Raw genomic sequence first — 52,147 nt, 5'->3', positions numbered from 1 at the left:
TTTACAAAGAACTTCATCCCCAGCGGGGATAGATCTGGAGGAGCCGGATGCGATGACCCGCATGTCCGGAACTGTGAGAGGCCCATGCAATAGCGCATGGGCCTACTCGATTGTATTTTGTTCCCATTAAGCATCTCGAAATGAGCAGAGAACTGCAAAAATACATCCTTTTTAAGGAGAATAGACTGTATATCGAGGAATTGCTGCGAAAATACATCCTTTTTTACCGATACGCCATAAAAAGGAGAAATGCGGTGGAAAAAGATGCAAAATCGCATCTTTACTGATAAACCGCGACTTCTCTAGTGGAAAAAGATGCATTTTCGCATCTTTTTTATAGATGCTAACTTTCCGCGTACGGAGCAGCCGTGTTTCTCTTTGGTGTTGTCACCACGGCGGTGGGGGAAGAGGGGACTGGTAAGTAAGCGATGCCTCAGCAGGTTGTTATACGAACCGCGGCCCCCGCATGGTCAGCAGTAATTCGCACGCCGAATGCATGTGTAGCAACGGTGCCATTCTCCACCACTGGTGTCGAGGAGGCGCTTCTAAGCACGATGCTCCATGCATGGTCGTTAACGTCACCAGATGCCTCAACTAGAAGGACATTTCCACTGCGCGTAACCGTAAGTATAGACTCAGCCTTCGTCGTCGGATGATACACGCGGGAAGTTGCTATTTGTCCGTCTTCCAACTCAAAGAGGTGGAACTCGCTGTGAGCTGTGTAATCGTAGTCGGGTTTCTCCTCCACGGTTCCAACTGCCAATAGCGTGTTAGGTCTTACCCATAAAGGGATGCTCAGATAATCATGATGCTCCTTGAACCAACGATTTCCTTCGACACGCTTGCCGGTTAAGAAATGAGTCCATGTGCCAGCCGGCAGATAGTAGCTGACGATACCTGATTCATCGAAGATCGGAGCAACGAGGAGTGAGTCGCCAATCATATATTGTCGATCAAGATAATCGCAGGTTGGATCATTGGCGAATTCTAGTACCATGGCACGCATCAATGGCAAGCCAAGCTTGGAGGCATCTACAGCCGTTTGGAAAATATAAGGCATCAGTGTACTCTTAAGCTTTGTAAAGAATCGCAATACATCTACAGCTTCGTCATCGTACATCCACGGAACTCGATACGAGCGGCTGCCATGCAGACGGCTGTGGCTGGATAGCAGTCCAAATGCGGCCCAACGCTTGTATAGGTCTGCGCTTGAAGTGCTTTCAAAGCCTCCGATATCATGGCTCCAGAATCCGAAGCCAGAGAGTCCAAGAGACAATCCGCCTCGCAAACTTTCGGCCATTGATTCGTAGGTGGCTGTACAGTCTCCTCCCCAATGTACGGGGAACTGCTGGCCGCCAGCCGTTGCGGATCGAGCGAACAAAGCGGCTTCTCCCTTGCCAAGCTTTTCTTCCAAAACATGGAAGACGACTTCGTTGTAAAGCTGCGTGTAGTAGTTATGCATTTTAACAGGATCGGATCCATCGTGATAAACGACATCGGTCGGAATACGTTCGCCAAAGTCAGTTTTGAAGGAGTCAACCCCCATATCTACCAGCCTCCGCAGCTTTTCGGCATACCATTCGCACGCAGCAGGATTCGTAAAATCCACGATACCCATCCCTGGTTGCCACATATCCCATTGCCACACATCTCCGTTAGGTCGCTTCAGGAGATAACCTGCTTCCATGCCCTCACTAAACATAGGAGAACGCTGTGCGATATACGGGTTAATCCATACGCAAATTTTCAAACCCTTGTTTTTGAGGCGCTGCAGCATCTTCTCAGGTTCGGGAAAAATACGTGTATCCCACTCAAAATCACACCAATGGAATTCGCGCATCCAGAAGCAATCAAAGTGGAAGACATGAAGTGGCAATTCCCGCTCAGCCATCCCATCAATGAAGCTAGTAACCGTTGACTCGTCGTAATTCGTCGTGAAGGAAGTAGTTAACCAGAGTCCGAATGTCCAGGCAGGCGGCAAGGCTGGCTTTCCCGTTAACGTCGTGTAATTGCCAAGGACTTCTTTCAAATTAGCCCCACCAATGAGGAAATAGTCCAAGGACTCGCCTTCCACACTGAATTGCACCTTCGAAACTTTCTCAGAAGCAACCTCAAAGGAAACGTTCTCAGGATGATTAACGAAAACACCATACCCTTTATTCGTTATATAAAATGGAATATTTTTATAGGACTGCTCAGAGTTGGTCCCGCCATCACGGTTCCAAATATCAACGCTCTGACCGTTTTTGACAAATGAGGTAAACCGCTCGCCAAGACCGTAAACGTACTCACCAACTCCAAGATCAAGTTGATCGCGGACATAGGTGGTTGCATTTTCAGAGATCACGTAGCCAATGTTCTTGAAGCCGCTGGAAGTGAGCTTGCGCCCATTATAATCGAATTGTAGATGCCAAGGCTGGTCTCTACGAATGCTTGCGCGCAAGCTGCCGCTGGTCAAGCTGGCTTCCTGCTTATTGGCTTCGATGTGGACGGCGAGCTCAGGGTCGGTGTTAATTGCGAAATACGGTCCTACTTGTTTTTTACCTTTATGATGAAAAATCTGAACACGAATGACATCCTTTATCGGAGAGGACAATTTAACTTCAATTAATGGGGTATCTAACTCGCCTGAACGATTGGTGATTGGCTTCGGTGGTCCAAATAGGGTAAGAGAATGATCGGTTGTGTAGGTATCATGTACTTCAACAGGACTAATAATCTGGTACTCTTTGCGAGTCATCCATTGACCATCACTAAATTTCACTAGTGCCATCTCCTTGTAATCGAAATATATAACGATATTGATACAATGAAATCTTCTTTAGCAAAATCATACTGGGAGTATGATATATTTGTCTTGCATAATGTTGATATCGTGATATAACAATTTTGATCAAAGGAGTCATGCGGCAATGAATCTAGAATCTTTGCATGAGGATCGAAATCATGGCGATCTCATGTTTCCGCTGAGTGTGTACCGTGTGGAAAAAGTAAATGATGTTTTCTTCAACTATCATTGGCATGAAGAAATTGAATTCATCTATATGACACAAGGAAGTGCATCCTTTCATATCGGCTCCATCAACCTAGAGCTGCTCCAGGGGGAAGGGGTGCTCATTCCAAGCGGGCAGCTGCATGCCTGTTATCCTTCGAATGAAGAACCTGCCTATTTTCATGCGATTGTCTGCGATCCTCAACTGCTCAGCAGCAGCGCTTATGATGTGATCCAAAGAAAATACATGCAGCCTTGGCTTGAACAACGATTGATCCTGCCAGGCATTTTCCGATCAAAGGTGAACTGGGAACAAGACGTCCTTACGCTGCTCACGGACATTATCGAGCAATATGAAGAGACGCCGTATGGGTATGAGCTCAAAATAAAAGCGGATTTGCTTGCTATATTTGCCGTATTGCTGCCACTTGGTGAACGGTCGTCGGATTTGCCGCGCAGCTCCATGCAAGCTAGCAAAATTGAGCGTATCAAGCCGGTGCTCCAGCATATGCATGAGCATTACCGAGAACGTCTTCTCATTCCAGAGCTTGCTTCTATCATTTCAATGAGTGAAGGTCATTTTTGCCGGTTTTTCAAAGCCATCGTCAAAAAGACACCTATCGAATATCTCAACTTGTATCGAGTCGAGAAGGCAATGAAGTGTCTAGAAAATCCGAAGATCCTCATTATTGATGTCGCAAGCGAGGTCGGTTTTGAAAGTCCAAGTTATTTTATCAAAACGTTCAAAGCCCTAAAAAAGATGACACCGACGGCGTACCGTCAATTGATTACAGCCCCAGATGCATCATTTTCCGACATTCCAGAGGAGTTTGCGAAGTAACTTGCTTGAATACACGTCCAAAGTGGGCAACACTATCGAACCCGGACTGTTCGGCAATGTGAATAACTTTTAACTTCGTTTCCCTTAGCAGCCGCTGCGCTTCTCGTATGCGAATATTGTTTAAGTATTCAACGAAGGAGAATCCAGTTGTTTCCTTGAATGACCGGCAGAAATAGCTGGGGCTAATATGGAATTTTTTTGAAATCGTCGCTAGACTAAGGCGCTCTTGAAAATGCTCGTTAATATGGGAGACAATCTCGAATATTTTAGGATTATGAGCCTGTGGATGCTCTTCCGTTGGACCCTGCTGATCAATGAGCCGCGCGCAGAAGACGAGCAATTGTGTGAGCAGTGCTTTACTATTCAGTTCCCAACCTTTCTGTGCTTGCTGCTGCTCGCGCATTAGGCTAAATAGCAGGTTCTCAACAAGTGTTCGATTGGCGCCTGACAGCGAAAAGATAATATGTTTTTGCCGAAAAGGAGCGAGTGCCGTCTCCTGATAATCAGGATCCTTGGCAGGCACCCAATTGTCATTAAAGCTCAGTAAGATACGTTCATGCGGAAGCGAGTTGGCGTCGATCGTTTTGTGTAATTTATTTTTATCGATAAATACGAGATCACCCTCTTGCATCAAATAAGAGCGATCCTGAATGAAATAGTAACGCTTACCGCTAAGTAAATAATAAATTTCATAATGATCATGAAAATGATTCAATGGCATCGAGTAGGATTGCTCTCTGCGCAGTCTTTCAATCTCGTAAAAAATCAACGTGGACACCTCTCTGAATCGGAATCTGCTTTCTATTTTACCACATCCCTTTGAATAGCAATATATGCAAGGAAATGATGTGATTAAGTAATATTTGATTAGAAACACAACAAATATTGTATTAATCTTGCAGTATGACATGTAAGGGTACTTAAATGAGAGGGGCATGATTACGAATGACTAAAACACGTTATGCGATTGTAGGTACTGGAGGAAGAGCTGAATTCTTCTATGGCTCCATGGTAAAGGATTTTCGAGATACATCAGAGCTTGTAGCTATTTGTGATATTAACCAAACACGGATGAATTTCACGAACGGTTTACTAGCTAATAAATATGAATATCATGCTGTTCCTACGTACAAGGCGGACCAATTCGAAGAAATGATTCGTCAAGAAAAACCAGATACGATCATCGTTACAACGGTAGACCGTACACATCATACGTACATTATTAGAGCGATGGAGCTTGGCTGTGATGTTATTTCAGAAAAGCCAATGACCGTTGATGAAGAGAAATGCCAAGAAATTCTGGATGCGATTAAACGGACAGGCAAACAACTTCGTGTAACTTTTAACTACCGGTACGCTCCGCACAATACGAAAATTCGTGAGCTCATTATGGACGGAACAATTGGTGATGTGCACTCTGTGCATTTTGAATGGTTGTTAAATACCCAACATGGTGCAGATTACTTCCGCAGATGGCATCGCGATAAGCGCAATGGCGGCGGCTTGCTTGTGCATAAGTCAACGCATCACTTTGATCTAGTGAACTTCTGGTTAGGGACACAGCCGGAGACGGTTTTCGCCATGGGCGATTTGATGTTCTACGGGAAAGCGAATGCTGAGAAGCGTGGAGAAACGAAGTTTTACCAACGTGCGACGGGGAACGCCTATGCGAAAGAAGATCCTTTTGCCCTGCATTTAGACAGCAATCCGAATCTGAAGGGCTTGTATTTGGATGCTGAGCATGAAGATGGTTATCAACGTGATCAAAGCGTGTTTGGCGACGGGATCTCCATTGAAGATACGATGGGTGTGATGGTGCGTTATAAAAATAAAGCAATCCTCACGTATTCCTTGAACGCGTATTTGCCTTGGGAAGGCTTCAGTGTGAATATCAATGGCAGCAAAGGCCGTATTGAAATGAAAGTTGTTGAGAAGTCTTACGTGAACGCTGGTGGAGAAAAAGCAGATGAGGGTGCATTGGAAGGTAAAACCATTACCGTATTCCCAATGTTCGCAGCACCTTATCAAGTAGAGATTGAAGAAGGAGTCGGCGGTCACGGCGGCGGAGATCCTGTATTGTTGAAAGATATCTTCGATAAGCCATCGGATGACCGTTTCAAACGTGCGGCTTCACATGTAGATGGGGCAATGTCCATTCTAACCGGGATTGCTGGCAATATTTCACTTCGAACCGGGCAACCAGTTGCTGTAGATAAGCTCGTTAAATTTTAAGATTTGACGGAGGAATGAACGATGTGGAATCCAGATGCTAGCATGGAGAATCTCTATCGTTCCTTCGCATTGAAGCGTGAGCAGCAGCGTGCTGAATGGGCGGAACTGACGAAGGACCAAATGAAAAAGCGTTTAACGAGGTCGTTATCAGTACCAATGGAAGGGCAGGACGAGCTTCGTCCTGTTCTTCTTGAACGTGTGGAGCTCGAGGATCACGTTCGTGAACGGGTCGAATTTGGTACGTTATGGGGTTTCCGAGTACCTTGTTATGTGTTGCTGCCGAAGGGAGCGGTGGGGAGATTGCCCGCCGTACTCGCCTTGCATGGGCATGGCTTTGGCAGCAGACAGATCGTTGGTTTGCGAGCTGATGGCACTGCGCATACAGGTGCAGCGGATGTTCATGGTAATTATGCGTTGGAAATGGTGAGACGTGGCTTCATCGTTGTCGTTCCGGAAATCATTGGGTTCGGTGACCGGCGATTGGAAGCGGATCAACGTGACGGGCAAGTCGGCAATTCGTCTTGTCAGACGCTTGCCTCCCATCTTATCCTTTATGGCTTTTCGTTGGCTGGACTGCGTGTGCAAGAAGCAATTCGGGCGCTTGATTATATGGTGTCACGTGAAGACGTAGATGCAAGTCGAATCGGCTGCTTCGGGTTCTCAGGGGGCGGGCTGCTCGCTGCCTATACGGCCGCTTTGGATGAACGCATTCGAGCTACAGTTCTATGTGCGTTCACCAATACATTCAAAGGTAGCATTATGGCGGTACGACATTGTATTGATAACTATCTACCTGGTGCGCTTGACTACGCGGAGCTTCCTGAATTGATAGGTTTGCTTGCTCCGCGTCCCTTGTTCATTGCTTCGGGTAGACAGGATCCTATATTTCCTATTGAAACAGTGGAAACGGCCGTCTCGTATTTGGAACAAGTGTATGCGGAAGTTAATGCTAGCGAACATTTCGGTGTTCATCTCTATGAGGGTGTTCATCAAGTTAATGGGAGTCAGGCGTATCCGTGGTTGGTTGAGGTATTAAAACGTTGAATGAACAGGCTGTCCCATCACAGTGGGGACAGCCTGTTGTGCGTTGGTAATATATACGAACGCTATTATTGGCCAATCCATACAGGCACTCGGTTGCGGCCCCAGTCACATACCTCCCATAAATCAGCCACTGGCTGCCGTGTGTAAGGCAGCGTGTGCATATAGCCTGGGGGACCGAATTCTGGTGTAAATGTAAATTGCTCGACTCCCGCTGCCTGCCTCGCTTCGTGGATTCGCTTCCACCAGCCTTCGTGCACACGTACTTCTTGGGCGAATTCGGGCGCACGGGGGTCTGACACCTGTGGACCGTGGATATAACCTACACGACCATGGATATGCAGTGCTCGCTCAATGGCGAGTGATAAATCAGCCTCACTTGCCTGCAGGAACGACTCCGTGACGCATACCCAATGGCTGAAATCCGCACATATTTTCAATTCCGGATACGACTTCAGTAGCTTTGCGGTCGTCCATGGTGTGTACATGCAGCGGCTGCGATGTGTCTCGTGGGCGACGGCTATACCGACATCCATTTCGTTCTTTAACGCGCTTTCAAATAAGCGTAACTGTTCATCGAGTTCCATGCGATCCCGTCCTGTATGACAGTTAACGAATAAGGGGTCGTATTCGGCTGCTTGTCGCAACCGATCGCCAAAAGAAGTGGCATGCTCTGCAGCTTGATCCCCGCCGGTAGTTGCCATTTGGGCAATATAGCTCAAACCGTATTCATCGAGCAGCAATCGGAATGCCCCTGGCGACATCGTATCCGGAACAGGTGCCTCGACGGCATCATATCCACCTTCGCCGATTCGGCGTATCTTTTCTTCTGTGGTGCCTTCCATACCCCAAAATGCTTTTGCTATGATCGTCTTCAAGCCTATGCCTCCTTATTGAACTACACGGGTACTTAATAGCGGTCGTATTTCAAATCCATTGTGGCAAACCCGCAAAATTCAGGAAAGCTTTTTAGGACTCCATTGATTTCTGACTGGGAGTATCCCATTTTTTGCAAATGCAGCTGTTTGGCCTTCTCGGCAACGGACTGCGCAGTAACGAAGTCATCGATATGTTCGAACAGCTTCGCTCCCCAACGCTTGCCGAACTGAACATGCATCCGCTCGTCAGCGATATCATACTCAGATTGCAGCGAAGACAAATTGTCACCGTGATCCTTAAAGGATTCCACCGACTTGCGTTTTTTGATAAACGAGCATGGCTCCATCACCATCGTTAAGCTTGAATAAAACTCAGGAAATGTTCGCTCCAAATTGTCTGGCGTCAGTGCGGTTGAAGGATGCCAAGAGAAATCTTCGGTACGATAGCCCAACTGCTTTAACCTGCGCACGCCCATTTGGCTGTGACGCGCTTCGTCCCACGTATGCCGAGCAATATCGTGATAGAAGTCCATCGGCATTTTTTGCACGCCATAATACAAGTACGTAAGACTTTCGGTCGCCGACATTTCGCTGGCATTGATAAATATCATATGTTTTACGCTATCATAGGTTGGCGAGTTTGGGTCAAACATGGCGCTTTTATATTTGGTCAGATCGACGTGCGGATATTTGGGGTCGACAGCCGGATTTGCCGGCACAGGACCCGCAGGGGGATGTTGCAGCCGTTCCGCCCAATCCGTCGCTGGACTTGCTCCCTTTGTGAACATTTCGTCCCACATTCGATCGACATACTGCCGCCAACTGTCAAAGCGCACACGGCTCACTGAATCGTCTACGTAAGCGAAGCGGACATGCGGATCTGCCCAATCGATGAGTCGCTTTCGATCCAACTCGATGACCCGCAACGCGTCTAGCGTCGGCTCCTCTAGAATAGGATCAAGCGCGTCAGCGAGCCAAGTATAACGGTTATAAAGCTTACTCACAAAGCTCCGGTAAGCTAATGCGAATTCGGCAAAAGCAGGTGCCAGCGACACGGCCAAAAACACTTCTGCGACTCTCTCCGGCGTCCAAGAACGGTCGCTCAGCGCAGCGCCTGGTAGCTCGTCAATCCGCTGTCGAAGCTTTTTCATGTGTTCAGTGTGTAGATAGCCCATGCGGACCAGTTCGCCTTTCCACTCCCAATTAGGGGCAGCTGTTACCCACCCCATCGCCAAACGGGATAACTCGAACTCAATCCAATAGCAATCCTTCAGCATAAGCGCGGTATCAACTGGACGAATAAACGCCCCTGTTCGATTTTCTGTGTTATCCAGAAAGCCCACGTCATTAACGTCGACCATAATTATTTTGTTCGCATCCATTGTCATCATGCACCTCTATTAATGTGATTACATCAACAGTAACAGACAAATCATGAACACGCTTGCACACCACTATCTGTTAGTTGGATTATCCTCTACAATTCTTAGAAGGGCACAGATTCTATGGTCAAGTCCGCATACTTCTTCGATAAAAGCTCGGCGACACGCCTGTCATTTCCTTAAAGCATCGGCTAAAATAGGCCATCTCGCCAAATCCAAGGGTCAATGAAATATGCGTGATGGGCTCTTCGCTCTCACTCAATAGAAGCTTTGCGCGATTGATCCGCTCCAACATTTGGTATTGATGCGGCGTCAGCCCTGTATGTTGCTTGAAAAGCTTGTGCAAATAAGACTTGGACAAATGAAAAGTCTCTGCTAGTTCATCCATCGATAACGGCTCGTTATGACGGGCTGTTATGTAATCCGCGACCTCCGTCATCAATTGACGATAAGAAGGTGGGAGTGTCAATCGTTTGGCGAGATCCAAGCTGGCTTGCCTGCCAAGTATCGCAAACAACTCCAACAATCTTGCCTTTACGATCAATTGAAAGTGAGGACGACGTAGATCAAGCTCCTTCTCGATCGTACGCAGGAGGTATTGGACCGCCTCCATTTCTTCCTTGGACTCCATGTGAAGCTGCACCGCGACAATCTGCTCCGTTGGAAACCAATTGTCCACTAATCCGGATACAACAGACTCTTGTACCGACAGTTCCCGGAGATAGGACTCATCGACAGATAGTACGATCCGTGAGTACTCCACTGTCTGGGTTGAGCGGATATAGTGATAAGCATCCGGACGGATGATGGTCAGTTTGCCAGGAACAAACTCAAGTTGTTGTCCATCAACTACGCATATTCCGACGGACGAACAAGGGAAGTGAAACTCGTAGCCGTCATGAGCATGGATAAATGCCATCATTGCCGCATCACGCTTGGTTTTGCAATAAACGGGATAATCACTAAGCGAACGGTTAAATTCTTGATCTATGACATGGGGCAATTGCTTGTCCATAGGCACACGCCTCTCCAGTGCCCAAACAAATGCACTTTCTTTTAATGTACAAAAAATAAGTGAGACTGTACACCATGTTATCACGCTTGCTGTTATAAATAGAAAAACTACTGAACAGTGTTCAGTAGTTTTTCTTGTCATTTTTTTACCTTTTGACGGACGATGCTCTCAATAATTAATTTGTGTCCAACGACGACACCGAGACGAATGACACCTGTTGTTCTTCCAGAAATGATGTGGCGATGTCCATCTGCAATGTTTGTTGAAATTTGGAAACGATGAAAATGGTTTGGCCCTACACCGATGTTGAGCCCTGTGCGTCCAGAATAGGAATGACGGTGCCCGTCAGCAGTTGTCGTAATCCCTTGGAAGGTATGGCGGTGTCTACCGTCTTCTGGAATTACGATATCACTCAAATTCCCGAAAGAATGCCGGTGATTTTCTACACGTGAAGTTAAGCCCTCCATGCGATGTCTAAATTGTACAGGACCACCGGATCCTTGTGTGATTTTTGCCATTATTCTATCATCCTTTCAACAAGAGATGATATTAAAATATGCAAATCATTGTGGACTTGCCCCGGTTAAATGGCTTATCCCTACATTATTTGTGTTCCGTACCATTAAGTCGTGGTGAGTCATATTTTCGAATTTCTTCACGCCAAGAGAGGAAGCCGCTTTCCATGGCTCTGATCAGCATTTCTGCTGTACCTAGATTAGTAGCGAGTGGGATTTGTTGAACATCACAAAGGCGAAGGAGTGCAGTAATATCGGGTTCGTGTCCTAACGCTGAGATGGGATCGCGAAAAAAGATAAGCAAATCAATATCATCCATCGCAATCATAGCCCCGATTTGCTGATCTCCACCGAATGGACCTGAGCGCAATCGAATGACATCGAGCTTGGCGCTCTCACTAATTCTTCTGCCTGTAGTGCCCGTTGCATAAAGCTTGTGTTTTTGAAAAATATGCTTATAAGCAATGACAAAGTCCACGAGTAAGTTTTTGTAAACATCATGAGCAACAAGTGCAATATTCATTTTATTCTCGCTCCTTATGTTAAATTATATGACATTTAATTAGGTGTTGAATACAGATTAACTTAATTTTCCGTGAAATTCAATCATTATTTTGAAAAATTCAGTCAATTATTCTTGATTTTAATGTGGGAAATAATAATTATGTCACATTAACTAACGTAAATGTTACTCGGAGGGCAGAATCTTTCTTAATAGTTCTTTCTATGCTAACCTTTTAGGATAATCAACAAGGGGTGAGTTCCTTGAAACGAGTACTTATTACAGGATATAAAGCAAATGAGCTGGGCATATTTTCGCTAAAGCATCCTGGCATTGCCATAATCAAAAAAGCAATTCAAAAACGACTCATTGCTTTGTTGGATGATGGGCTTGAGTGGGTCGTCGTCTCTGGCCAATGGGGCGTAGAGCTCTGGGCAGCAGAAGCTGTGCTTGAACTGAGAGAGAGTACGCATCCCGAGCTTAAGCTAGCTGTCATTACACCATTTCTAGAGCAGGAGGAGAAGTGGAGCGATGATAAAAAAGGCTGCTATGCGAATGTCATGCAGCGTGCAAATTACGTGAACAGTGTAACGAAGATCAAATATGAGGGACCTTGGCAATTCAAAGAACGAGACAAGTTTCTATTACGCAATTCAGACGGTATTTTGCTTGTCTATGATGAAGAGACAGAAGGTTCACCGAAATTTATGAAGCTGCAGGCAGCTCAAATCGCGGCCAACCATACGTATCCGATTATGACGATCAACGCTTTTGATTTGCAAAATGTAGCCGAGGATGAACAGGGGGATTATCCTGGCGACATGCAGGATGACCTGCCAGGTGACTCGGGCAGTACCGGAAGCGGGGGAGATAAGTGGCATTATGATGATGACATCTAGGCTGTCTGACTTCCGAAAAGAAGGACCTCTAAGCATACCTTCGTGCATAATAGTTACTTCACAAACATCGAACCAACGCCCCATACACCATAGGTACTCAACTAAGATCAAGCACTAGCTGAGACGGATATTTGGTGCTGGTACGCTACAGAGCCTGCAACTTTCGACGTCTCAGAATGAACTTGTTGCTGATGCGCTACTGAGCCTGCAATAATCGACGTCTCAGCGCGAACTTGTTGCTGATGCGCTACTGAGACTACAATAATCGACGTCTCAGGTTGCGCCTTTCGTATTTTAAACTAGTTTGCTTAGCTGAGCCTGCAACTTTAAACGTCTCAGAGCGAACTTGTTGCTGATGCGCTACTGAGCCTGCAATAATCGCCGTCTCAGCGCCGCGTTTCGTCGTTAAGACTAGTTTGTTTAGCTGAGACAGCTACTTTCGACGTCTCACAGCGAACTTGGTGCCGTTGCGCAACCGAGCCTGCAATTATCAAGATTTTGCCCAGAGTTACCTCCAGTTTTTCCAGTTATTTCTCTGCTAGAGCATCCAAGTGGAATTCCAAAGAAAACCCACACATTCACAGATTAGCACAGCAACGATTGTCCTTTCCGCCCTACATCATTGAAATTTCCTCCTCCTAATCAAGTTGATTCCTTCATTTTCATAACACAACAACAGAAATATCTGTGTTTCTATCCTTTGGAAACAAACGTAAAAATAATTATTCAAAAATAAACAAAGATATGTTATGATGAAACCATCAAAAACAAACACATACACATGGGATGTAAAACTTAGGAGGGTACTTAAATGGTTGCGAATTTATGGGAAGCTTCAAAGGCGAATGCAGTATCGAAAGGTGTAGAGGAAATTGTCTATCGTTCTAATTTATTAGGTACAGATCGTGCTGTTTGTAACTGGGGCGGCGGCAACACTTCTTACAAAACAATCGAGAAAGATTTTCGTGGTCGCGATGTTGAAGTCATGTGGGTAAAAGGTTCCGGTTCGGACCTTGGAACAATGAAAGCAAAGAATTTCACAGGTCTTCGTATGGAAGATATTCGTCCATTGATCGAGCGTGACGAAATGTCGGACGAAGAAATGGTTGCTTACCTTGCGAACTGTATGATCGACAGCAAGCACCCGCGTGCTTCCATTGAGACACTTTTGCATGCCTTCTTACCATTCAAAAACGTGGACCATACACATCCAGATGCGATTATCTCGCTATGTTGTGCACACAATGGACGTGAGCTTGCGAAAGAAATTTACGGCGACCGTTTCGTGTGGGTACCTTATGTGCGTCCTGGTTTTACACTTTCCAAAATGATCGCTGATGGCGTTCGCAACAATCCAAAGGCTGAGCTTGTCCTTATGGAGAAACATGGTCTAGTTACTTGGGGCGAAACGTCCGAAGAAAGCTACCTCAAAACAATTGACATTATTAATGAAGCAGCAAGCTTCATCGAAGCTCGCGTGAATGAAGCGAACCTATATGGCGGTTCCAAATACGAATCCCTTAGCGTGGAAGCTCGCAACGAATTACTGGCTCAAGTTCTTCCAGTCGTTCGCGGTGCGGTAAGCAACGAGAAGCGAATGATCCTCACCATTGATAGTGCAGACGATGTACTTCAATTCGTAAATAGCCGTGATGCAGCGACGCTATCCCAAGTAGGTGCAGCTTGCCCGGATCACTTGGTTCATACGAAAATGAAGCCACTCTATATCGATTGGAATCCGACAACTGGCGACGCAGAAAGCTTGACAGAAGCTTTGAAAGCCGGAATTGAAGCTTACAAAGAAGAGTACAAAGCCTATTTTGACCGTAACAAAAATGAAGGCGACGTTATCAATGAAGCAGCTCCGCGTGTTATCCTTATTCCAGGAATCGGGATGATCAACACAGGCAAAAGTTGGGCAATGGCTCAAATCAGCGGCGCGCTTTACCACCGTGCAATTTCCGTTATGAGAGGCGCTACGGCACTTGGAACGTTCGTATCCCTAAGCGAAAATGAATCATTCAATGTCGAGTACTGGCCTCTTGAACTTTATAAATTAACACTTGCTCCAGCAGAAGCTGAATTCTCCCGTCAAGTGGCTTTCATCACAGGCGGTGCAGGCGGAATCGGAAGCGTAACGGCTCGTCAATTCTTGAAAGATGGCGCACACGTAGTGCTTGCTGACTTGAACCTTGAAGGTGCTCAGAAACTTGCAGCAGAACTCAACGAACAATATGGCGACAACAGAGCGATTGCTGTTCGCATGGACGTTACGAAAGAAGAAGAAGTAGAAGCTGCATTCCGTGAATCCATTCTTAGCTACGGCGGTATTGATATCATCGTGAACAATGCGGGTCTTGCGACTTCCAGTCCTTTTGACGAAACATCGCTTAAAGAGTGGAACTTGAACATGAACGTGCTTAGCACAGGGTATTTCCTAGTGGCTAGAGAAGCATTTAAAATTATGAAAACACAAAAAGTCGGCGGCAGCATGGTATTCGTTGGCTCCAAAAACTCCGTATTTGCTGGTAAAAATGCTTCCGCATATTCAACAGCTAAAGCAGCTGAGATTCACTTGGCTCGTTGTATCGCGGCAGAAGGCGGCGAATTCGGAATTCGCGTGAACTCCGTATTGCCAGATGCGATCCTTCAAGGATCAGCGATTTGGAACTCCAACTGGCGCAATGAGCGTGCCGCTGCTTACGGAATCGAACCGGATCAACTAGAAGAGCACTACCGCAAAAGAACGACGCTGCTTGTAAACATTTTCCCGAAAGATGTAGCAGAAGCTATCGTGTACTTCGCATCATCCAAAGCAGCTAAAACAACAGGTTGCATGATTACTGTTGATGGTGGCGTACCTGCTGCCTTCACACGCTAATTCAACTAATAGGAGGCAACAAACCGATGAGCGACAAAGCCTACGCATTATTCGAAGAGCAACAAGCCCTGAGAGGCATTGATATAGCAGCAGTCAAAGCGAAGCTGAAAGCGATAAAAGTTGAGACGCCATCATGGGGCTACGGGGATTCAGGAACACGCTTCAAAGTTTATCAACAAACAGGCGTACCGCGTAATCCCTTTGAGAAATTCGAAGATGCTGCGCAAGTGCACAAACTGACGGGTATTTGCCCGTCGGTTGCGATCCACATCCCATGGGATAAAGTGGACGACTACGCGAAGCTGAAGCAGCATGCATCTGATCTAGGCGTTTCCATTGGTGCGGTGAATCCGAACCTTTTCCAAGAAGATGATTACATCTTCGGAAGTGTGACGAACTCGAATGAAGCAATTCGCCGCAAAGCGACGGACCACTTGCTAGAGTGCGTTGATATCGCCAAAACAGTAGGTTCCGACGTGTTGAGTTTGTGGTTTGCTGACGGTTCCAACTACCCAGGACAAGTGGACATTCGCGCTCGTAAAACATGGATGTATGAGTCACTGAAAGAAATGTACAACGCGATGTCACCTAGCATGCGTATGTTAATTGAATACAAGTTCTATGAGCCTGCGTTCTATCACACGGACCTAGCTGATTGGGGTATGGCGTTCAATCTGGCAAACAAATTGGGTCCACAAGCTGAAGTCCTTGTAGATACAGGGCATCACCCGCAAGGGACGAATATCGAGCACATCGTAACTTACTTGTTAGATGAAAATAAATTAGGCGGTTTCCACTTCAACTCCCGTAAATATGGGGATGACGATCTTATTGTGGGATCTGTAAATCCGTATGAATTATTCTTGATTTTCTACCAAATCATTGATGCTGCTAACGACAAGAACCCGCAAATTCGTCAAGCTGCTGATAATATTGCGTACATGATCGACCAAAGTCATAACATTGAGCGTAAAATCCCTGCGATGCTGCGTTCCGTACTTAACGTACAAACGCAATATGCGAAAGCGCTTCTGATTAACCTTGAAGAAGTTCGTGCTGCACAAGAGAACCAAGATGTTCTTGGTGCTGAGGATGCGGTTCGTAAAGCATTCGAATTCGATGTAACGCCTTTGCTACAGGCTGTTCGTGAAGAAATCGGCGTGCCGGTTGACCCAATGAAGGCTTACTTAGCAAGCGGCTATGACGAAAAAATCAATGCGCGTGGCAAAGGCGGTGCAAGCTGGTGAGTACACCATCGACAGTTCTAGCCTTTGATTTGGGAGCAAGCAGCGGCAGAGCGATCGTCGGACGCCTTGATTCTGAAACGGGCCGGATCACGATCGAGGAAATTCACCGCTTCTCCAATGATCCCGTGCAGGTGGGCAACCATCTGCATTGGGACATTTTGCGGTTGCTTCATGAGCTGAAGCAGGGCATTTTACAAACGAAGCATTTAGGCTACTCCCAGATCGAAAGCTTAGCGATTGATTCGTGGGCGGTTGATTTTGGACTACTTGCTGCTAACGGCGAGCTATTGGGGAATCCTTACCACTATCGGGATCACCAAACAGATGGCATCATGGAAAAGGTGATAAGCGAAATAGGTCGCGAAAAACTGTATGCGCTAACAGGGCTACAGTTTTTACAATTCAACTCGATATTCCAGCTGTATGCAATCCAAAAAAACAATCCAGATTTGTTAAGCCGAGCGGAAACTTTCCTGATGATTCCAGACCTGTTGCGTTACTTCCTGACAGGTGAGAAACATAGTGAATTCACCAATGCAACGACGACGCAGCTCTTGAATGCGACCAGCTTGACGTGGGAAACATCCCTTCTTAGTCAGCTTGGCCTTCCAGAACAGATTTTCTTGCCTCCAGTCGCTTCAGGGACACGAGTGGGATCACTGAGCACAGCTGTTTGTGAGGAACTGGATGTTCCTTCCATTCCTGTCATCGCCGTTGGCGAGCATGATACAGCGTCAGCCGTTGTTGCCGTTCCAGCGCTTGATGAGGACTTCGCTTTCTTAAGCTGCGGGACGTGGTCATTGCTAGGGACTGAAACGGCGAAGCCTGTGCTCACGGAACAAGCCTTAGCGTGGAATTTCACGAATGAAGGCGGCGTGTACGGAACGAATCGCTTATTGAAGAACATCATGGGACTTTGGCTCATTCAAGAATGTAAGCGGACGTGGGAAAAAGAAGGCAAAACAGCCAGCTTCGCTGAGCTTGTGAAGCAAGCGGAAGCCGTACAACCTTTCCAATTCTTCATCGATCCGGATGATGATATGTTCCTTAACCCTGCTCATATGCCCAAGCAAATTCAGAAGTATTGTCGTGACACCGGGCAGACTGTGCCACAGACCGATGGTGAAATCGTGCGCTGCATCCTGGAAAGCTTAGCGCTGAAGTATCGCTTTATCTTAGAGCGAACAGAGCAGCTTTCAGGCAAGACATATCGCGGCCTTCATATCGTTGGCGGCGGCATTCAGAATGAGCTGCTTTGTCAGTTCACGGCGAGTGCGATACAGCGTGAAGTGTGGGCGGGACCGGTAGAGGGTAGTGCCTTAGGAAACCTTGTAGTACAATGGATAGCACTAGGGTATATCGCGAATTTACGCGAAGCCAGGAAGCTGATTCGGAATTCGTTCCCAGTCAAGACGTATCATCCAGAGGATGGCGCGAGTTGGCAGGCGGCGTATACAGCGTTTTGTGATGTGGCCTCCCGATCGACGGTGAAATGAGGGGTAACGATGCTGGTAGCAGAAAGATGGCAGAGAATCGTTCAATTAGTTAATGAAAGAGGAAGCATTCGTGTAACTGAGCTGAGTGAACTGTGCCAAGTAACGGAAGAAACCATTCGACGTGACTTGGATCGCTTAGAAGCCGAAGGCAAGCTCATGCGCAGCCATGGCGGTGCGGTGAGTGTGAAGGAGGCGCAGACCGAAGTTCCTTTCATGGAGCGGGAGACGGCTCACGCGGATTTTAAGAATAGCATTGCAAAGGAAGCTATCTCACATATTCAAGAAGGAGACCGCATCATTCTGGATGCGAGTACGACTGCTTGGTATATGGCGAAAATGATTCCCGACATGGCGATTACCATCATCACCAATTCGATGAAGGTTGCTCTTGAAGTAAGCGGCAAAGAGAAAATTCAAGTCATCTCCACCGGCGGCTTGCTTTCTCCAAAATCATTATCCTACGTGGGACCATTATCGGAGCGATCCTTGGATATGTACCATGCGCACAAACTGTTCCTTTCCTGCAAAGGGGTCCATGTGCAGCGCGGTATCAGCGAATCGAATGAGCTGCAAGCGTTGATTAAGCGCAAAATGATTAGCATCGCAGATGAAACCTATCTGCTAGCTGACCATAGTAAATTCGGTACGCAAGCTTTAACACAAGTGGCAGGATGGTCGGAGATTCAGCATGTCCTTACAGATCGACTCACGAGCAAGGAAGCGCTAGATCGGATTCGAGACAAAGGCGTGCAAGTCCGCCAATTGGATTAGTAACGTATGCGCCAACAGCCGTCCCATGTATCGTGGGGCGGCTGTTGGTAAGTTTGGCACATGAAGCCGTAATGGATTTAGTTGCATTCCTACTCCTTCCTGACTAGTATATCCTTTAATGACTAGTTGTAATGGGAAGGAGTTAAGGGGATGCGAATAGGCGTAATAGCAGATACACATTTATCTTACCGTGCCACGAAGCTGCCCAATGCTCTGATTGCAGGCTTAGAGGGAGTAGATCTCATCATTCATGCAGGTGATTGGGTCAGTGAGCATGTCATCGATCTTGTCGAGCAGATTGCACCTTGTGAATCGGTAGCTGGTAACAATGACGGTGATGACATTGTGGAGAGGTTCGGGAAGAAGAGACTACTAACCTTCGGTAATTTTCGCATTGGACTTATTCATGGAGATGGTTTCCGGAAAACGACAGAAGAAAGAGCGCGTGAGGCGTTCGAGGCTGATCGGCCGGAGATGATTATTTTCGGACACTCGCACATCCCATTTCTACAAAAGGTGCAAGGGACAATCATGTTCAACCCAGGTTCGCCTACGGATAAAAGAAGGCAGCCCCGCTATTCGTATGGCATTCTTCAATTAGGTGAGCAGTGGAAGGCGGAGCATTTCTTCTTTGATTCCAAAGAGTAGTCGACTGTTACATTAGCGTTTCCCGGTAATAAACAAAAGCCCGAGAGGCTCATATGAGCTTATCGGGCTTTCACTGTTTTTAACGGACGTACCACTCACCAGACACCCAATCCGTCGATTTCCACTTCAGCACATCTGGATTTGCTAGGTGCATAATTTCCTTCAGGAAATCGAGCTGCTCCAGATCGTTCATGGGCTCGAAGTTTTTCGTAATCGCTAGGTTCTGCTCTAGTTGTTCCATAGACTCCATACCTACGATGGCTGTAGAAATCGGCAAAGACAATGTGTAGCGCAAAGCCTTTTCATACCAAGGTGCCAATTTTCCCAGCGCCATGACCTTCATGCCGATGACCGCAATTCCCTTCTCATTGGCTTTTGGCAGAAACTCATGAGCGAAGCTATAGACAAGGTGATCAGCGGCTGAGAGCGCGACAAGTGCGCTGTCGAACGGATAGCGGTCAATCGCTTCCAACTGAACTTGTGGATTCGTATGACCACTGATCGAGATATGCTTGATCATGCCTTGTTCCTTCGCTTGGATCAAGGCTTCAAGTGCGCCTCCCTTGGCAAAGCATTGCTCCAGCTCTTCCATTTTCATAATGTTATGTAGACGCCACTCCTCGACGTGATCCGTCTGTAGACGTTTCAAGCTGTCTTCAAGAAGTCGCAAAGAACCGTCCCGTGTTCGATCATTGGTCTTGGTTGCAATCCATACTTCGTCCCTGCGCTTATGCAGGGCTAGTGCTTTACCTAACCGTTCTTCGGATTGCCCTTTCGAATAGCTAGGTGCTGTGTCGTAGTAGGTAATTCCTTCATCGATTGCACGATTCACGATTTGAATCGCTTCTTCCTCGGTACAGTTATGTTCATCTACAATACGTTGGGCGCCAAAGCTTAATAAGGGGACATGGACTCCCGTCCGGCCAAAAGGTCTTTTTTCCAATCCAATCATTCCTCCTACAGTGGGGTGCTGAAGTTGTACGGATTTATCGTTCCCAAAATGAATACCAAGACATACCAATTTTACTACACTTGTGTAGATTTACATAAGAGAGCGAAACAAGCAGGAATTCAAGGGATCCTCATCTAACTTAAATAAGACAGAATGTTCGTCAGGATTCGACCCAAATTGATCGAATTTATGAACGAATGGGTCTTTAGACCTATCTTTATACGAAAAAGGATTGTGGTAATGCGCAATAAAACTTATTATGAAGGTATACCGTCATTTTTTGTCGAAATTTTGGTAATTCAGGTTGAAATACATAGATGGAATGACATAAAATCAAATACTTAAAGAGGTGCATGAAGATGGAGAAATCATCAATTATTGGTATTGTGTTGGCTGCAATATCTATTGGCTTGGGTATGGTATTAAAAGGTGCAAGTCTTGCTGCTTTATTGAATCCTGCGGCTGCTTTAATCATTTTCGGAGGAACAGCTTCTGCGCTGTTCATAGCCTTCTCACTGGATGAAATCAAGAAAATCCCGGCATTATTAAAGATCATTTTTACAGAACAGAAATTAATGCCAAAAAAGGAACTGATCGAGACGTTCATTAACTGGGTGAGCATTACGCGTCGGGAGGGATTACTTTCTCTGGAGAAACAGGCCGAGGAGCTCTCTGATCCTTTTATGAAAAGTGGTATGCGACTGATTATCGATGGGAATGACCCTGACTTTGTGCGTGATGTACTTCTTGAAGATATTGCTGAGATGGAAATGAGACATAAAAAATTTGCGAGCATTTTTACACAAGCAGGTACTTATGCGCCTACATTAGGGGTACTTGGTGCCGTTGTTGGACTTATTGCTGCTCTTGGTAACTTGAGTGAAATTGAGAAATTAGGACACTTGATCTCGGCGGCGTTCGTTGCTACCATGTTCGGTATTTTCTTAGGTTATGTTGTGTTTCACCCCTTTGCAAACAAGCTGAAGCAGAAGTCCAAGAAAGAGGTAGAAATCAAACTTATGGTGGTTGAGGGTTTGCTTTCTATTCAATCTGGCGTTTCCGCCAATTCAGTGAAGCAAAAAATGATGATTTTCGTTCCAAATAAAGACCGCGAGAGTTATGAAGAAGGCACGAGGGAGGGGTCATCTGGACAGTGAGTAAAAAAAAGAAGCACGATGATCATGAGGAACATATCGATGAAACCTGGCTCATTCCCTATGCGGACTTATTAACTTTATTACTTGCCCTTTTTATTATCCTTTTTGCTTCAACACAGGTGGATCAGAAGAAATATGACGCGATCATGCGTTCTTTAAATAGTGCTTTTAACGGGGGGGAAGCGCCCTTCGCGATGTCAAACTTAATTCCTATAGATAATCCTGCAAATTCTCCGAAAAATGATAATAAGAGCCAGAATCCACCTGCAAATGAAGAGAGTAAAACCGAAAGCCAACTAGCTGCTAAACTCCAGAAAGAAGAGAAGGATCTCAAAGAATTAAAAGAAAGTATGGATGCTTTTATTAAAGAAAACAAGATGAGTGAGCAGCTAACGACGAAGCTGGATAATGAGAAGCTCACGATTACGATTAGTGATAAGGCTTTGTTCGATTCCGGTTCTGCCACGATTAAGCAAGAGTCTCAAAAGCTGGCGACGTCCATGTCGAATCTGTTGGGAGAATACCCTGGCTATCAGGTAGAGGTGGCTGGACACACGGATAATATTCCTATTCACCGGGCAGATTTTGAAACGAATTGGGATTTAAGTGCCAAGCGTGCCGTGAACTTTATGAAAATATTACTCGTTAACACGAAGATTCAACCTGCGTCTTATTCCTCAGTAGGTTATGGAGAGTACCGTCCAATTGCTGACAACGCGACAACCGATGGCCGGGCTAAGAATCGTCGAGTGGAAGTAAGCATTCTGCGTAACATCAAAGCAACCGATGAAATAGCCAAATAAAGCGATCCTGCGTACATATTGAGTACATAAAAAAGCCGAAATCCCATAAGGGACTTCGGCTTTTGTGCGCTTGTTATTTAATGCTGCTCAGTTCTTTCTTGGTTTGTAGTGGATCAGCAAGCTGTTCAAATACAGGCTCTCTATGTAGTTCTTCTTCGATCGCAACAATTTGTTCCACGATTTGTTCCACGATACGTCCGTCATCGCTAGGGATAACAATGGACTCATCCATAGCAGTGACTTCCACAATTTGAAATTTACTAATTTCTGCAAAAAGTTGCTGAGCCAGCTCCAGTATATCATCCGACTCTTCGGCGATACGACGAATCGAAGCGTCCTGTTGAATGCTGGTGGAGTTTACTTCTTCTACGCCTGCTGCTGTCTCCTGCGCAATAGCGGCAACGAACTGGACGGAATCGACCAGGTTATCGTTTTTGGATTGGGCTTGTTCGATTTTCTGATGGATCTGCACGATCTGCTCACGGATGACTAGCGTCGATTGCTCAATTCTGCTGAAGGAGCCAAAGGTTTCCTCCACATGGCTGCTTTGCGTTAACGCAGATTCCCGCGCATCGACAAGCGAAAGCTGCAGCTCTTGGATCTGCCCCTGCAGCGTCCCAATGATGCCACTGATCGTCTTCGACGATCCGTTCGTTTGCAGGGACAGCTCGCGCACTTCGTCCGCGATCACGGAGAAGCCGCGGCCATGCGCGCCGGCCCTGGCCGCTTCGATCGCGGCATTCAACGCTAGGACATTCGTCTGCGTTGAAATATCCATAATCGAGCGCACGATGGCGCCGATCTGTTTCGAGCTGGCGCTTAGCGTCTGCATCGCCGCATCCACCTTCTGCAGCAGGAGCTGCGACTGTGCAGTTGATGCTTGCAGCGCCTGCACGGATGCGGTGCCCTGCTGTGCATCTACCGCAGCTTCGTCGCTGCTGCGTTTCATTTCATGGGTATACGCGCTGATGTCGCGTATCTCATCTTCCAGCTCGGCAATAAGCAGCGAGCTGCTCTCGGTTTTTATCGCTTGCTCATCCGCGCCAGTAGAAATCTCATGAATCGCTTTGAGAATATCCGTATTTGCAGAAGCTGTCATCTGGGAGAAGCGATGAAATTCATGCGAATGGGCAGATAAGGAAGAAGCGATGCCTTTCGTTGCTCCTAACATGAGCCTAACCTGCTTAATCATCTGATCAAAGCTATTACTTAATTGTCCTAACTCATCTTTGGCTGAGGAATTAATGGTGTGAGTTAAATCACCGGATGCAATGCGAGCGACTGCTTTTTGCAAAGCCGAGATCGGACGTGTGAACGACGTGATAATGAGAAATGCAATCAGCATCGTCAGGAAAAAGACAACGCCCGAAGCTGCTAACATAATCGTGCGGCTATCATTAAGTGCCTTGGACGAGCTAGCAATTGCCTGTGCTGCGCCGTCCGCATAAGTGATATAAAACTTATCGACTAACCCGAAGATATTATCTTTCAGCTCTTGGGATTCATTGTATAGATACAACAGGTTAATATCGAGATCGGTTGGTTTCATCGTGGTATCCTGAACCATTTTAGCTGCAGTATCGAAATTGTTTATGTAATCTACGGAGGCTTGAATTAACTGACTTCGCCACTTCTGCTGATCAGCGGTGCTGGCGGTGTCGCCAATTCTTTGAATAGCATCATTGTAAGGCTTTCGTTTACTATTGTACTTCTCAATAAATTCCGGTTTCTTCGATATTTCAAGTCCAGAAGCAATGATGTTCATCTCTTGAACCAAATTCTTAAGCTCCAATGCCATGACTTTAAGATCAACTTTATCATTCTGCTCGATCATATGCTGCTTAATTTGCGTCACCTGATGAAGATTGAATAGGGCAATAGCTAAGAAAATGAGCAATACGCCGCTGAAGCTTGTGATTAATTTTGCCCGCATGGAGAAGTTGGCTAACATCAATCGAACCATATGTATACCTCCTATAAATAGACAAGCTTAGACATTATACGTCTAACTACTTATTAATATAGGGGGCTTCTATTAACTAAAGCGTCGAAATATGTAAACGATTTGTAAATTAAAAGTTTTACATTACGTTTACGTTTCGCGGGTTTGTAATTTACATTCGCTTGTTACCATATGGAAGTAAGGTCGTTCAACACACAGGAAGATGGGGATCGAGCTTAACCAAATCCAGCACATACATTCAAAGGAGGACATGTTAACTATGTTTAACTTCATGTCGAAAAAAGGTATTACATTTACACTATCCGCGGTATTAATGATGGGGACTTTGGTTGGTTGCGGCGCAAAAACAGAGAATAACAATGCAGCGGCAACAACAGCACCAACAACAGCAGCATCTGCTTCAGCAAAACCGAGCGAAACACCAAAAACAGAATTGAGCGGTACCGTAACAGCTTCTGGTTCCAGCGCACTTCTTCCATTGGTTAAACAAGCAGCAACAGAGTTCATGGAAAAGAATCCTAAAGTAACAATTAACGTTACGGCTGGTGGTTCAGGTACAGGAATTAAAAACGTAGCTGACGGTACTTCCGACATCGGTAACTCCGACGTTGAGCCAGCTGCAGAATATAAAGATAAAGGTCTTGTTGATCACCAAGTTGCAATCGCGCCTTTCGCATTCATCGTTAACAAAGATGTGAAAGTAGACAGCGTAACGAAAGCACAAGCTGCTGACATTTACATGGGTAAAATCACGAACTGGAAAGAAGTTGGCGGCAATGACGCGAAAATCGTTCTTGTTCACCGTCCAGATAGCTCAGGTTCCCGTACACTAGTTAAACAAATTATTTTAGATAACAAAGATTTCACAAAAGACGGTATTACACAAGAGAACAGCGGTGCTATGAAAACTGCGGTTGTTGGTCAATCCGGTTCCATTGGTTACGTGGATACACCTTACATCGATGACACTGTAAAAGCGTTGAAACTTGATGGCGTAGCTTTCACAGAAGATAACATCAAAAACGGCACTTACAAATTGTTCGGTGTTGAGCATATGTACACAAAAGGTGAAGCTACAGGCGCTACTAAAGCATTCATCGACTACATCTCCAGCAAAGAATTCCAAGCTAAACAAGTTCGTGAGTTGAAGTTCTTACCAGCTGATTTGTTGAAAAAATAAGGATTAGACGAAGAGCGACTGCATAATGATGCAGCGCTCTTTTTGTGTTTAGGGAGTTGGCTCCCTGCGCCGCGGGCGATGTTAGTTCGGCTAGGGGCGATGGAGCACCGCGTTAGCCGTTGGGACAGCGAGATACACGCGAAAAATTCGAGTAACTGCTCGCCAAGAGCTGCTAGAGCCCCGAGATACACGAAAAATTCGAGTAACTGCTCCCCCCAGCACTGCTATCCCTCCTCCAGCACCCAATAGTCCGAAATTACCGAATTAATCGCACCGTACGCATCATCAATTCCTATTTAGTCACAATCTGCCCAACTAAATCGCCCGACACATCCTCCATCAACAGAAAATGGCTAAATAGTTCGGCGGATCCTGACTATTGGTCCTTTTTTAGCAGGAACCCTCGGTTTAATTAGGCTAAATCGGACTAAAGTAAACTCAAAACTTTTACATTCCCTTAACAATTCATTTACGATCCAATGACATTCATATTCTATGATAATAGTAAGTCCTGTGTATTGTAGAGAAAGGGGAATCACGAAGTGAATTCCATAGTAGATCAACTAACCAGCGCCAAAGCGGATGAAAAGAATCGTCCAGTTATCACCAAATGGACCCAAAGACAGCATAGACAAGATAAGTTAATGAGATGGTTGTTTGTAGGTAGTGCTGCTTTAGTGTCTGCCATCATTTTCTCTATTATTATTTTCGTAGGGATGCAAGGCATCAAGACCTTCCAAGGTGTAAGTCCGATAGAGTTTTTCTTCTCAACAGATTGGACGCCTGGCTCAAATAAATTTGGAGCATTTCCATTCCTGTACAGCACATTGTTAATGACATTAGTAGCGGTGGTCATATCCGTTCCGCTGGCCTTATCTGGTGCTTTGTTCATGGCCAAAATCGCGCCAAAATGGATGCGTGAGATCATGCGACCAGCAACTGATTTATTCGTGGGCATTCCGTCAGTTGTTTACGGTTTGATCGGGATGACGGTCATTGTACCTGCCTTAGGTAAAATAACAGGTGGCATCGGTTACGGAATTTTACCCGCGGCAATCATCCTAGCGATTATGATCCTACCTACTATTCTGTCCATTTCGGAAGATGCAATTCGTTCACTTCCCGGTCGTTTGGAAGAAGCTTCACTTGCATTGGGAGCAACGCGGTGGCAAACGATGTGGCGTGTACTCTTGCCAGCTGCGAGACCTGGTATTCTTACAGCAATCATCTTGGGGATGGGCCGTGCAATTGGTGAAACCATGGCGGTATTCATGGTCATCGGTAACTCTCCTCAGATGCCCAAATCGCTTCTCGACTCAACAACCGTGTTAACAACAGCAATCGTCAAAGATATGGGGAATACCAATTACGGTTCAACTTGGAACAATGCGCTTTATCTGATGGCTCTGCTGCTCCTTGTCATCTCCTTATCCCTCATTCTCATCATTCGAATTGTAGCTAAGAGGAGTGAACTCAAATGACAAGTAAAACAACAGACCGCATAGCAACCGTCTATTTCTGGACATCAGGCATTGTCATTATCGGTATTCTGGCATGGTTCCTGATTCGCATATTAGGCGATGGCATCCCGCACTTATCCTGGCATTTTATCTTCGGTAAGCCAGAAGAAATTAAAGCGGGCGGGGGAGTAGGACCGCAGTTGTTCAACTCGTTTTATGTGTTGTTCCTTTCACTCGTAATCTCGATTCCGATCGGTTTATTTTCAGGTATATACCTAGCCATCTACGCACAAAAGAATTGGTTCACGGATCTTGTCCGAATCTCCGTTGAGGCCCTTTCTTCCGTTCCTTCTATCGTGTTTGGTCTTTTCGGATTCCTATTATTCGCAAATTTACTAGGGCTTAAATTTTCAATATTGGGCGGCGCGGCCACGGTCGCACTTCTGAATTTACCCGTTATGGTACGGGTTACGGAGGAAGCGATTCGAACAGTGCCGGATTCCTACTGGGAAGCAAGTTTGGCCCTCGGCTCAACCAAATGGCAGGCGATTCGCAAGGTGCTGATCCCAGCCGCTCTACCTAGCTTGATAACGGGTATTACACTTATCGCAGGGCGTGCACTTGGTGAGTCAGCAATCCTAATTTATACAGCAGGTTTGTCCGTTTCTAGATTCTTTCCAGATTTCAATCCACTCAAAATGGGAGAAACGCTCTCCGTTCATCTTTGGTACATTGGCGCAGAATCACTCGTTCCTGATGCCAAGCAAATCGCTAGTGGCAGTGCGGCACTCCTACTAATCGTTGTACTGATCTTCAATCTGCTGGTTTCAATACCAAGTCGAATCTTACAAAAAAGACTTTCCGGGGGGAAATAATACATGGCTATCGCGACGAAGTATAAGATTAGAGCAGAGAAACTAAATTTATTTTATGGCGAAAATCAAGCTCTTCATAATATCGATCTGAATATCGAAACAGGATCTATTTCAGCACTGATTGGCCCTTCGGGCTGTGGAAAATCAACGTTCCTGCGCACCTTGAACCGAATGAATGACCTTATTGATAGCGTGCGAATCACAGGCAACGTAGCTGTGGACGGCCATAATATTTATGGTGCCGAATCCGATGTCGTTTCACTGCGCAAGCGTGTAGGCATGGTATTTCAACGTCCAAATCCGTTCCCAATGAGCATTTACGATAATATTGCCTATGGTCCGCGGATTCATGGCACGAAGAAAAAAGCAGTTCTGGACGAAATTGTAGAACGCAGTCTCGTACAAGCGGCTCTTTGGGACGAAGTTAAGGATCGCTTAAACAAGTCCGCGATGGGATTATCCGGTGGGCAACAGCAACGTCTATGTATTGCGCGTCTACTGGCAGTAGAACCTGATGTGCTGCTCATGGATGAGCCGACGTCAGCATTGGATCCCATTTCAACGTTGAAGGTAGAAGAACTTACACAAACGTTAAAAGAGAAGTATACGATCATCATCGTGACACACAACATGCAGCAAGCAGCGAGAATCTCAGATATGACCTCCTTCTTCCTTAACGGTTATTTAGTTGAGACAGACCAAACCGATAAGATCTTTACGAATCCGAATGACCAACGTACTGAAGATTACATTACAGGGCGATTCGGATAAATCACATAGAGGGAGCGATAGACATGGATGCAAGACCGGGATTTCATCAGTCGTTAGCGTTACTGCAAAAAGAACTAACACAAATGGGAGAAAGTGTAGAGGAATTAATTTTTAAATCAGTGGAATCCTTGGCCAATTTAGATGAGAAAGCTGCTACACAAGTCATTCAGAAGGATGATCTCATCGATGATTATTTAACAACCATTGATGAGCTGTGTTTGCGATTAATAGCTTTACAGCAACCCATGGCGAGTGATCTTCGCATCATTGGGACGGCACTGAAAATTGCAACGGATTTGGAACGTATTGCGGACCATGCTGTTGATATTGCCAAGATTACGATTCGTTTCGCGGGCGAAGAGTTAGTAAAGCCGCTTGAAGTCATTCCGCAAATGGCCGAAATTGCCATCGAAATGCTGCATGAGAGCCTTCTCTCCTATACGGAACGCGATGTACATAGAGCAGCATCGCTGGCTGAGAAGGATGACCGAGTTGATAAGCTATATAGCACGGTCATGCAGGAGCTAATGGGCATGATGGGAACGGATTATCATCGGAATCGTCAATTAACCCATTTGTTATTTGTTGCCCACTTTTTAGAGCGTGTGGCAGATCACACGACGAATATCGGTGAAGGCGTCATCTATATGGTTACTGGAAAACGTAAGGATCTGAACGTATAAGCAAGCAAACAAAAGGACCGTCCCCACTAAGTAGTTTCATCTACTGGGAGGCGGTCCTTTTGTTATTTGGATTGAAGCGGAAAGCGAATTAAGAAAGTTGTGCCTTTCACGCTGGAGCTCACTTCAATCGTTGCACGATGCCTTGCTGCAATGCTGTAGCATATGGCTAAGCCAAGACCGGTTCCTTCATCTTTGGTCGTGAAGAAGGGGCGACCTAGCTTCTCTAAATGTTCGCTTTTGATTCCACTGCCCTGATCGGCAATTAAGAGAACGACATGTTCAGTCTCCTGATAGGTTTCGATATTTAACGTTCCACCGATCGTCATGGCTTCGAGCCCATTCATACACATGTTCAAAATAAGCTGTCGCATCTCTTTGTCGTCAAGTTGTATCTCCGGACAATAACCGAATTGCCCATTCACATGTTTTCCAGACATAACCGCTTCTGCCTGAATCAGAGGCAGCAAACTTTCAATGATCCGATTGATATTCTCAGGACGCTGATAGGATTGCTTATTTTTAGCAAGGGAAAGGTATTCTGTGATGATTTCATTGGCGCGATCTAATTCTTCTAACATGATGGGAATGTATTCTTTTTGCATATGCCGATCGTTCTCTTGAAAGAGTTGAAGGAAGCCTCGGATAGTCGTCATCGGATTCCGTATCTCATGCGCGATACCAGCGGCCATTTCCCCGACGAGATTTAACTGCGCTAAGCGTGCCATTTCAGTTTCAAAACGGAGACTTTCAGTAATATCAACGGCGACATGGAGCAAACAATTTTCGTCTTCGATATCGATAATCTCTGTGGATAACAAGGCTGTACGAATATCACCCGACTTTGTGACGTAACGGACTTTCTCATTTCGGACGATGTCGCCATAGTTCGCTGCATTGTCGAGCTCATCACGCATGAGATTCAAGGATGTGCCAATAACCTCGTCGCCGTAGCCTGTGTGCTGCTTCCAGCTCTCATTTACTTCCAGATAGGTAAGATCAGGCAGGCGTCGGATGGCCATTAAAGAAGGGGAGAGGATGAACATTTTTTTGAAATGTTCTTGGGAGTTCATAAGCTTTTCATGAGCATCCACCAGTTCGGAGGTACGTTCTTCAACCCAATTCTCGAGAAGTAAGTTTTGTTCGATTAATTTCTCTTCGGCTTCCGCCAGCTTGCGATTCGTTTCTTCTAAATCCAACGTGCGTTTATGTAAAAGCTCGCTCTGAGCTTTTAGCTTCTGATGGTTCAGATGCATATTGACGAAGCCATCAACCTTCATGCGCAGCATTTTTGGATGAACAGGTTTAAATAAATAATCTATCGATCCCACATGGTAGCCTCTCAAGACATGCTCAATCGAGGTACTCAAGGCAGTTAAGAATATGATCGGGATATCTTGACAAGCTTTCCGTTGTTTAATTAATTCTACCGTTTCAAACCCGCTAAGACCTGGCATCTGCACATCCATCAAAATAACCGCAATATGATCGGCAGGTTCTTTCAATAAATAGCGAAGTGCTTCCTCCCCTGATTGTAAAGAAATAACGTCATAGGAAGAAGAGGCAAGAATACTATTCAACGCCAGCAAGTTTTCATAGCGATCATCTACCGCCAAGATTTTCACTTGTTGTTCCATCGCTTGTCCTTTCTGCACGAGATCTGCGATACGCACCTAAATCTATACCACACTTTTTCGAGGAAAAAGTGAAATTCCCTCTTTTTTCATCAAAGTCTTTACATACATTTTACATAAGGTTAATCAAGCCTATCATTTGGTTTGGTAGAATGGTCATACAGGATGAACTAGATGAGGGATGATGGACATGAATGCTCAGGCAGATGTTGCAGTACAGTTCCAAAAGCTGATGGATGATCAACGTATATCTTCCGTTTATCAGCCGATTGTATCGCTAAGGGATGGTCAAGTGATGGGATATGAGGCCTTAACACGTGGCCCCGTCGATTCTCCGTTCCATTCCCCATTAGGGTTGTTTCAATATGCGGAACAACAAGGCGAACTGTATCGGTTGGAACAGCTGGCACGCGAGAAGGCTATACAAGGCTCCATCTTGGAGCATAAAGAGCAGCTGCTATTTATCAATATTTCATCACACGTATTAGAAGACCCAGGATTCATACCCGGAAAAACGTTAGATATCTTACAGAAATACGGACTTAGTCCAAGTAATGTGGTATTCGAAATTACAGAAAGAAGCTCTATCGAAGACTTTTCGCTTGCCAAAAAAATTCTTGCTCATTACCGGACACAAGGCTATCGTATTGCGATTGATGACGCGGGAGCAGGGTATTCTTCCCTTCAAGCGATTGCTGAGCTGCAGCCGGATTTTATAAAAATTGATCGCTCATTAATTGAAGATATACATAAGAATAAAGTGAAAGCGTATATTCTCGAAACCTTCGTTACTTTTGCCCAGAAAATGAACATCGCGTTGATCGCTGAGGGGATTGAACAAATAGAGGAACTGGCGAAGTTAACACAAATGGGTGTGCATTACGCACAAGGATACCTGCTCGGCAAACCCGCCATCTCACCAGCTCGGCTGCAAGATACGCATAGAATGATCATATGGCAGTATCGCAATGTACAAGGAGGCAATATGACGTGGCATATCGGTGGGTTGAAAACGCCTGTTGGCGTGTTCCATACGCAGACAATGATTTCCGAGATTGCAGATTACTTTAAGAAGAGTCAAGAAGCCGTCGGTGTTGTCATCGTGGATGACGAAAGACCAGTGGGATTGATGATGAGGGATCGCTTGTTTCAGCATTTGGCCGGGCAATACGCCTATTCCTTGTACTGGAACCGGACCATTGATAGTGTGATGGATGCGACGCCGTTGATCGTTGACGAGCAGGTAGCTGTGGAGCAAGTATCCCTTCTAGCCACATCCCGTGCTATTCACCATTTATACGATTTAGTCATTATTACGAGTAATGGGAAAATGGCTGGCGCTGCGTCGATACGAACGATTCTGGAAAGTATTACGAATGTCAGAATGGAATCCGCTCGTGTGGCTAATCCGCTGACCGGTCTTCCAGGGAATTTGCAAATAAATCGGGAATTGAGCAAACGAATTAATGAGAAAGAGCCTTTCCATGTCATTTATGCGGATTTGGATTATTTCAAGTGGTTCAATGATCGATTTGGTTTTCAAAAAGGAGACCAGCTCATTCAGTACACAGCGGATGTGATGCAGCAATCGGTCGCATTTTATGGAACACCGTACGATTTTGTGGGGCATGTTGGAGGAGACGATTTTATCGCGATCTCTACGACCGTGTCACCGAAGCTGCTCTGTCAGGAAATCATTAATCGTTTTGAATCGGGTGTAAGTCATTTTTACGAGGGAGAAGAATGGGAGCATGTGGTGGATCGGAGTGGTGTACAAGTGAAGAGCGAGGGGGTCACGTTATCGTTGTCATTAGTTATGTGCAATAGTGAATCCCCCATTGCGCTTGAGCACATTTCGCAAACAGCCGCTCAGTTAAAGAAGCAAGCAAAGGCGCATCAAGGCAGTATCTATTATTTTCAAGCCTTGGGTAGTACATAGGCAAGCAACAATATTACATAGTTGATCAGAAGGTATAAATCAATTGTTTGAATGAACGAACGATGATGACTTTCTGTTTCCCGATTCGCCTCTCCGAGATTTTCTTAATATTGGCCGGGTGAATCCACACCGCGTCCATTCCCGTTGAAGCCGCGCCGACCACATCGTTACGCCATGAATTTCCAACCATGACACTTTGACCAGCAGCCGTGCTCATCGATTTCAGGGCTTGCTCAAAAATCGCAGGATGCGGCTTTCGCGGACCATCATTCTCGGTCGTAAATAAACGATCCTGATCAAACCAGGAGGTTAGCTTCATCTTCTCTAGGTTGCGTTGCAATCGATTGCGATTGCCGTTGCTTATGATAGCCAACTTATATTGACGAGACAGCGCTTCTAGTGTATCTTCAACCCCCGGGAAAAGCGCGACGAAATGATCTTCTTTTTCTTCAATTTGATGAAAAAAGGTACGTGTAAACGCGGTGCTTACTTGCATTGGAAATGGATGGAGCGCCTTAATTAAACAAATATGCCGCAGCTCGTCGGGCGAGATAGGGCTTCGGATAGGTGATTTACGATGTCGGCTCCACTCGGCTTTATAGCTATTCAGAGCCTCTTGTGAGGTCAGTTTCGTATCCTCCGTGTCCCACCTTGCTGTGAAATCCTGCATGACTTCAAGAAAAGCGGAATCGAAGCATTGCCTGCGATCTAGAATCGTATTATTCATATCAAAGAAAATAACCTTTTTACGTGTAGGTGAGAAAAAAGGACTCATACGGAGAACCTCCTTCTGAAGACCGGACCATCTTAACGTATAAATCGTTGCAAGCAATCGTTAATTTGGGTTCCTTACATGTTTATGTAGGGAACCGTTTTTTTATTTTAATTTCGTATGCTATGATGAAGGAAGTATGTCTAAAATTGGGGTGGAACTTATGGATAAGCTAATTATTATTGATGGCAACTCAATTGCGTTTCGTGCCTTCTATGCATTGCCGCTGCTCAGTAATTCGAGTGGTTTACATACCAATGCGGTGTATGGCTTCACGACCATGCTGCTAAAATTGATTGAAGAGGAAAAGCCAACCCATTTTCTTGTTGCTTTTGACGCAGGAAAAATTACGTTTCGACATAAAGAATATACCGAGTATAAAGGCGGGCGGGCGAAAACGCCGACAGAGCTCTCGGAACAATTTCCATTAATTAAAGAATTGTTGAAGGCTTTTAAAATTCCGCAATTCGAGCTGTCCGGCTATGAAGCGGATGATATCATCGGTACGTTGACGAAGGCCGCGGATGCGAAAGGGGAGAAAGTTCTACTCGTATCTGGGGATAAGGATATGCTACAACTGGCTTCTGAGCAAGTTACGGTTGCAATTACCCGCAAGGGGATTAGTGAAATGGATCGCTTCGATCCTGAGGCAATTAAAGAGAAATACGGGCTTACGCCCCATCAAATCATTGATTTGAAGGGTCTGATGGGCGATACGTCCGATAATATTCCAGGTATTCCTGGTGTAGGTGAGAAGACGGCGCTCAAAATGCTGCATGACTTTGGCACGGTCGAAGAAGTGTTAGCGAACACAGCAAGTCTGAAAGGCAAGATGAAAGAGAAAGTCGAGGAGCATGCCAAGAGTGCCCTCATGAGTAAGGAGTTAGCCACGATTTATCGTGAGGTTCCCATGGAGACCGCTTGGGATTCGTTCCGCTATGATGGCTTCGATGGACAAGCGTTATCTAGCATGTTTCGCAAGCTGGAGTTCAAGTCACTGCTGGAGAAGATGGATTTTGGCACTGCCAGCGTAGAAGCCGAAGATCTCGTCGTCGAGAGTCTGGAAGCCGTCGCGGTTACGGAAGCCAATATCGAGACACTGATCGCTCAGTTGGACGACCATGCAGCTATCCATGTGGAAGCGGTGGGGGAGAATCCACACCAAGCTGTCATGGTTGGGGTTGTGTGGTTTATGGATGACGGAAGCGGGAATACCTCCTACTTCGTACCGTTTGCTCTGTTGCAAAGCGATGCGGGCAAGCCGCTGCGCGATTGGCTGAGCGATGCGTCGAAGAAGAAGCAACTCTTCGACCTGCATCGTGCGCAGCTGGCGCTGGCTTGGCAGGGCATCCACCTCGCAGGGGTGGATTTCGACGTGCTGCTGGCCGCCTATCTCCTCGATCCGACGGAGTCGAATCTCAGTATGAGCGGCCTGTCTGTGAAATATGGTCTGCCTAACGTGAAGGCAGACGAAGATGTATTCGGCAAAGGCGCGAAGTTTCGCCTGCCGGAAATGGCTGCGCTTAGCGACCACTTGGGCCGCAAAGCGATGGCGATGGCGCGCATGGTACCCGTGTTGCGCGATGAATTAGAGAAGAGTGGTATGCACCACCTCTTCTACGAGCTTGAACTGCCCCTCTCCGGCGTTCTCGCGGAGATGGAGATGCGCGGCATCGCGGTGGATGCCGAAGGGCTTAAATCGCTCGGCGTGGAGCTTGGTAAACAGCTGGACACGATCATGTCCAGCATTTACAAGCTTGCCGGCGTCGAGTTCAACATCAACTCACCGAAGCAGCTCGGTGAGATTCTGTTCGAGAAGCTGGGGCTGCCAGCTTCGAAGAAGACCAAGACCGGCTATTCGACGGATGCCGAGGTGCTCGAGCGCCTTGCGCCCTACAACGAAGTGGTAGGGCAGATTCTCCACTACCGCTCGCTTGCGAAGCTGCAGTCGACGTACGTCGAGGGGCTGCTCAAAGAGGTGCGGCCAGAGACCGGTAAGGTGCACACCTATTACCGGCAGACCATTGCCGCGACGGGACGTCTCAGCAGCCAATTCCCGAACCTCCAGAACATTCCGATTCGTCTGGAGGAGGGCCGGAAGATCCGCAAGGTTTTCGTTCCATCCGAACCAGGATGGTACATTCTCGCTGCGGATTACTCCCAGATCGAGCTGCGCGTGCTAGCGCACATCTCGCAGGATGAGAAGCTGAAGGAAGCGTTCCTTCAGAATATGGACATTCACACGAAGACGGCGATGGACGTCTTCGGCGTAGAAGAAAGCGCCGTCGACAGCAATATGCGTCGACAAGCGAAAGCCGTTAACTTCGGTATCGTTTACGGTATTAGCGACTACGGTTTGTCTCAGAATTTAGACATTACCCGCCGGGAAGCTGCGCAATTCATTGAACAGTATTTCGCCGTATTCCAAGGGGTTCGCCGATATATGGATGACATCGTCAAGGATGCTCGCAGAGATGGGTATGTAACGACACTGCTGCAGCGCCGCCGAATGTTGCCCGAAATTACGCATTCCAACTTTAATATCCGTTCTTTCGCTGAACGTACCGCTATGAATACGCCTATTCAAGGAACTGCCGCTGATATCATCAAGCTAGCCATGGTTCAAATGGCAGATCGATTGGTTAAAGAAGGACTGAAAAGCCGTATGCTGCTTCAAGTACACGATGAGCTTGTCTTTGAAGTGCCGGCAGACGAGCTCGAAATGATGAAGTCGTTGGTTCCTGAAGTCATGGCAGCAGCACTGAAACTGGACGTTCCTTTACGTGCTGACGTTGATTACGGTCTCACTTGGTATGATGCGAAGTAACACGGAGCATGCAGGATGTGCTGCGTACGGATTTAACAACTAGAAGGAGGTGAACACCTTGCCAGAGCTACCCGAGGTCGAAACCGTCAAACGAACTTTAAATGAGTTAATCACAGGCAAAACGATCGCTAATGTTGTGGTGAGGCTGCCTCGTATTATCCAAAAGCCGGACGATATTCAGCAGTTTGAAACCTTGTTGCAAGGTCAAACGGTTGAAACGATTGAGCGAAGAGGCAAGTTTCTACGCTTCGTGCTCACGGACTACGTGATGGTCTCCCATCTGCGCATGGAAGGCCGCTATGGTTTGTATGCCGGCGATGATCCGCTAGAGTTGCATACGCATGTGTTGTTTCGTTTTACAGATGAAAGTGAGCTGCGGTACAAAGATGTGCGCCAATTCGGCACGATGCATCTATTCCCTAAGGGGGAAGAGCTTGCACAGCCTCCGCTCGTTAAACTCGGTCTTGAGCCGCTCGATGAGGCGTTCACGTACGAAGCGTTTCGCGGTGCCATTGCCCATCGAGCTACGAAGATCAAGCCGCTCCTGCTCAATCAAGCATATATTGTGGGCATCGGGAATATTTATGTAGACGAGTCCCTCTTCTTAGCGGGCATTCATCCCGAAAGGGAAGCTTCCTCGCTGAGTAAGAAGGAGCTAGCGTTGTTGCATGAGTCGATCATTCGAACCCTTCAAGATTCGGTTGATGTGGGCGGATCATCCATTAAATCGTATGTGAATGGACAAGGAGAAATCGGCCTTTTCCAGCACCAATTGAACATTTATGGACGACAATTACAGCCCTGCAAAACGTGTGGTAATGAAATTGTCAAAACAGTTGTAGGCGGCAGAGGGACACACATTTGTCTCACGTGTCAGCCACTTAAGCCCAAGCGGTCCCGAAAGAAGTCGGAGAAATAGGAACGAGAAGCGTACCCTCCCCATATGATATGGAGTACTTAGCCTAGGTAATAGCCCATGAGGCCTGTTAGTTAGGTAAAACGCTTAGGAGGGTTTGTATGCTTCCTGTCATTTCTCTGCTCATTTTGGCTTTTGCAGTTTCATTGGACGGTTTCGGTGTTGGTGTCATGTATGGGTTACGCAAAATCCGAATACCGCTGGTTTCAATTGGAATTATATCGCTATGGTCTGGTATTATTATATATACATCGATGCAGATCGGCGTTTTGATGTCGTCCTTTATGTCCCCAGGGGTTGCCAAACGTATTGGGGCTTTCATCCTTATCGGTATTGGTGTGTGGGCTCTTATTCAGATGAGACAAGGGCAAAAAAACCAAACGCAACAGGAGCAGCCTGCCAATACGCCAGATCAAGCGGTGGTCAGCAGTATGCCCTACAGCGAGATTCGCAACTCTGGTTACGTGGAGCCAGTGACGTTTGATACGCTGCAGCGCACCAAAGAAATTCTGAGTATTGAGCTAAAACGGTTTGGCCTTGTGATTCAAATATTGCGGACGCCTTCCATAGCGGATGTTGATAAGTCAGGGAATATCTCAGCTTCTGAGGCTACATTACTCGGCTTAGCGCTCTCATTGGATGCTTTCGGAGCGGGCATTGGTGCTGCTCTAATCGGGTTCGTGCCGTTATTAACGGCTTCTGTTATTTCGATTTCAAGCGGATCCTTGCTTGCAGTTGGCTTGCGGATTGGTTTCCGATATGCCGAGATGAATTGGATGAAAAAGCTGTCGATCCTTCCTGGATGTGTACTTATTATCATGGGACTTTTGAAAATGCTATAGTTCACTATCAATGAACTTTTAGGAGAGAAGCGATATGAATATCGGCTTAACAGGAGGTATTGCCTGTGGAAAAAGCACGGTTAGCCGTATGCTCGTTAGCCGTGGTGCCCTTTTAATCGATGCCGATCAGATTGCTCGTGATGTTGTCGAGCCTGGCAGTCCTGTTCTTGAACAGGTTGCTGCTGCTTTTGGACAAGCTGTGATTGGGCACGATGGATCATTGCAGCGTAAGATGCTCGGTGAAATCATTTTTGGATCCCCTGAAGCTCGGCAACAGCTTGAGGGATTGCTTCATCCTCCTATTCGTGCAAGGATGCGCGAGCAGATGACAACGTATGAACGGGACTATCCCACCAAGCTGGTTGTGGTCGATGTTCCTTTACTCATAGAATCGAATTTGGTGTCCATGTTTGAGGAGATCATGGTTGTTTATATTCCGCGTCACTTGCAGTTGGAACGACTGATGCAGCGAGATGGCTTGTCAGCAGAGACTGCTCAGCTTCGTCTTGATGCACAGATGTCGATTGAAGAGAAGCGTAAGCTTGCAGATATTGTGATTGATAATAGTGGGACTTGGGAAGAAACCAACATGAGGGTAGAGCGGTTTTGGGCAGGGAAGGGATTAGCATGACGTTCTTTCGAAAAAAGCGAATGTTTGCTATTCTGCTAATTGCTTTTGTCATGATCCTCTTCATGAATAGCGCAATTATAGGCAGAAAGCTATACCCCATCTACTTTGAGCAGGAGATTAAGCAAAGCGCGGCGAAACACAATATAGACCCTTTTCTAATTGCAGCCATTATTCGAGTTGAAACGAATTATAAATATCATTTAGAATCAAGTAAAGGGGCATTAGGCCTTATGCAGCTTATGCCTGATACCGCTGAATGGATTGTTGAATCGACGAATTTAGGGCCTCATACGCAAGAAGATTTGCTTCGTGTAGATATGAATATTTTTCTAGGATCTTGGTATCTGAATTGGCTGATCAAGCATTATAATGGGAACTTAATCTACGCTATCGCGGCGTATAATGCAGGACAAGGTAATGTGAATAAATGGAAGAATAATCAAGTGTGGGACGGAACCGAGTCGAATATCAGTGATATTCCTTTTGGTGAAACACGTCATTATGTGCAGCGTGTGCTGTATTATTATGAGAAGTATACGAAACTGTACACGGAGCAATGGAACGGCAACGGAGCTGCATAGCGGACTTGGCAAAAACAAAGAAGCATTGGACTAGCTCCCGGGGGAGCGAGGAGTCCAATACTTCCTGTTTGGCAGAGTCAAAAGCGTGCGCAATTCAAGATTACTTGAATTGACCTGCTAGAGATTGTTCTGCGATTTGTACCAGGCGACGAGTGATGCTACCACCAATAGAGCCAGTGTCACGAGAAGTCATGTTGCCATAGTAGCCATCTTGTGGGATAGCGATACCTAGCTCCTGAGCTACCTCATACTTCAACTGATCCAAGGCTGCGTTAGCTTGTGGAACGACTAAAGTATTGCTGCTTCTGTTTGAACTCATGTCTGTTCACCTCCTTGTCGGTTGGTAAATCTATTGTGTGCAGAACTCCAAACTTCAAGACATGTAACATCTGGTAAAGATATTTCCAAGAGAGAAAGGAGAGGAAAGCGAATGAAATGCCCGTTCTGTGACCATTCTGGTACGAAAGTGCTTGATTCGAGGTCTGCCAATGAGAACAAATCCATACGTCGTCGCCGTGAATGCGAGAAATGCGCTAGAAGATTCACGACTTTCGAAATGGTTGAAGAAACACCTTTAATTGTGATTAAAAAAGATGGAAGTCGGGAAGAATTTAGTCGTGAGAAAATTTTACGTGGCTTAATTCGTGCTTGTGAAAAAAGACCGGTTTCCATGGAGCGGCTAGAGATGCTCGTCTCTGAAGTCGAAATGCAGCTTCGCACGACAGCTCACGCCGAAGTCGATAGCCTTGGCATTGGTGAAATTGTGATGGAGCAATTGTACCCCGTCGATGAAGTGGCCTACATTCGCTTCGCCTCTGTCTATAGGCAATTCAAGGACATCAATATGTTCTTGAAGGAGTTAACGCAAATATTGGGAAAGCATGATGTTGGTCTGCTTAGGGACAAATAAGTAGCACCTGCTGCACAAATGACACAAAGCCGCATCACCTCGTGAAACGTTATGAGGGGGTGCGGCTTTTCTATGTTCACCATTTGATAAGGATGGGGTTGACTAATGCGTATTAACCGTTGTTGTCACAACTAAATTGTTCGTTGTTGAGGTGGAGGTAGAAGTTGAAGTGGAAGTAGAGGTGGAGGAGGCAGTGAACGATAAGGTTTCTAAATTCACCGATACCCCAATGGTGAGCCCAGTATTAATGACTAAACTAGCTGTCGTTAAAGTCGTTAAGTAGCTTAACTGAAGAACACCATTTACAAAAACATTGTAGTATCCATTACTGCCAGGAACCGTCAGACTGTTGCTAGGCAAGTTAGCTCCTGTGTCGTCCCTGAAGCTAGATGAAAGAATCGTAGTTACGCCTCCAAGAATATTTCCTAATACCACATTAGCCGTAAATCGTTTGACAAGCGGGGTAAGCGTCGTAGTTGTCGTAGTTGATGTTGTCGTTGAAGTTGATGTTGTAATTGTTCCTGAGACTACACTAGTCGCTGTTAAATGGAGTGTAATCAAGTGTTCGCTCATGGTTGTCCTCCTTTCAGCATGGGTAGATGCAACTCTAGTACTTGCTATATCATATGTTCAAAAATACTAGTTTGATTGGGAAATTCAGAGGGTGACACGAATTGATTTGTTTTTTTTCGAAATGTGACAAAAAATAAAAAAAAGACAGCGCATGGTGCGCTGTCTTTGGCTGCTTCATAGAGGGAAAGTCAATAATGATGCGCCCTCATGAGCTTTTGAAAAAAAAAAATTCTATTGACATCAACCGACTGTATTTTTGTTAGTGATAAGGCATAATTCGGTTATTGAATGCGTTTGTCCAGTTCACTTCGAAGAAAGTGAATGAACCGAATGGCTTCATCCGACGTTAATAAATTGCTGCCAAACGAGAATGAGAACATGTCCAAAATATCATGATCAGGAAGATGCAAGCTGTCAATCAATTGCATGACGTCTAGACTCATATTACCGTCAATCACCGTTTTATTCATGGTACAGATTCCTCCTTTGTCGTACTGTCATCATCGGATGGAGGCGGTAGCTGGCTGACATTTTGGACAATCACAATGGCCAATTTAGTCCCTCTAGCTTTGCGTCACCACTTTTCAGTGGTTTTGCCTTTATCATACCGATAACGTCTTTATATCAAAACTATATCACAGGTTAGGTTTATCGTGCTATTAATTACATTAATATTAATTCGAAGGATGGTTGAAGCATATGTCCGTCAATAGCCCAAAATCCAGCAAAAAAATTCAAGAATTGGATATTGTTGAGGTAGCGAAGGCGCTAGGCATTGATCAAGCTCGTTTACTTGCATATGTGTATAATCGACAAGAAGCTAGTCACGATCATATCCGTGTCGTGCCCGTTTCTTCTTCGGAACCATCTTAGCTAAAAGAAAGCACCGCAACAAAAGAGTTGCAGTGCTTGGATGAATGCTTACACCATGATTTTGCAAATATCATTCGTAAATTCAACTGGATCTTGCAAAGGCAAACCTTCGATAAGAAGGGCTTGATTATACAAGAGCGCCGTGTAAAGGTTTAGTTTCTCTTTATCTTTCTCAAAAGCATCCTTCAAGGAAGCGAACACGTCATGGTTGACGTTGATTTCTAATACTTTCTCTGCCTTAACATTTGGGTTATTCGGCATCGCGTTCAAGATCTTTTCCATTTCGATGGTGACATCGCCGTCTGTGGATAAGCATACTGGATGCTTTCTCAAGCGCTTGGAAGCTTTTACACTCGATACTTTACCAGCCAATAAGCCATTCATGTAGTCGAATAGATCTTGATTTTCTTTTTTATCAGACTCAGAATCGTTAGCGTTATCCTCTACATCAATACCAAGATCCCCGCTTGAAACCGATCTGAATTCCTTCTCTTTGTAAGTCATAATCATTTTGATTGCGAACTCATCAATATCATCAGTGAAGTATAGAATCTCGTAACCTTTATCAGTGACAAGCTCCGTTTGCGGAAGCTTATCAATTCTTTCCATCGACTCACCCGAAGCATAGTAAATGTACTTCTGGTCTTCTGGCATTCTGGATACATACTCGTCCAATGTGACAAGTTGTTTCTCCTTGGAGGAGGAGAACATCAATAGATCCTGCAATAGCTCTTTATGCGTACCGTAGTCGCTGTAAACGCCGAATTTAAGCTGTCTGCCGAAGGATTTGTAGAATTGCTCGTATTTCTCTCTCTCGTCCTTTAGAAGGCTTTGCAGCTGCCCTTTGATTTTGCTAGAGATATTTTTCGCAATTAATTTGAGCTGACGATCGTGCTGCAGCATCTCGCGGGAGATGTTGAGCGATAGGCTCTCGGAATCCACCATGCCTTTGACGAAGGAGAAATAGTCAGGCAGCAGGTCCGCACATTTATTCATAATGAGAACGCCGTTTGCGTAAAGCTCCAAGCCTTTCTCATATTCTTTGGAATAGTAGTCATAAGGCATGTTTTCAGGGATGAAAAGGATGGCTTGGTAGACTACCGCGCCGTCTGCACTCACATGAATATGCTTCAGCGGTTTGTCGAAGCCGTAATGTTTCTCGTGATAGAACTTCTCGTAGTCCTCAGGAGTAAGCTCGCTTTTGTTCTTTCTCCAGATCGGCACCATGCTGTTCACGTGCTGCTCTTCTTGGAAGTCTTCGTATTCGGTCTCGCTGCCTTCTTGGAGACGTCTGCTTGTGATGTCCATTTTGATCGGGTAACGAATGAAATCGGAGTACTTCTTGATAATCGCTTTCAGGCGATATTCGTCCAAGTATTCGTCGTAGCTGTCATCTTCGGTATTTGCTTTGATCGAGAGGACAATCTCCGTCCCAACGGAATCTTTGTTGGCAGGGGCAATCGTGTACCCATCTGCACCGTCGGATTCCCATTTATATGCGGTGTCGCTGCCAAGGGCTTTACTTGTTACCGCGATGTGGTCAGCAACCATGAATGCGGAGTAGAAGCCTACCCCGAATTGACCGATGATGTTGTGGCCATCTTTGGCTTCGTTCTCTTTTTTGAAAGCAAGAGATCCGCTTTTCGCGATAATCCCCAAGTTGTTTTCAAGATCTTCTTTCGTCATCCCGATCCCTGTATCGCGAATCGTTAAGATGCGATTGTCTTTGTCGGCTGTAATTTTGATGAAGTAGCTATCTTTGTCAAAAACGAGCGAGTCGTCTGTAAGTGCTTTGTAGTAAATTTTGTCAATCGCATCGCTGGAGTTGGAGATAAGCTCTCTTAGAAAGATTTCACGTTGTGTGTAAATCGAATTAATCATCATTTCCAATAGACGCTTGGATTCGGCTTGAAACTGTTTCTTTTCCACGGATAGATCTCCTTTCGATATGTAACAGGGTTTATAAAATTAGCACTCGCACGCTGTGAGTGCTATACACTAACTTTATAACATCCCTGAAATTTAATGTCAATTGGAAAGGCTAGAAAATCGTGCTAATGACCATGGATACTTCTGAAATTATCGCAGCTTCTGAAACATCTACAATAGCTGGAGCACCAGCAGCTTCCCCCAACTCTTTCAATTAGCTTCAGTCTCGGTAACATCTCCAACTCGTTACATCACCCGCTAGCGCACGGGTCATTTCGAAAAACCTGCGAAAATACATCTTTTAATAGGTTTTTGAGTGAAATAGAAGAAATTGCTGCGAATATGCAGTTTTTTGGTTCAAATTCATGGAGATTAAGAGATATTACGAGAAATTGATGTATTTTCGCAGTAATTTGACTTTACAAGGGTAAAATAAAGAAAATGCCTGCACATTCGCATCTTTTTACCGTGTAGCTTGTACTGTTGTTTCACATTCCTACCGCCGCGAGCACCTATGTTAGAAGAAGACGACTATTTTAAATTCCTACAACTATTTCAAAGCTTCAACTCTCGCAACTCCTCACATCACAAAGCAGCTACCCCAGCACGTTCAACTAGCTACACTCGCGCAACTCCTTCGCCCCCTGTAACTCCACACATCACTCAAGCAGCTGCCCAGCGCGTTCAACTAGCTACACTCCTGCAACTCCTTCGACTCTGTAACTCCACACATCACTCAAGCAGCTGCCCCAGCACTTTTAACTAGCTACACTCGCGCAACGCCTTCGACCTTGTAACTCCACACATCACTCAAGCAGCTACCCTGGCACGTTCAACTAGCTACACTCGCGCAACGCCTTCGACCCCTGTAACTCCATACATCACTCAAGCAGTTACCCCAGCACGTTCAACTAGCTACACTCGCGCAAGGCCTTCGACCCTGTAACTCCACACATCACTCAAGCAGCTCCCCCCAGCACGTTCAACTAGCTACACTCGCGCAACGCCTTCGACTCTGTAACTCCACACATCACTCAAGCAGCTGCCCCAGCACTTTTAACTAGCTACACTCGCGCAAGGCCTTCGACCCTGTAACTCCACACATCACTCAAGCAACTCCCCCGACTCTTTAAACTAGCTTCAGTCTCGGTAACATCTCCAATTCGTTACATCACCCGCTAGCGCACGGATCTTTTCGAAAAACCTGCGAAAATACATCTTTTAATAGGTTTTTGAGTGAATAAGAGGAAATTGCTGCGAATATGCAGTTTTTTGGTTCAAATTCATCCAGATCAGGAGATATAACGAGAAATTGATGTATTTTCGCAGTAATTTGACTTTACAAGGGTAAAATAAAGAAAATGCCTGCACATTCGCATCTTTTTATCCTAGCGGCCGCTTGATATGCTCCATCCCGTCTAATGCCTAATTCCTCACAGCCGATGCAGATTGTCTTGCATGAGCTCGTAACGCACAACATGTCTGCCTCCAGCACCAGCGAGCGGTGTAAGCCAACCCTGGGTGCAGAGCGACTGCAGGCATTGCACAGCTGTGCGATGGTTGATGTTTAAATGAGCTTCTACATCTTTCGGTCGCAGAGGCTGCGCGAGTGTATAGGCGAGCTTCACAATTTCCCTCTCCATCACCGTGCCCAGACTGACAGGTGAGGGGATCGCCTGGTAACGACTAATGAACAAGCGAAGCAGTGTGATACATACTTCGGGACGAGAGACAACATCATCATACGAAAATGAGATCACCTGATATCCCATCGCAGCTAGAAAGGTTTCCCGGTTCAGCTCATTGCAGTATTTTTGCCTGTCCATATCTCGCACATGAGGGCCATATCCCTTAATCTCGATGATCAATTTCACAAATTTCGTCAGCCAGGCAAAATCGCAGAAATACGAGCGTCCCCGCCAATCCAACACTTCGAATTCGGGGTGCAGCTCGTCGAAATGGCCTCGGAGCTCCCACCAGACGGCCTGACAGAATCGTCTTTCCGCCTCCTGATGCCCGCGCTCCAAGCGGCCCCTGCGTTCTCCAGTTCTCTGTTCCAAATGGCTTTCAATCCATCTAGCATGCACATGCTCGAAACTCATAGGTAAGTTCCCTCCTTTACAACGAAAAAACGCCCCCATGCCATTAAGAAAATGGACAGGGACGTTCTTCGTCTTCTACTAATAAGTATAATGGAATTCCCCCGATTTCACGAGGGAACATTTTCGACATTTCTCTTCCTTTTATGATAGAATGTGACATATTGGAGGGATTTTACATGGATATTAGACGAATATTAGGTCTTCCTGATGTCTTGGATGTTAAGAAAGTCGTATGCGTCCAACCTCACCCTGATGATAACGAAGTTGGGGCAGCAGGTACGCTATACGAACTTGCACAGCGTGGTTGTGAAATCGTTTACATTACGGTAACCGATGGTAGAGGAAGCGGTTCAACTGGCGAAGTGGAGCCTGAAGCGATTGCTGCGGTTCGACGCGCAGAGCGGTTGGCTGCCGGTGATATTTTAGGCGTGTCCAAGCAGATTGCACTTGAATTTCCGGACATGGGGAACTACACCGAAGAGGAATTGCTGGCAAAGCTCATTCCAATTATCCGCGAAGAGAAGCCAGACTTATTGATGACGGTAGATCCATGGATGCCCTATGAAGCACATCCGGACCATATCAAAACAGGTAAAGCGGTCGCATCGGCAATGCTCTTTTCGTCCAATGAGATTCTTTTCCCTGGATCTAAGCCGCATGACGTGCCGCAAATCGCATTCTATGCGACCTCGCATCCAAATACGTTTATTGACGTTACGGCACATTGGGAAACGAAGATCGCTTCAATTTTGGCCCATAAGAGTCAATTTGACAACATTAATTGGCCCTTGGTTAAGGGGTATTTTGACTATCAAGGACTACAACTGTTTGGTAAGTTGAAACAAAACCCAGAAGCGAAGGGCTATGCAGAAGCATTTAAAGTACTGACATCGCACCAGCTGCATTTCTTCCCATCGGCACTGTATAGTTAAGCAGGTTCAAATTATGGAGGAGGCAAGTCCAATGGTATCTCTATCTAAAAAACTCGCTTACAGCTCGAATCAAATTGGACTTAGCGTCTTGTGGCAAGCGTTCAGCGCCATTGCTGTTTTCTATTATGTTACGGTGTTGAACGTATCGGGTACATCGATTTCGATCGGGATGATCATCTATGGTTTCCTGAATGCCCTGTTTAATTTGGTTGCGGGATATGTGAGCGACCGGACCAAAACGCGCTTCGGCAGGCGAATTCCGTACATTCTGTTTGGAAGTTTGCCGTTTGGTGTGCTTTTCTTCTTTCTTTTCAACCCGCCTGCGGGCAGCACGACGATGCTGTTGATTTATTTTTTCACACTAACGTTTTTCTTTGATTTAATCTATTCATTCATTGGGCTTAATACCGGTGCCTTATTTCCGGAAATGTATCAGACGAAGAAGGATCGCTATCAAGTGTCGGCTTTCCAACAAATGTTCAGCATCTTCGGTATGATTATCGGTATCGCGCTTGCGAAATCGTTAGGGCTCTCCTTAGGTTGGGGGCTGATGGCAGGGATTTTTTCAATTATCGCGGTCGTTTCCTTGTATGTGTCCCTGTATGGCTCGTTCGAGAATCCAGCAGCAAGTAAGTCAGAACCCCTTCATTTTAAGGAAGCAACCGTTCAGACGTTTAAAAATAAGCTGTTCAATTCCTACGTCGTAGCGAATTTATTGATTCAATTGACGACAACGATGTTCGTTTCGTTAACAGCTTTTTACACGAAATATGTCGTGGTATTAAACGGGACGCAGAACTCCCTATTCCTTGGTGCCGTGTTTATCGTGGCGATTCCGATGTCGTTCATTTGGGCGAAAAGCGGTGTGCGCTTATCGACGGTTCGTGTCGCTATGATATCGTCGGTGTTGTACGCGATCATTTCACTTGGTTTCCTTTTTGCCGATTCATCACTCATGGTTATTATCATAGGAGCCCTACTAGGTATTCCGGTTTCTGGTTTCATGTTGTCCTTGCATGTACTGCTTTCTGATGTTGTCGATTTTGATGCTCAGCAAACGGGTCGTCGTCGTGAGGGGATGTATTATGGCGTGAATGGCTTTATTATTCGTATTGGGATGTCTATTCAATATGGGATTATGGGTATTTTCTTCGCGACAAGCGGGTATGATGCCGATAAAGAAGTCCAGGTTACTAGCGCTATTTATGGATTCCGCTTCCTTATCGGGGGCTTACCGATCTTAATTTTGCTCATCGCATACATATGTCTAAAAAAATACCAATCCTCCGAGAAGAAGCTTAGAGGCGCGAACAGCTAGGAGGGAACCAGAAAGTTCCTGGTACGTCAGTTGGACCCTGCTTTGTTTGAATCGTCAGCAAGACGAAAAAGCAGTGATCACACCTTGTGTGTCACTGCTTTTTTATTTCCCGTAAATCCAAATAATGTGTGGACTTCCCCACAGTGGTGCAGATACTGAAGCCAAGATTTCGATAAAACGCATCGGCAACAGGGTTATCTGTATATAACACTAATGCACGATAATGTCGTTGAGCCTCTTGAATAATAGCGGTCATCAAAGCTTTTCCTACGCGATATCTACGGTAAGGCTCCAAGACATAGAGTCTCCGAACGCGCCCAATCTCCTCACCATTTTCCAGCTTCATCCTATTGAGGCCGCACACACCTACCATCTTCCCATCAACCATAGCGGATAAAAGGATTTCACCTGATGCGCGAAATTGATTTTGACCAGATTGATATTCGCTTACAAGCTTTTGGATATGGCGATGACCTTCTGCGGCACTCTTTTCTTCTAAGTAAAGTATTCCTTCATCAAAGTCCTTCAGCACTACGATTGAAATATCCAACGCTTCATCTCCCAGACGCATTGCGAATATCCGTAATTTCCATAATCGATTTCGGGTATCCGTTTCTCGCGACAGAGATCATGGCTCGTCCAATCTGCTCGGAGTCAATGACTGTATTCGGGAACCATTTTTGTAAAAGAGGGAATATCGGGCTCAAGATGACAATAAAGGTTTGATAGAGCTTTGTTTTGGATTTGACGCCATTCTTCGGCAGAATAGCACCAGGTCGGAACATAAAGGCTGACTTAAAAGGCAGCTTAAGGAGCGCATTTTCTGTTTTTCCTTTGACACGTGCCCACATGCTGCTGCCTTGCTCGGTACTGTCGGTACTCGCACCTGTGACATAGACAAAAGTCATCTTGGGCTGGATGTTAGCTAACGTAGTGGCAATGTTCATGGTTAACTCATACGTGATCGCATGGTATTTCTCCTCGCTCATGCCCACAGACGAGACGCCCAGACAGAAGAAGCAAGCATCGATACTAGACAGCTCATCGGTCAAAGAGGTTAATTCGGTGATATCTTTCAGAACATGTTCACGGAATTTAGGTTGAGACTGGCCTGTAGAGCTTCGGCCGATTGATAATACATGGTTAACCTGAGGATCCAGCAGGCATTCCCGAAGGACGCTTTGTCCCACCATCCCGGTAGCTCCAAAAATAAGTACATTCATGGATAGGGTACCACCTTTCGCACATGGATTATGTGAGCAGAACAGCTAAGACGCATAGAACAACGTTAATCACCATCAGACCAAGTTGTATAGGCGGCTTTTTGACTGAAATGATGAAGTTATGTAGGGCAGGACTTGCAAGGTAGGACTCGATATAAGATTTACCAGATATTTGGAAAATACCCGCAAACGTCAATGAATTCGCCCGCATGATGAGCCAGAGTCCTGGGTTCATGGTAAGGCAGACAAGCAGCAGAGGAGTTGCTAGCACAGCGATATGATAGAATCCAATTGCCTGTTTAAAAGTGTAAATGACGAAATTCCAGTTCCATATCGTGTAAGCGATGGCCCAATAAATCATGGCATCATTAATCGTGATATAGTAGCTGCCAAGCCATGAACCCGTGATCACAAAGGACGTAGCGATTAAAATAAGGCCAGAAATAACGTTATAGTAGCTTTTGCTTTTGAAATCGGTCAGTGTGGCTTCAAGGATGTTAATGCGCAATAGCCAAACAATGAGAGGAACAAGCCAATCGCTAGGGAAATAGCCTAGAAATGTTAGCAGGACAAGGATTCTTCCGATAAGAAGTGTTGCGAGCTTCAACTTCTCGAAAAACTCAGCTCGCAAGAAAATCAAGATACCAATGGGGATAATCACATTGATGATGCCGTTTGCAATGAGCGGTGAAAAAGCGGTGAGCGTGGTACCTAGGGAAATTATCGCCAGAATGAGTAGAAATCCGATCCATTGTGGTATCTTTAGAAGCTTTTCAGTCATATGAATTCCTCATTTTTCCTTGGTATGATGCTAGTATCATACTAATTTTAAGGCGCTTCGTATAGGCTCTATTTCATAAAAGGCGCTCGTCATAGGCGGTGCAGTTTACGGTAGGTTGAGGGCGTTACATGCATGCGCTTCTTGAATACGCGGCTTAAATAAAATTCGTTCTCAAAGCCGCATTGTCCAGCAATTTGCGCTAAAGTCATATCGCCGTCCAGCAACATATGTTGGACAAGTTGAATACGAAGAGACGTTAAATAGTCGATTGGCAGCATGCCAGTTGATTTTTTAAATCTGCGGGTAAATTGCACCTGTGTCAATCCGAGTTCATATGCAATATCCTTCATGATACAGGTGGATGTTGCTTGTTCGTGCAGGCGCTGAGCAGCGGTTTGAATAAGCTCATCTTTACTGTTCACACTAGCGGAAGCCCAAGGTGAAGCAGACTCGGGACTTGCTGAGTATGCTTCTTCGATAACTTGCATCCAGAGGTCGGTGAGAATATGTTGACGCAGTGAAGAGGCAATCGTGCCTTCATGTTGGAACCATTTTTTTAAGTAAGCATAGTTGGATGAGAGTCGATGGAGGTCATGAATCGAGATTTTCCCAGATGGGATTGTATCCTCGGTGGACAGCGGAGATCCAGCATCATCTACCCACTGCAGCAGCATAACGTGAAACGATAAGGGCTGAACGACTTGTCTGCGGAAAATAACCCCCGGTGGGCACAAAACAAGATCTCCGAAACCAGCTGTTCCTGCGTGTTCTTGGATTTGGTAAGTGAAGCTGCCCGTTTCAACAGCAAAAAGTACCCAAAATTCATTGGCATCCTCGTGAAGCTGAAAGGTCAATTTCTCCCTCCAGTACATGTGACTGAGAAGTCTAGGTTGTACGCGTGGTGCTGCTTGTGGTTGCATCACCTTGTCCATCCTCTCGTATATAAATGACATTGAGATTACTCCTTTTATCATAGTGGATTTGTTTTTCTGAAGGAAGCGTTGGATTGAAATTTTGTATAAGTTGTTGATAAAAGCGTGCATGGTTTAAGGCGTTATCAATCCTTTAAAATAAGGGTAATCACAGATGATTTGGAGGTTATCCTATGAGAGATGAAAAGGTAAAAAAAGATATCACCGTCATCGGTGGTGGGCTTTCAGGGGTGTGTGCAGCAATAGCCGCTGCGAGATTGGGTCAGACTGTGGCACTAATTCAAAATCGGCCTGTACTCGGGGGGAATTCGTCTAGTGAGGTGCGCGTATGGGTTTGCGGTGCAACCGCGCATGGCATCAATCGTTATGCACGAGAAACGGGCATTATGGGGGAACTTTTTGTTGAAAATCAGTATCAAAACCCAGATGGGAATCCCTATCTCTGGGATCTAATTGTGCTAGAAGCCGTGCGTGCGGAGGCGAACATACAGCTTTTTCTAAATACAGATGTGCATGAGGTAGAAGCGGATGGGGATGAGAGCAACCGAATCATTCGTTCAGTTACGGGTTGGATGATGGGCTCGGAGCGGCGCATTCATTTTGAGAGTGAAGTCTTCCTAGATTGCACGGGGGATGGCCTTATCGGATTCTTGGCGGGGGCTAAATTTCGTATTGGGCGGGAAGCACGCGAAGAGTTTCAGGAGGAGTGGGCACCTGAGATCGCAGATGACATTACACTCGGGAGTACGATTTTATTTTATACCAAGGATGTAGGTCATCCCGTTAAATACCATCCGCCGAGCTTTGCTAAGGACATCACCACGACCTCGATTCCGATCAAGCGTGTCATTCGAAGCGGTGATTCAGGCTGTCATTATTGGTGGATTGAGTGGGGCGGCGAGCTGGATACGGTTCATGAGAACGAGCGTATTCGGGATGAATTGTGGTCAGTTATTTATGGGATTTGGGATTATATCAAAAATTCAGGTCAATTTGACTCGGCGAATATGACATTAGAGTGGGTGGGGGCTTTACCTGGCAAAAGAGAATACCGCCGATTCATTGGTGACTATATGTTGAATCAGAATGATATTCTAGCTCAGACGAAGTTTGAGGACACCATTGCCTTTGGAGGATGGTCGATTGATTTGCACCCGCCGCAGGGCATGTACTCGACGGAGAGTGGATCCAAGCATTTGCATGCGGACGGTATCTATCATATTCCGTTTCGCAGCTTGTACTCCGTGAACG

The 52,147-nt window shown here is 45.8% G+C and carries 47 protein-coding genes and 1 riboswitch (1 of these 48 running past the window's edge); of the genes, 27 read left to right on the top strand and 20 right to left on the bottom strand.

Features of this window, described 5'->3' with window-relative positions:
* Positions 1-433 precede the first annotated feature (433 nt).
* On the bottom strand, positions 434-2,764 hold the full coding sequence (gene yicI / locus AC58QT_RS18670) for an alpha-xylosidase (RefSeq protein ID WP_497410321.1): 2,331 nt from the start codon (positions 2,762-2,764) through the stop codon (positions 434-436).
* Positions 2,765-2,912: 148 nt separating this feature from the next.
* On the opposite strand from yicI, the gene AC58QT_RS18665 reads away from it, so the two are divergent.
* Complete coding sequence (locus tag AC58QT_RS18665) at positions 2,913-3,833, top strand: AraC family transcriptional regulator (RefSeq protein ID WP_497410320.1); 921 nt, start codon at positions 2,913-2,915, stop codon at positions 3,831-3,833.
* On the opposite strand, the gene AC58QT_RS18660 is transcribed toward AC58QT_RS18665, so the two are convergent.
* On the bottom strand, positions 3,781-4,602 hold the full coding sequence (locus AC58QT_RS18660; protein WP_497410319.1) for a helix-turn-helix domain-containing protein: 822 nt from the start codon (positions 4,600-4,602) through the stop codon (positions 3,781-3,783). The two genes, AC58QT_RS18665 and AC58QT_RS18660, sit on opposite strands and share 53 nt — an antisense overlap.
* Positions 4,603-4,778: 176 nt before the next feature.
* On the opposite strand from AC58QT_RS18660, the gene AC58QT_RS18655 reads away from it, so the two are divergent.
* A complete protein-coding gene (locus AC58QT_RS18655) occupies positions 4,779-6,065 on the top strand; it encodes a Gfo/Idh/MocA family oxidoreductase (RefSeq protein WP_497410318.1) in 1,287 nt (428 codons plus the stop codon).
* 21 nt (positions 6,066-6,086) lie between these two features.
* Positions 6,087-7,109: a dienelactone hydrolase family protein gene (locus AC58QT_RS18650; RefSeq protein ID WP_497410317.1), complete on the top strand. Its 1,023-nt coding sequence runs from the start codon at positions 6,087-6,089 to the stop codon at positions 7,107-7,109.
* Positions 7,110-7,174: 65 nt separating this feature from the next.
* Here AC58QT_RS18650 and AC58QT_RS18645 read toward each other — a convergent pair whose 3' ends face one another.
* From AC58QT_RS18645 to AC58QT_RS18625, 5 genes are all read right to left on the bottom strand, one after another.
* Positions 7,175-7,984: a sugar phosphate isomerase/epimerase family protein gene (locus AC58QT_RS18645; RefSeq protein WP_497410316.1), complete on the bottom strand. Its 810-nt coding sequence runs from the start codon at positions 7,982-7,984 to the stop codon at positions 7,175-7,177.
* A 32-nt stretch (positions 7,985-8,016) separates the two neighbouring features.
* Complete coding sequence (locus AC58QT_RS18640; protein WP_497410315.1) at positions 8,017-9,366, bottom strand: DUF455 family protein; 1,350 nt, start codon at positions 9,364-9,366, stop codon at positions 8,017-8,019.
* Positions 9,367-9,493: 127 nt separating this feature from the next.
* The gene (locus AC58QT_RS18635) at positions 9,494-10,381 is read right to left on the bottom strand and encodes an AraC family transcriptional regulator (protein WP_497410314.1); all 888 of its coding nucleotides are present in this window, start codon (positions 10,379-10,381) and stop codon (positions 9,494-9,496) included.
* Between the two features lie 137 nt (positions 10,382-10,518).
* Positions 10,519-10,899 (bottom strand): YmaF family protein, encoded by a 381-nt coding sequence (locus tag AC58QT_RS18630; RefSeq protein ID WP_497410313.1) that lies wholly within the window; start codon positions 10,897-10,899, stop codon positions 10,519-10,521.
* Positions 10,900-10,984: 85 nt separating this feature from the next.
* Positions 10,985-11,419, bottom strand: coding sequence for a methylglyoxal synthase (locus AC58QT_RS18625; RefSeq protein WP_310500755.1), 435 nt, complete (start codon positions 11,417-11,419; stop codon positions 10,985-10,987).
* A 242-nt stretch (positions 11,420-11,661) separates the two neighbouring features.
* Here AC58QT_RS18625 and AC58QT_RS18620 point away from each other — a divergent pair, with 242 nt between their 5' ends.
* The 6 genes from AC58QT_RS18620 to AC58QT_RS18595 all read left to right on the top strand — a co-directional run bounded on the left by AC58QT_RS18620 (position 11,662) and on the right by AC58QT_RS18595 (position 19,340).
* On the top strand, positions 11,662-12,297 hold the full coding sequence (locus AC58QT_RS18620) for an SLOG family protein (RefSeq protein ID WP_497410312.1): 636 nt from the start codon (positions 11,662-11,664) through the stop codon (positions 12,295-12,297).
* An 811-nt stretch (positions 12,298-13,108) separates the two neighbouring features.
* Entirely contained in the window at positions 13,109-15,178 is a 2,070-nt protein-coding gene (locus AC58QT_RS18615) for a bifunctional aldolase/short-chain dehydrogenase (protein ID WP_497410311.1), read from the top strand.
* Between the two features lie 26 nt (positions 15,179-15,204).
* Positions 15,205-16,425, top strand: coding sequence for an L-rhamnose isomerase (rhaI, locus tag AC58QT_RS18610; protein WP_497410310.1), 1,221 nt, complete (start codon positions 15,205-15,207; stop codon positions 16,423-16,425).
* On the top strand, positions 16,419-17,921 hold the full coding sequence (gene rhaB, locus AC58QT_RS18605; RefSeq protein ID WP_497410333.1) for a rhamnulokinase: 1,503 nt from the start codon (positions 16,419-16,421) through the stop codon (positions 17,919-17,921). Before rhaI ends, rhaB begins: the two co-directional genes overlap by 7 nt.
* A gap of 9 nt (positions 17,922-17,930) precedes the next feature.
* Positions 17,931-18,692 carry a DeoR/GlpR family DNA-binding transcription regulator gene (locus AC58QT_RS18600; protein WP_310500768.1) on the top strand — a complete coding sequence of 254 codons (762 nt, stop codon included), beginning with the start codon at positions 17,931-17,933 and terminating at the stop codon, positions 18,690-18,692.
* A 150-nt stretch (positions 18,693-18,842) separates the two neighbouring features.
* Positions 18,843-19,340, top strand: a complete 498-nt coding sequence (locus AC58QT_RS18595; RefSeq protein WP_497410309.1) for a metallophosphoesterase family protein — start codon at positions 18,843-18,845, stop codon at positions 19,338-19,340.
* 79 nt (positions 19,341-19,419) lie between these two features.
* Here the strand turns inward: AC58QT_RS18595 and AC58QT_RS18590 are convergent, their stop codons facing one another.
* On the bottom strand, positions 19,420-20,283 hold the full coding sequence (locus AC58QT_RS18590; RefSeq protein ID WP_497410308.1) for an aldo/keto reductase: 864 nt from the start codon (positions 20,281-20,283) through the stop codon (positions 19,420-19,422).
* 368 nt (positions 20,284-20,651) lie between these two features.
* On the opposite strand from AC58QT_RS18590, the gene motA reads away from it, so the two are divergent.
* Both motA and motB read left to right on the top strand, forming a co-directional pair.
* On the top strand, positions 20,652-21,449 hold the full coding sequence (gene motA / locus AC58QT_RS18585) for a flagellar motor stator protein MotA (protein ID WP_497410332.1): 798 nt from the start codon (positions 20,652-20,654) through the stop codon (positions 21,447-21,449).
* Positions 21,446-22,252 (top strand): flagellar motor protein MotB, encoded by an 807-nt coding sequence (gene motB, locus AC58QT_RS18580; RefSeq protein ID WP_310500772.1) that lies wholly within the window; start codon positions 21,446-21,448, stop codon positions 22,250-22,252. Before motA ends, motB begins: the two co-directional genes overlap by 4 nt.
* A 73-nt stretch (positions 22,253-22,325) precedes the next feature.
* On the opposite strand, the gene AC58QT_RS18575 is transcribed toward motB, so the two are convergent.
* Complete coding sequence (locus AC58QT_RS18575; RefSeq protein ID WP_497410307.1) at positions 22,326-24,215, bottom strand: methyl-accepting chemotaxis protein; 1,890 nt, start codon at positions 24,213-24,215, stop codon at positions 22,326-22,328.
* A 259-nt stretch (positions 24,216-24,474) separates the two neighbouring features.
* On the opposite strand from AC58QT_RS18575, the gene AC58QT_RS18570 reads away from it, so the two are divergent.
* The 5 genes from AC58QT_RS18570 to phoU all read left to right on the top strand — a co-directional run bounded on the left by AC58QT_RS18570 (position 24,475) and on the right by phoU (position 29,184).
* On the top strand, positions 24,475-25,395 hold the full coding sequence (locus tag AC58QT_RS18570; RefSeq protein WP_497410306.1) for a phosphate ABC transporter substrate-binding protein: 921 nt from the start codon (positions 24,475-24,477) through the stop codon (positions 25,393-25,395).
* Positions 25,396-25,937: 542 nt separating this feature from the next.
* Positions 25,938-26,876, top strand: a complete 939-nt coding sequence (gene pstC, locus AC58QT_RS18565; protein WP_497410305.1) for a phosphate ABC transporter permease subunit PstC — start codon at positions 25,938-25,940, stop codon at positions 26,874-26,876.
* Positions 26,873-27,730: a phosphate ABC transporter permease PstA gene (pstA, locus tag AC58QT_RS18560; protein ID WP_310500776.1), complete on the top strand. Its 858-nt coding sequence runs from the start codon at positions 26,873-26,875 to the stop codon at positions 27,728-27,730. The genes pstC and pstA overlap by 4 nt, the downstream gene beginning before the upstream one ends.
* Before the next feature lie 3 nt (positions 27,731-27,733).
* Positions 27,734-28,501 carry a phosphate ABC transporter ATP-binding protein PstB gene (pstB, locus tag AC58QT_RS18555; protein WP_310500777.1) on the top strand — a complete coding sequence of 256 codons (768 nt, stop codon included), beginning with the start codon at positions 27,734-27,736 and terminating at the stop codon, positions 28,499-28,501.
* A 23-nt stretch (positions 28,502-28,524) separates the two neighbouring features.
* On the top strand, positions 28,525-29,184 hold the full coding sequence (phoU, locus tag AC58QT_RS18550) for a phosphate signaling complex protein PhoU (protein ID WP_497410304.1): 660 nt from the start codon (positions 28,525-28,527) through the stop codon (positions 29,182-29,184).
* 62 nt (positions 29,185-29,246) lie between these two features.
* Here phoU and AC58QT_RS18545 read toward each other — a convergent pair whose 3' ends face one another.
* Positions 29,247-30,854 carry a response regulator gene (locus AC58QT_RS18545; RefSeq protein WP_497410303.1) on the bottom strand — a complete coding sequence of 536 codons (1,608 nt, stop codon included), beginning with the start codon at positions 30,852-30,854 and terminating at the stop codon, positions 29,247-29,249.
* Positions 30,855-31,005: 151 nt separating this feature from the next.
* On the opposite strand from AC58QT_RS18545, the gene AC58QT_RS18540 reads away from it, so the two are divergent.
* A complete protein-coding gene (locus tag AC58QT_RS18540; protein ID WP_497410302.1) occupies positions 31,006-32,754 on the top strand; it encodes a GGDEF domain-containing protein in 1,749 nt (582 codons plus the stop codon).
* 25 nt (positions 32,755-32,779) lie between these two features.
* Here the strand turns inward: AC58QT_RS18540 and AC58QT_RS18535 are convergent, their stop codons facing one another.
* Positions 32,780-33,529 (bottom strand): HAD family hydrolase, encoded by a 750-nt coding sequence (locus AC58QT_RS18535; protein WP_497410301.1) that lies wholly within the window; start codon positions 33,527-33,529, stop codon positions 32,780-32,782.
* A 160-nt stretch (positions 33,530-33,689) separates the two neighbouring features.
* Here AC58QT_RS18535 and polA point away from each other — a divergent pair, with 160 nt between their 5' ends.
* The 5 genes from polA to AC58QT_RS18510 all read left to right on the top strand — a co-directional run bounded on the left by polA (position 33,690) and on the right by AC58QT_RS18510 (position 39,323).
* A complete protein-coding gene (gene polA, locus AC58QT_RS18530) occupies positions 33,690-36,353 on the top strand; it encodes a DNA polymerase I (RefSeq protein ID WP_497410300.1) in 2,664 nt (887 codons plus the stop codon).
* A 58-nt stretch (positions 36,354-36,411) separates the two neighbouring features.
* Positions 36,412-37,272, top strand: a complete 861-nt coding sequence (gene mutM / locus AC58QT_RS18525) for a DNA-formamidopyrimidine glycosylase (protein WP_497410299.1) — start codon at positions 36,412-36,414, stop codon at positions 37,270-37,272.
* Positions 37,273-37,370: 98 nt separating this feature from the next.
* On the top strand, positions 37,371-38,111 hold the full coding sequence (locus AC58QT_RS18520; RefSeq protein ID WP_497410298.1) for an MntP/YtaF family protein: 741 nt from the start codon (positions 37,371-37,373) through the stop codon (positions 38,109-38,111).
* Positions 38,112-38,145: 34 nt separating this feature from the next.
* Complete coding sequence (gene coaE, locus AC58QT_RS18515) at positions 38,146-38,742, top strand: dephospho-CoA kinase (protein WP_497410297.1); 597 nt, start codon at positions 38,146-38,148, stop codon at positions 38,740-38,742.
* The gene (locus tag AC58QT_RS18510; protein ID WP_310500786.1) at positions 38,739-39,323 is read left to right on the top strand and encodes a lytic transglycosylase domain-containing protein; all 585 of its coding nucleotides are present in this window, start codon (positions 38,739-38,741) and stop codon (positions 39,321-39,323) included. The genes coaE and AC58QT_RS18510 overlap by 4 nt, the downstream gene beginning before the upstream one ends.
* 100 nt (positions 39,324-39,423) lie before the next feature.
* On the opposite strand, the gene AC58QT_RS18505 is transcribed toward AC58QT_RS18510, so the two are convergent.
* The gene (locus AC58QT_RS18505; RefSeq protein WP_057310565.1) at positions 39,424-39,642 is read right to left on the bottom strand and encodes an alpha/beta-type small acid-soluble spore protein; all 219 of its coding nucleotides are present in this window, start codon (positions 39,640-39,642) and stop codon (positions 39,424-39,426) included.
* A gap of 111 nt (positions 39,643-39,753) precedes the next feature.
* Between AC58QT_RS18505 and nrdR the strand changes: the two genes are divergently transcribed.
* Entirely contained in the window at positions 39,754-40,233 is a 480-nt protein-coding gene (gene nrdR / locus AC58QT_RS18500; RefSeq protein ID WP_056616650.1) for a transcriptional regulator NrdR, read from the top strand.
* A gap of 102 nt (positions 40,234-40,335) precedes the next feature.
* On the opposite strand, the gene AC58QT_RS18495 is transcribed toward nrdR, so the two are convergent.
* Both AC58QT_RS18495 and AC58QT_RS18490 read right to left on the bottom strand, forming a co-directional pair.
* Entirely contained in the window at positions 40,336-40,806 is a 471-nt protein-coding gene (locus AC58QT_RS18495) for a DUF4183 domain-containing protein (protein WP_497410296.1), read from the bottom strand.
* A gap of 281 nt (positions 40,807-41,087) precedes the next feature.
* On the bottom strand, positions 41,088-41,276 hold the full coding sequence (locus tag AC58QT_RS18490) for a hypothetical protein (protein ID WP_310500788.1): 189 nt from the start codon (positions 41,274-41,276) through the stop codon (positions 41,088-41,090).
* A 42-nt stretch (positions 41,277-41,318) separates the two neighbouring features.
* Positions 41,319-41,414: riboswitch (cyclic di-GMP riboswitch) on the bottom strand.
* A 91-nt stretch (positions 41,415-41,505) separates the two neighbouring features.
* Between AC58QT_RS18490 and AC58QT_RS18485 the strand changes: the two genes are divergently transcribed.
* Positions 41,506-41,679 (top strand): hypothetical protein, encoded by a 174-nt coding sequence (locus tag AC58QT_RS18485; RefSeq protein WP_310500789.1) that lies wholly within the window; start codon positions 41,506-41,508, stop codon positions 41,677-41,679.
* 48 nt (positions 41,680-41,727) lie between these two features.
* On the opposite strand, the gene htpG is transcribed toward AC58QT_RS18485, so the two are convergent.
* Both htpG and AC58QT_RS18475 read right to left on the bottom strand, forming a co-directional pair.
* On the bottom strand, positions 41,728-43,608 hold the full coding sequence (htpG, locus tag AC58QT_RS18480) for a molecular chaperone HtpG (protein WP_497410295.1): 1,881 nt from the start codon (positions 43,606-43,608) through the stop codon (positions 41,728-41,730).
* A 1,433-nt stretch (positions 43,609-45,041) separates the two neighbouring features.
* Entirely contained in the window at positions 45,042-45,710 is a 669-nt protein-coding gene (locus AC58QT_RS18475) for a DUF559 domain-containing protein (RefSeq protein WP_497410294.1), read from the bottom strand.
* A gap of 176 nt (positions 45,711-45,886) precedes the next feature.
* Here AC58QT_RS18475 and AC58QT_RS18470 point away from each other — a divergent pair, with 176 nt between their 5' ends.
* A complete protein-coding gene (locus AC58QT_RS18470) occupies positions 45,887-46,642 on the top strand; it encodes a PIG-L deacetylase family protein (protein ID WP_310500792.1) in 756 nt (251 codons plus the stop codon).
* Positions 46,643-46,673: 31 nt separating this feature from the next.
* Entirely contained in the window at positions 46,674-47,960 is a 1,287-nt protein-coding gene (locus tag AC58QT_RS18465) for an MFS transporter (protein ID WP_497410293.1), read from the top strand.
* A 91-nt stretch (positions 47,961-48,051) separates the two neighbouring features.
* Here the strand turns inward: AC58QT_RS18465 and AC58QT_RS18460 are convergent, their stop codons facing one another.
* From AC58QT_RS18460 to AC58QT_RS18445, 4 genes are all read right to left on the bottom strand, one after another.
* Positions 48,052-48,510, bottom strand: coding sequence for a GNAT family N-acetyltransferase (locus tag AC58QT_RS18460; RefSeq protein ID WP_497410292.1), 459 nt, complete (start codon positions 48,508-48,510; stop codon positions 48,052-48,054).
* Between the two features lie 4 nt (positions 48,511-48,514).
* Positions 48,515-49,183 carry an NAD-dependent epimerase/dehydratase family protein gene (locus AC58QT_RS18455; protein ID WP_497410291.1) on the bottom strand — a complete coding sequence of 223 codons (669 nt, stop codon included), beginning with the start codon at positions 49,181-49,183 and terminating at the stop codon, positions 48,515-48,517.
* Positions 49,184-49,211: 28 nt separating this feature from the next.
* Entirely contained in the window at positions 49,212-49,964 is a 753-nt protein-coding gene (locus AC58QT_RS18450; RefSeq protein ID WP_497410290.1) for a hypothetical protein, read from the bottom strand.
* A gap of 89 nt (positions 49,965-50,053) precedes the next feature.
* Positions 50,054-50,917 (bottom strand): helix-turn-helix domain-containing protein, encoded by an 864-nt coding sequence (locus AC58QT_RS18445; RefSeq protein WP_497410289.1) that lies wholly within the window; start codon positions 50,915-50,917, stop codon positions 50,054-50,056.
* Between the two features lie 152 nt (positions 50,918-51,069).
* Here AC58QT_RS18445 and AC58QT_RS18440 point away from each other — a divergent pair, with 152 nt between their 5' ends.
* Positions 51,070-52,147 carry the 5' end (the start) of an FAD-dependent oxidoreductase gene (locus AC58QT_RS18440; RefSeq protein ID WP_497410288.1) on the top strand. It continues 1,175 nt past the right edge of the window, so only the first 1,078 of its 2,253 coding nucleotides appear in the window; the start codon lies at positions 51,070-51,072; its stop codon lies beyond the right edge, outside the window.

The sequence above is a fragment of the Paenibacillus sp. J31R109 genome (assembly GCF_059692055.1).
This window is presented reverse-complemented; position numbering and strand designations above follow the sequence as displayed.

Excerpts from the sequence above, each read along its gene's own strand:
- AC58QT_RS18535 (WP_497410301.1), bottom strand. The coding sequence starts at position 33,529 with ATGAGTCCTTTTTTCTCACCTACACGTAAAAAGGTTATTTTCTTTGAT.
- AC58QT_RS18490 (WP_310500788.1), bottom strand. The coding sequence starts at position 41,276 with ATGAATAAAACGGTGATTGACGGTAATATGAGTCTAGACGTCATGCAA.
- AC58QT_RS18655 (WP_497410318.1), top strand. The coding sequence starts at position 4,779 with ATGACTAAAACACGTTATGCGATTGTAGGTACTGGAGGAAGAGCTGAA.
- phoU (WP_497410304.1), top strand. The coding sequence starts at position 28,525 with ATGGATGCAAGACCGGGATTTCATCAGTCGTTAGCGTTACTGCAAAAA.
- AC58QT_RS18640 (WP_497410315.1), bottom strand. The coding sequence starts at position 9,366 with ATGGATGCGAACAAAATAATTATGGTCGACGTTAATGACGTGGGCTTT.
- pstB (WP_310500777.1), top strand. The coding sequence starts at position 27,734 with ATGGCTATCGCGACGAAGTATAAGATTAGAGCAGAGAAACTAAATTTA.
- AC58QT_RS18450 (WP_497410290.1), bottom strand. The coding sequence starts at position 49,964 with ATGACTGAAAAGCTTCTAAAGATACCACAATGGATCGGATTTCTACTC.
- AC58QT_RS18615 (WP_497410311.1), top strand. The coding sequence starts at position 13,109 with ATGGTTGCGAATTTATGGGAAGCTTCAAAGGCGAATGCAGTATCGAAA.
- coaE (WP_497410297.1), top strand. The coding sequence starts at position 38,146 with ATGAATATCGGCTTAACAGGAGGTATTGCCTGTGGAAAAAGCACGGTT.
- AC58QT_RS18650 (WP_497410317.1), top strand. The coding sequence starts at position 6,087 with ATGTGGAATCCAGATGCTAGCATGGAGAATCTCTATCGTTCCTTCGCA.
- AC58QT_RS18465 (WP_497410293.1), top strand. The coding sequence starts at position 46,674 with ATGGTATCTCTATCTAAAAAACTCGCTTACAGCTCGAATCAAATTGGA.
- pstA (WP_310500776.1), top strand. The coding sequence starts at position 26,873 with ATGACAAGTAAAACAACAGACCGCATAGCAACCGTCTATTTCTGGACA.
- AC58QT_RS18600 (WP_310500768.1), top strand. The coding sequence starts at position 17,931 with ATGCTGGTAGCAGAAAGATGGCAGAGAATCGTTCAATTAGTTAATGAA.
- AC58QT_RS18635 (WP_497410314.1), bottom strand. The coding sequence starts at position 10,381 with ATGGACAAGCAATTGCCCCATGTCATAGATCAAGAATTTAACCGTTCG.
- rhaI (WP_497410310.1), top strand. The coding sequence starts at position 15,205 with ATGAGCGACAAAGCCTACGCATTATTCGAAGAGCAACAAGCCCTGAGA.
- AC58QT_RS18540 (WP_497410302.1), top strand. The coding sequence starts at position 31,006 with ATGAATGCTCAGGCAGATGTTGCAGTACAGTTCCAAAAGCTGATGGAT.
- polA (WP_497410300.1), top strand. The coding sequence starts at position 33,690 with ATGGATAAGCTAATTATTATTGATGGCAACTCAATTGCGTTTCGTGCC.
- AC58QT_RS18665 (WP_497410320.1), top strand. The coding sequence starts at position 2,913 with ATGAATCTAGAATCTTTGCATGAGGATCGAAATCATGGCGATCTCATG.
- AC58QT_RS18505 (WP_057310565.1), bottom strand. The coding sequence starts at position 39,642 with ATGAGTTCAAACAGAAGCAGCAATACTTTAGTCGTTCCACAAGCTAAC.
- AC58QT_RS18510 (WP_310500786.1), top strand. The coding sequence starts at position 38,739 with ATGACGTTCTTTCGAAAAAAGCGAATGTTTGCTATTCTGCTAATTGCT.
- AC58QT_RS18475 (WP_497410294.1), bottom strand. The coding sequence starts at position 45,710 with ATGAGTTTCGAGCATGTGCATGCTAGATGGATTGAAAGCCATTTGGAA.
- motA (WP_497410332.1), top strand. The coding sequence starts at position 20,652 with ATGGAGAAATCATCAATTATTGGTATTGTGTTGGCTGCAATATCTATT.
- AC58QT_RS18595 (WP_497410309.1), top strand. The coding sequence starts at position 18,843 with ATGCGAATAGGCGTAATAGCAGATACACATTTATCTTACCGTGCCACG.
- AC58QT_RS18570 (WP_497410306.1), top strand. The coding sequence starts at position 24,475 with ATGTTTAACTTCATGTCGAAAAAAGGTATTACATTTACACTATCCGCG.
- AC58QT_RS18520 (WP_497410298.1), top strand. The coding sequence starts at position 37,371 with ATGCTTCCTGTCATTTCTCTGCTCATTTTGGCTTTTGCAGTTTCATTG.
- AC58QT_RS18455 (WP_497410291.1), bottom strand. The coding sequence starts at position 49,183 with ATGAATGTACTTATTTTTGGAGCTACCGGGATGGTGGGACAAAGCGTC.
- AC58QT_RS18445 (WP_497410289.1), bottom strand. The coding sequence starts at position 50,917 with ATGTCATTTATATACGAGAGGATGGACAAGGTGATGCAACCACAAGCA.
- AC58QT_RS18575 (WP_497410307.1), bottom strand. The coding sequence starts at position 24,215 with ATGGTTCGATTGATGTTAGCCAACTTCTCCATGCGGGCAAAATTAATC.
- nrdR (WP_056616650.1), top strand. The coding sequence starts at position 39,754 with ATGAAATGCCCGTTCTGTGACCATTCTGGTACGAAAGTGCTTGATTCG.
- AC58QT_RS18470 (WP_310500792.1), top strand. The coding sequence starts at position 45,887 with ATGGATATTAGACGAATATTAGGTCTTCCTGATGTCTTGGATGTTAAG.
- AC58QT_RS18630 (WP_497410313.1), bottom strand. The coding sequence starts at position 10,899 with ATGGCAAAAATCACACAAGGATCCGGTGGTCCTGTACAATTTAGACAT.
- AC58QT_RS18485 (WP_310500789.1), top strand. The coding sequence starts at position 41,506 with ATGTCCGTCAATAGCCCAAAATCCAGCAAAAAAATTCAAGAATTGGAT.
- AC58QT_RS18625 (WP_310500755.1), bottom strand. The coding sequence starts at position 11,419 with ATGAATATTGCACTTGTTGCTCATGATGTTTACAAAAACTTACTCGTG.
- AC58QT_RS18495 (WP_497410296.1), bottom strand. The coding sequence starts at position 40,806 with ATGAGCGAACACTTGATTACACTCCATTTAACAGCGACTAGTGTAGTC.